This is a genomic window from Paenibacillus sp. GCM10027626, from assembly GCF_042676285.1.
In the GTDB taxonomy this organism is placed as follows: domain Bacteria; phylum Bacillota; class Bacilli; order Paenibacillales; family Paenibacillaceae; genus Paenibacillus_Z.
On sequence record NZ_JBHTHC010000036.1, the window covers coordinates 1 to 57,671 of the forward strand.

38 protein-coding genes, 3 pseudogenes and 1 riboswitch (1 of these 42 running past the window's edge) are annotated in these 57,671 nt (G+C 52.0%); of the genes and pseudogenes, 34 read left to right on the top strand and 7 right to left on the bottom strand.

Annotation, left to right across the window (positions count from 1 at the left end; all coding sequences use genetic code 11):
- Positions 1-126: 126 nt before the first annotated feature.
- A pseudogene (locus ACFQ0N_RS36075) lies at positions 127-255 on the top strand (PEP-utilizing enzyme); the annotation flags it as partial.
- Positions 256-330: 75 nt separating this feature from the next.
- On the opposite strand, the gene ACFQ0N_RS36080 reads toward ACFQ0N_RS36075, so the two are convergent.
- The gene (locus tag ACFQ0N_RS36080) at positions 331-1,575 is read right to left on the bottom strand and encodes an MFS transporter (protein WP_379334969.1); all 1,245 of its coding nucleotides are present in this window, start codon (positions 1,573-1,575) and stop codon (positions 331-333) included.
- A 244-nt stretch (positions 1,576-1,819) separates the two neighbouring features.
- Positions 1,820-2,422: a TetR family transcriptional regulator C-terminal domain-containing protein gene (locus ACFQ0N_RS36085; protein WP_379334970.1), complete on the bottom strand. Its 603-nt coding sequence runs from the start codon at positions 2,420-2,422 to the stop codon at positions 1,820-1,822.
- 684 nt (positions 2,423-3,106) lie between these two features.
- Here ACFQ0N_RS36085 and ACFQ0N_RS36090 point away from each other — a divergent pair.
- The 14 genes from ACFQ0N_RS36090 (at position 3,107) to ACFQ0N_RS36155 (ending at position 22,477) form a co-directional block, all read left to right on the top strand.
- The gene (locus tag ACFQ0N_RS36090) at positions 3,107-5,491 is read left to right on the top strand and encodes an NPCBM/NEW2 domain-containing protein (protein WP_379334971.1); all 2,385 of its coding nucleotides are present in this window, start codon (positions 3,107-3,109) and stop codon (positions 5,489-5,491) included.
- A gap of 365 nt (positions 5,492-5,856) precedes the next feature.
- Complete coding sequence (locus ACFQ0N_RS36095; RefSeq protein WP_379334972.1) at positions 5,857-6,732, top strand: MurR/RpiR family transcriptional regulator; 876 nt, start codon at positions 5,857-5,859, stop codon at positions 6,730-6,732.
- A 57-nt stretch (positions 6,733-6,789) separates the two neighbouring features.
- Positions 6,790-7,536, top strand: a complete 747-nt coding sequence (locus tag ACFQ0N_RS36100; protein WP_379334973.1) for a sugar isomerase domain-containing protein — start codon at positions 6,790-6,792, stop codon at positions 7,534-7,536.
- Positions 7,537-7,615: 79 nt separating this feature from the next.
- Positions 7,616-8,755 carry a hypothetical protein gene (locus tag ACFQ0N_RS36105; protein ID WP_379334974.1) on the top strand — a complete coding sequence of 380 codons (1,140 nt, stop codon included), beginning with the start codon at positions 7,616-7,618 and terminating at the stop codon, positions 8,753-8,755.
- Positions 8,756-8,803: 48 nt separating this feature from the next.
- The gene (locus ACFQ0N_RS36110) at positions 8,804-10,246 is read left to right on the top strand and encodes an ABC transporter substrate-binding protein (RefSeq protein WP_379335043.1); all 1,443 of its coding nucleotides are present in this window, start codon (positions 8,804-8,806) and stop codon (positions 10,244-10,246) included.
- A 124-nt stretch (positions 10,247-10,370) separates the two neighbouring features.
- On the top strand, positions 10,371-11,474 hold the full coding sequence (locus ACFQ0N_RS36115) for an ABC transporter ATP-binding protein (protein ID WP_379334975.1): 1,104 nt from the start codon (positions 10,371-10,373) through the stop codon (positions 11,472-11,474).
- Positions 11,475-11,506: 32 nt separating this feature from the next.
- Positions 11,507-14,341 (top strand): extracellular solute-binding protein, encoded by a 2,835-nt coding sequence (locus ACFQ0N_RS36120; protein WP_379334976.1) that lies wholly within the window; start codon positions 11,507-11,509, stop codon positions 14,339-14,341.
- Complete coding sequence (locus ACFQ0N_RS36125; protein ID WP_379334978.1) at positions 14,338-15,312, top strand: carbohydrate ABC transporter permease; 975 nt, start codon at positions 14,338-14,340, stop codon at positions 15,310-15,312. The genes ACFQ0N_RS36120 and ACFQ0N_RS36125 overlap by 4 nt, the downstream gene beginning before the upstream one ends.
- A 4-nt stretch (positions 15,313-15,316) precedes the next feature.
- Positions 15,317-16,192, top strand: coding sequence for a carbohydrate ABC transporter permease (locus ACFQ0N_RS36130; RefSeq protein ID WP_379334980.1), 876 nt, complete (start codon positions 15,317-15,319; stop codon positions 16,190-16,192).
- A 22-nt stretch (positions 16,193-16,214) separates the two neighbouring features.
- Positions 16,215-17,654, top strand: coding sequence for an NHL repeat-containing protein (locus tag ACFQ0N_RS36135; protein WP_379334982.1), 1,440 nt, complete (start codon positions 16,215-16,217; stop codon positions 17,652-17,654).
- Positions 17,651-18,277, top strand: coding sequence for a YIP1 family protein (locus ACFQ0N_RS36140; RefSeq protein WP_379334984.1), 627 nt, complete (start codon positions 17,651-17,653; stop codon positions 18,275-18,277). The genes ACFQ0N_RS36135 and ACFQ0N_RS36140 overlap by 4 nt, the downstream gene beginning before the upstream one ends.
- Positions 18,270-20,573: a DUF5696 domain-containing protein gene (locus tag ACFQ0N_RS36145; protein ID WP_379334986.1), complete on the top strand. Its 2,304-nt coding sequence runs from the start codon at positions 18,270-18,272 to the stop codon at positions 20,571-20,573. Before ACFQ0N_RS36140 ends, ACFQ0N_RS36145 begins: the two co-directional genes overlap by 8 nt.
- Positions 20,563-21,468, top strand: coding sequence for a carbohydrate ABC transporter permease (locus ACFQ0N_RS36150; RefSeq protein WP_379334988.1), 906 nt, complete (start codon positions 20,563-20,565; stop codon positions 21,466-21,468). The genes ACFQ0N_RS36145 and ACFQ0N_RS36150 overlap by 11 nt, the downstream gene beginning before the upstream one ends.
- Positions 21,469-21,481: 13 nt before the next feature.
- Complete coding sequence (locus ACFQ0N_RS36155; protein ID WP_379334990.1) at positions 21,482-22,477, top strand: carbohydrate ABC transporter permease; 996 nt, start codon at positions 21,482-21,484, stop codon at positions 22,475-22,477.
- A gap of 337 nt (positions 22,478-22,814) precedes the next feature.
- Here ACFQ0N_RS36155 and ACFQ0N_RS36160 read toward each other — a convergent pair whose 3' ends face one another.
- Together ACFQ0N_RS36160 and ACFQ0N_RS36165 are read right to left on the bottom strand one after the other, a co-directional pair.
- Positions 22,815-22,973 (bottom strand): GH36 C-terminal domain-containing protein, encoded by a 159-nt coding sequence (locus tag ACFQ0N_RS36160; RefSeq protein ID WP_379334992.1) that lies wholly within the window; start codon positions 22,971-22,973, stop codon positions 22,815-22,817.
- Positions 22,974-23,126: 153 nt separating this feature from the next.
- Entirely contained in the window at positions 23,127-23,891 is a 765-nt protein-coding gene (locus ACFQ0N_RS36165; protein ID WP_379334994.1) for a class I SAM-dependent methyltransferase, read from the bottom strand.
- Positions 23,892-24,344: 453 nt separating this feature from the next.
- A riboswitch (ZMP/ZTP riboswitch) is annotated at positions 24,345-24,425 on the top strand.
- Between the two features lie 47 nt (positions 24,426-24,472).
- Between ACFQ0N_RS36165 and ACFQ0N_RS36170 the strand changes: the two genes are divergently transcribed.
- From ACFQ0N_RS36170 to ACFQ0N_RS36180, 3 genes are all read left to right on the top strand, one after another.
- Positions 24,473-25,072, top strand: a complete 600-nt coding sequence (locus ACFQ0N_RS36170; protein WP_379334996.1) for a DJ-1/PfpI family protein — start codon at positions 24,473-24,475, stop codon at positions 25,070-25,072.
- A gap of 17 nt (positions 25,073-25,089) precedes the next feature.
- The gene (locus ACFQ0N_RS36175) at positions 25,090-25,569 is read left to right on the top strand and encodes a GNAT family N-acetyltransferase (protein WP_379334998.1); all 480 of its coding nucleotides are present in this window, start codon (positions 25,090-25,092) and stop codon (positions 25,567-25,569) included.
- Positions 25,570-25,752: 183 nt separating this feature from the next.
- Positions 25,753-26,229 (top strand): GlcG/HbpS family heme-binding protein, encoded by a 477-nt coding sequence (locus ACFQ0N_RS36180; RefSeq protein WP_379335000.1) that lies wholly within the window; start codon positions 25,753-25,755, stop codon positions 26,227-26,229.
- Between the two features lie 52 nt (positions 26,230-26,281).
- On the opposite strand, the gene ACFQ0N_RS36185 is transcribed toward ACFQ0N_RS36180, so the two are convergent.
- Positions 26,282-26,767: an FtsX-like permease family protein gene (locus tag ACFQ0N_RS36185; RefSeq protein WP_379335002.1), complete on the bottom strand. Its 486-nt coding sequence runs from the start codon at positions 26,765-26,767 to the stop codon at positions 26,282-26,284.
- A 395-nt stretch (positions 26,768-27,162) separates the two neighbouring features.
- Here ACFQ0N_RS36185 and ACFQ0N_RS36190 point away from each other — a divergent pair, with 395 nt between their 5' ends.
- The 12 genes and pseudogenes from ACFQ0N_RS36190 to ACFQ0N_RS36245 form a co-directional block, all read left to right on the top strand.
- Positions 27,163-28,065: an ABC transporter permease gene (locus ACFQ0N_RS36190; protein WP_379335004.1), complete on the top strand. Its 903-nt coding sequence runs from the start codon at positions 27,163-27,165 to the stop codon at positions 28,063-28,065.
- A 15-nt stretch (positions 28,066-28,080) separates the two neighbouring features.
- Complete coding sequence (locus ACFQ0N_RS36195) at positions 28,081-28,956, top strand: carbohydrate ABC transporter permease (protein WP_379335006.1); 876 nt, start codon at positions 28,081-28,083, stop codon at positions 28,954-28,956.
- A gap of 76 nt (positions 28,957-29,032) precedes the next feature.
- Entirely contained in the window at positions 29,033-30,616 is a 1,584-nt protein-coding gene (locus ACFQ0N_RS36200; RefSeq protein ID WP_379335008.1) for a type 2 periplasmic-binding domain-containing protein, read from the top strand.
- Positions 30,617-30,696: 80 nt separating this feature from the next.
- Entirely contained in the window at positions 30,697-32,421 is a 1,725-nt protein-coding gene (locus ACFQ0N_RS36205; protein ID WP_379335011.1) for a cache domain-containing sensor histidine kinase, read from the top strand.
- 21 nt (positions 32,422-32,442) lie between these two features.
- Positions 32,443-34,041, top strand: a complete 1,599-nt coding sequence (locus ACFQ0N_RS36210; protein ID WP_379335013.1) for a response regulator — start codon at positions 32,443-32,445, stop codon at positions 34,039-34,041.
- A gap of 120 nt (positions 34,042-34,161) precedes the next feature.
- Complete coding sequence (locus tag ACFQ0N_RS36215) at positions 34,162-36,612, top strand: family 78 glycoside hydrolase catalytic domain (RefSeq protein WP_379335015.1); 2,451 nt, start codon at positions 34,162-34,164, stop codon at positions 36,610-36,612.
- Positions 36,609-43,238, top strand: coding sequence for an S-layer homology domain-containing protein (locus ACFQ0N_RS36220; protein ID WP_379335017.1), 6,630 nt, complete (start codon positions 36,609-36,611; stop codon positions 43,236-43,238). Before ACFQ0N_RS36215 ends, ACFQ0N_RS36220 begins: the two co-directional genes overlap by 4 nt.
- Before the next feature lie 187 nt (positions 43,239-43,425).
- On the top strand, positions 43,426-46,542 hold the full coding sequence (locus tag ACFQ0N_RS36225; RefSeq protein ID WP_379335019.1) for a hypothetical protein: 3,117 nt from the start codon (positions 43,426-43,428) through the stop codon (positions 46,540-46,542).
- A gap of 232 nt (positions 46,543-46,774) precedes the next feature.
- A complete protein-coding gene (locus ACFQ0N_RS36230) occupies positions 46,775-47,515 on the top strand; it encodes an AraC family transcriptional regulator (RefSeq protein WP_379335021.1) in 741 nt (246 codons plus the stop codon).
- A 149-nt stretch (positions 47,516-47,664) separates the two neighbouring features.
- Positions 47,665-48,195: a Gfo/Idh/MocA family protein gene (locus ACFQ0N_RS36235; protein ID WP_379335023.1), complete on the top strand. Its 531-nt coding sequence runs from the start codon at positions 47,665-47,667 to the stop codon at positions 48,193-48,195.
- 316 nt (positions 48,196-48,511) lie between these two features.
- Positions 48,512-50,527, top strand: coding sequence for an exo-alpha-sialidase (locus ACFQ0N_RS36240; RefSeq protein WP_379335025.1), 2,016 nt, complete (start codon positions 48,512-48,514; stop codon positions 50,525-50,527).
- 182 nt (positions 50,528-50,709) lie between these two features.
- Positions 50,710-50,880: pseudogene (locus ACFQ0N_RS36245) on the top strand (DeoR family transcriptional regulator); the annotation flags it as partial.
- 308 nt (positions 50,881-51,188) lie between these two features.
- On the opposite strand, the pseudogene ACFQ0N_RS36250 reads toward ACFQ0N_RS36245, so the two are convergent.
- Both ACFQ0N_RS36250 and ACFQ0N_RS36255 read right to left on the bottom strand, forming a co-directional pair.
- Positions 51,189-51,631: pseudogene (locus ACFQ0N_RS36250) on the bottom strand (class I SAM-dependent methyltransferase); the annotation flags it as partial.
- A gap of 290 nt (positions 51,632-51,921) precedes the next feature.
- The gene (locus ACFQ0N_RS36255; protein ID WP_379335027.1) at positions 51,922-52,659 is read right to left on the bottom strand and encodes an RNA-guided endonuclease TnpB family protein; all 738 of its coding nucleotides are present in this window, start codon (positions 52,657-52,659) and stop codon (positions 51,922-51,924) included.
- Positions 52,660-54,097: 1,438 nt separating this feature from the next.
- On the opposite strand from ACFQ0N_RS36255, the gene ACFQ0N_RS36260 reads away from it, so the two are divergent.
- The 4 genes from ACFQ0N_RS36260 to ACFQ0N_RS36275 all read left to right on the top strand — a co-directional run.
- Positions 54,098-54,838, top strand: a complete 741-nt coding sequence (locus ACFQ0N_RS36260; protein ID WP_379335045.1) for a GNAT family N-acetyltransferase — start codon at positions 54,098-54,100, stop codon at positions 54,836-54,838.
- Positions 54,839-54,876: 38 nt separating this feature from the next.
- Positions 54,877-55,977 carry a hypothetical protein gene (locus tag ACFQ0N_RS36265; RefSeq protein ID WP_379335029.1) on the top strand — a complete coding sequence of 367 codons (1,101 nt, stop codon included), beginning with the start codon at positions 54,877-54,879 and terminating at the stop codon, positions 55,975-55,977.
- Positions 55,978-56,298: 321 nt separating this feature from the next.
- A complete protein-coding gene (locus ACFQ0N_RS36270; protein ID WP_379335031.1) occupies positions 56,299-56,955 on the top strand; it encodes a TetR/AcrR family transcriptional regulator in 657 nt (218 codons plus the stop codon).
- 110 nt (positions 56,956-57,065) lie between these two features.
- Positions 57,066-57,671 carry the beginning of a serine hydrolase domain-containing protein gene (locus ACFQ0N_RS36275; protein ID WP_379335033.1) on the top strand. Its footprint extends 774 nt past the window's final position, so only the first 606 of its 1,380 coding nucleotides appear in the window; the start codon lies at positions 57,066-57,068; its stop codon lies beyond the right edge, outside the window.

The following is a 57,671-nucleotide window of genomic DNA, read 5'->3' on the forward strand; positions in this document are numbered from 1 at the left end:
ACGATGTGAAATGTATCGTTCGAGTCTACTCGAACGCCACGTTTAGATGGAAATCTTCCTGAAATTTCAAAAAATCTTCAAAACAGATACGGGGAGCCTTAACATTTGAAATTAATCGACGCTCTCCATGGAGCAGTTATCGCACGCGAATATGGTTTGCCAGCAGTTGTCGGAGTGGAGAATGCTACCAAACTGATAAAAGATGGGCAACGAATTCGCGTGCATGGAACAGAAGGGTATATCGAAATATTGTAATGTAAGCTAGCCTTTTGGACGAAATGCATTCAGGATAATGTATTCAGCTTGGCTTGATACAGCGAAGGCGGACAACTATAGACGGGTTGGCTCCGTTGTTTGGACGGCGTTCTCCCGTCCGGCTTCAAGCTGCATGCGCGGAGCGGTTTTAAGTCCAAGGCAAAACCAAGCTGCGGCAAAAACGATAACGGACGCTATGCCGAACGTGATGATGAGCGTTGTCGATTTCAGCACGAAGCCGGACATTGCCGATCCTGCGAGTATACCGCCGATCATCAGGGGGGCTATCGCGCCGTTTACGCGCCCGACATATGGCTCATCGACCAGTTTGATCAGTAGCATGCTAAGCACGATCTGCATGAACGCCATCATGATACCGACGAGAAAACGCATCGCTGCGGTCAAGGCGACCCAGACGGAAAGTGCTTCGACGAGCATCGAGACCGCTAAGAAGACGATGCCTGCGAACAGTATCAATTTCGTGTTAAGCCGCTCGGCCGTTGCCGCCGCGGTCAGCCCGCCGATCAGCATGCCTGCGCCGGACATCGCGTAAAACCATTGCAGAGCTTCCTTGTCGAGCTGAAGCCGCTCGGTCACAATGTAGACGTCCAGCGGCTGGATGAGTCCGGCCCCGAGACCGATCAGCGAAAACGCTCCGGCGATTAGCAGCAGGTTGCGGCTTGCGCGCACATACCGGAAGCCATCCTTCATCTCTTGCCAAATCCGGCTGTTTGCGGCACGCTCCGGTTTTGACATTTTGGGCAGCAGCATCTGAACGAGCGCCGATGCGCCAAAGAGCGCGAACAGGCAGAGCAGCGAATACGTGATGCCGAGCCACGAATAGATGAGCGTTCCGATCATCGGCCCGACGATCATGAACAGGGACATCATGCTTTGGTTAAGTCCTACGGCTGCCGATACTTGCGATTCGGGAACGTATTTTTTGAAAATGATGACGGAAGCCGGCTGTGAAACTTGGCTGACGACGGCGGAAACAAGCGTAGCCGCGAAGACGGCTTTCCAGTATCCTCCTGCGATCAACAGCATGATGACAGCAATCGAAGCGGCGCTCAGCATGTCGCTGGTCAGTAGCACCTTCTTCGGATTCCAGCGGTCCGCGAGCGTTCCGCCTACGAAGGCGAATAAAAAAATCGGCGCCTGCTCAATAACCGTCAGCATGGACACGGCGACAGGATCGCTGTTCGTTTGCTCCATGACGTAAAATAACAGCGCAATATTGCGGACCCATATCGCGATTTGCATCAGCAGATTGGCTGAGATCACGACGCGAAAAACGCGATTTTGAAACAATTCTTTCATAAACGGCCTCCTTAGGGCAAAGTTTAGCGGTTTTCCGAGTTTGAAAACTGAACGATCGGTCAGTTTTTGTGGCTGAAAATTCGCCAGCCAAACGGATCGCAGACGAAAGGCTACCAGCGATCGAAGGACGGCGTGGCGGGCATTGACTGGCGTCGCGAGTTAGCGGCGGATTCAGCGAAGCATCGGTTAGCGTGTGACGCATTAGTTGGCGGTGTTGAGTGCCGGTTCAGAGCTTATCGTTCTGCTAAGCGAGCGGCTTCGGCAGGCGTATGCCATCTAGGAATACGTCAATGGCTTTTTTGTACAGAGGCCCTAGTTTCTCGTATGGGAGATCATAAAAGGCGACGCTGAGTCCGGTCATCAAAGCGAACAAGATGTACATCAAATCCTCGGTGTCGACCTCGTGAAATTCTCCGTTTCGCATCCCTTCGTCAAGAAGCTTAATAAAGGCGGGATAGTGCGATTTCGTGAAAGTCAGCAGCTGCTCCATGATCGCCGGATCGGCAGAACGGCTGCCGGCAAACTCTTCCGCCGCTTTTAGCAGCGGATTTTGAAAATCCTCGACGTAATGCTGTGCGAGCCGGTACAGTTTATCGGTCGATGTCGTCAGCGAAAGCTCGAGTTCTTTCCAAGTATCCAGCCATTCCTGCATGTTGGCCTCAATCAAGTGGAGAAACAGCGTTTCCTTGTTTTTAAAATGATAGTAGATGCTCCCTTTACTCATGCCCGTCGCCGTGCGGATATCCTCCATGGACGTGGCTGCGTATCCTTTCTGGCAAAACAGTTCCTTCGCCTTGGTCGCAATCAGGCGTTTGGATTGCTCAGCCTCTTCTTTGCGGCGTGCCATGGTTGCACCTCCTTGATGATTAACTGAACGTGCGGTCAGTTATAGTATAAACGATTCCATACAAATATACAACGGCCGGTCGGCCGGTCCTTTTCAAGAAGAGCAAGGGACGGGTTGTCAGTGTACCTTTCGTGGTATGCGCCAGTGTATAGGGCGAGGACCTTAGTGATAGGCTTTCTTCGCTTTTTTCGCTTTTTTGGCGTTATCGCCAGGAGTTTTAGATTTCTGTGTTCCATTCAAAAAGTTTTTCGAAGAAATATTTTTCTTTGAAATAATTATCGAAAAAAATTTCTTGCAAACAAAAATGACCTTCCTTATAATGGAACTAACTTCACCTAGGTAGGAAGGATATTACTATGACAAACAAAATGCTCAAAGAAATTGAGAGCGCTGTCAGCCGTGTTTGTCGACATTTTCGCTCAAACCTGAACGAAGGGGAGGATCAAGGGAACCTTTCCCGTACTCACGGAGGATATCCACACTTTGCACCGCTCATTCTGGAAAATATCCTGCTTGACGGGTATTTGCCGATTGAGCCCCTATGCGACTGCATATCATTGTAAACGATGGAAACGCTATCACGAAAATAGTTTGAATGTACTCTCCAATAATCTGAAAGGAGGTGATGACATTTACCGCAGCAGAATTTATGCCAGTAGGAATACTTAAATTGGAGGGAATCCTATGCGCAGGTTCAAAGTATTAATTTTGTCCATTTTATTTGTATTTGCTCAACTGCTCCCGACAGGTGTATTTAGCAAACTGACTGAAACCGCATCTGCTTTGGATGATGGACTAGCCCTAACCCCGCCTATGGGGTGGAACAGCTGGAACAAGTTTGGCGGCAACATCGACCAGTGGAAAATCATGGCGATGGCAGACGCGATGGTGGAGAGCGGCATGAAGGATGCAGGCTATGAGTACATCAACATCGACGATAACTGGATGGCCGCATCAAGGGATGCGAACGGCGATCTGCTACCCGATCCTACGAGGTTTCCCGACGGAATCAAGGGAGTTGCCGATTATGTTCACAGCAAAGGGCTGAAGCTAGGGATATACTCCTCCAATGGCACGAAGACCTGTATGGGCCTTCCGGCGAGCCAAGGCCATGAGGAAAGGGATGCCGCAAAGTTCGCGGAATGGGAAGTCGATTTTTTGAAGTATGACTTCTGCTATAACGAGAGATCAAGTTTTTACGCGCCTGATCTGGAAAAGATCGTCGTATCCGATGGGACGAACGCGACAACATACGAAGCGGAGTCTCCTGACAATACGCTTACCGGAAATGCAAGAATCGTCGGCACAAAGGTTGGATTTATCGGCAATAACGCCGGAGATTTAACCATAAATAAAATCACCGTACCCGCAGCAGGCAATTATACATTAACGGTTTATTATTACAACGGGGACGCCGGTAGCAGAAATCTATACGTCAGCGTAAACGGAGGTACAGGAGAAAAATACAGTCTGCCTTCTTCGGGGGACTGGAGTACTGCGGCGTTATATCCTATCCAAATTGCCTTGGAGCAAGGCGAAAATAAAATCAAGTTCTATAACCCGGAAGAAGGGGACGGCACCACAATCTCGGCACAGCAATACGGAGTCATGAGAGATGCGTTGGAAGCTACAGGGCGCCAAATCATGTTCAGTATTTGTGAATGGGGAGCGAATCAGCCATGGTTATGGGGGCCGTCGGTCGGGCACCTGTGGCGCACAACCGGCGATATCACCGACACCTGGGATAGCATGACGGGCATACTGGATCAAAACTCGGTGCTTGCGCAGTATGCAGGACCGGGTCAATGGAATGATCCGGATATGCTTGAAGTCGGAAATGGCGGGATGACGGATACGGAATACCGTGCGCACTTCAGCTTATGGAGCATGATGGCCGCGCCTCTCATTGCGGGCAATGATATCACCAACATGTCGGATGCTACAAAGGAAATCCTTCTGAACAAGGAAGTCATTGCAATCGACCAGGACCCGGCAGGAATTCAGGGCAGTAAAATACGCGACGACGGAGATTATGAAGTATGGGTAAAACCGCTATCTAACGGAGACAAGGCGGTATTGTTCTTTAACCGGAGCCAGTCATCGACAACGATGAGCTTGAACATCAATGACCTAGGTTTAAAGGAATCTTCCGTATATATCGTACGCGATCTATGGGAGCACAGTGAAAGCGCAGCAGCAAGCCTTGTAAGCGCTGTCGTGCCTTCACATGGGGCAGCCATGTTCCGAATCCATCCCGGTACGCCGAATATGGCACAACCGGCAACGGATCTGACAATAACTTCTGACAACTATGTTGAAGTAGGTCAACTAAGCAAGATGACGATTACTTTAACGAATAACGGCAGGATACCTATTAAGGATGTCGCAATCAAACTCCAGACCCCTGACGGATGGGGAGTTCAGCCTACTTCGCCAACCACACTTAAAAATCTGCCTCCAGGCAAGTCGCATACGATGACACGGGATGTTATAGTGCCTAGCAATGCAAATCCAGCGTTATATGACATTGATGCGGAAGCAACCTTTATTTATGGGGGGCAAAAACTCCCGGGACAAAAACAGGTAAAGAGCAAGATCCAAGTGTACACAGCTCCACCTTCAAGTGATACTTATCTTAGCGATCTGAATTGGCTTGAATCAACCAACGGATGGGGGCCTGTTGAAAAAGATCGGAGTAATGGAGAGTCCGGTTTAGGAGACGGAAATATCATAACCATCGATGGTACGACTTATGAAAAAGGGCTCGGGGTGCATGCAGAATCAGCAATATCCTATTACATCGGCGGTACATTTTCCAAATTCATTGCCGATGTAGGCCTTGATGATGAAGTCGGAGACAACGGCTCCGTTACCTTTCAAGTTTGGGCGGATGGGAATATGGTCTATGAAAGCGAGGTACTGAACGGCAGTTCGCCGGCTAAGCATATCGATGTCGATATAACGGGAGCAAAAATCCTTAAGCTTGTCGTCACGAACGGCGGCGACCATAACGCTTATGATCATGCAGATTGGGGCGGCGCCCGGATCATCTATAACTCCAATTCATAGCACGTCATTCTACGGTATAAACCGACGATACGATTTACAAAACCTCCGATCGCAGGAAACACCTGCTTTCGGAGGCTTCTCCCTATCAAGCTAGCACCGTAACGGAACCATTAAGGCCGTTGAAACCGCAATCGACGGCTCTAACGTATCCACAACCAAAATCATCTGGCGAGGAAACCTTAGTAATAGGCTTTCTTCGCTTTTTTGGCGTTATCACCGGGGGGGGATCAGATTTCTGTGTTTCATTCAAAAAGTTTTCGAAGAAATATTTTTCTTAAATATAATTATCGAAAAAAATTTCTTGCAAATAAAAATCCCCATCCTTATAATGGAATTAACCTCACCTAGGTAGGAAGGATATTACTATGACAGATAAAATAATCAAAGAAATTGAGAGCGCTGCCAGCGATTCGACGCTCTTCTCAAAAATCCAAAGTTCCTACGGCAGCTTGAGCGCAACGGAGAAGCGCATCGCTGACTTCGTGCTTAATTCTCCCGAGAAGATTGTGTACGCCTCCGTGACGCAGATGGCCGAGGAACTGGAAATTGCGCAATCGTCCATCACGCGTTTTTGCCGTACGATTGGCTTTCGCGGATTCCAAGAATTGAAAATACGTCTTGCGCAGCATATGGAACGAATGAACCCGACGAACGACGAGTCCGAGCAAGAAATGAGCTTGCCGAAGAAGATGGCGCAAATTTCGGCGAACAGCATCCTAGACGCTTCCATGGGCATTGATCACGAATCGCTTGAGCAAGCGGTGGAACGGATCGCCGCCGCCCGCAAGATCATCCTGTTCGGACTTGGCGAATCGGGGCCGATGGCACAGCTTCTGAAGATTAAGCTGATGGGACTTGGCCTGACGGTCGATGCGCACGTCGACGTCCATCTGCAGTCGATTTCGGCGGCCCATGTTGACGAGCGGGACATCGTGATCGGCATCTCGCAGCAGGGAAGCACGAAGGACATCGTCGACGCACTGCGCGCCGCTCGGACAAACGGAGCGAAGACCGTATGCATCACCAGTCAGGGAAAGTCGCCGATCAGTGAAGTGTCGGATATCCGGCTCGTCTGCGTGCAGCGCGGCATTTCCAACATTGTGGAAAGCTTCAAAAGCAAGGCGTCGATCTTGTATGTCATTGAGCTGTTGACCGTGACGCTTTCGCTGCATTTGACGAAGCAGGCTGAAGGTCCGAAAATTTGGCTCACCACCGAATCGATATTAGACAAATTGTATTAGGGCGAAAGCGGATGATTGCATCGCTGAAAGACAAACGAACGGAGGGAAGGATGCGAGATGAGTATCGGAACAGAAACGGTTTTTAACGCGATTCTGGGTATTGTGTCCCAGGTGGAGCAAAGTCAGATGGAGAACATCAAGACGGCGGCCGGTCTTCTTGCGGGCACCTTGCTCGAAGGCGGTATCATCCATGTATTCGGGGCCGGGCATTCCAGGGCGTTCGGCATGGAAATGTGCGGCCGCGCGGGTGGCCTTGTCCCGATGAAGCTGATCGGCCTGGAGGATGTCGCCGCCGAGTCTTTCGGGCAAGGCCTCAACTTGGTAGAGCTGGAGCGGGACCCGAACACGGCGCACCGGCTGATGGAACTGCATGACATGCGGCCGGAGGACGCTTTGATCATCGTATCGAATTCGGGACGGAACGGTTCCTCCGTTGAATTGGCGTTCGAATGCAAGCGGCGCGGCATACCGGTCGTGGCCGTCACATCGCTGGCGCATTCGCGGCAGACGGACAGTCGTCACCCAAGCGCCAAGAAGTTGTACGAGGTCGCCGACGCCGTTATCGACAACTGCTGTCCATACGGCGACGTTCTGCTGGACATCCCGCAGCTGCAAGAGAAAACCGGCTCCGCCTCCAGCGTCGTCGGCGCGATGGTCGCGCAATCGCTGACCGCAGAGATCATCGGGCGTTTCATCCTGGAGGAACGAACGCCGCCGGTGTATATTAGCGCCAATGTGGACGGAGGCGACGAGCACAACCGCAAGATCGTGCAAGCGTATGCGCATCGCAGAATCACGTATTAACAATCCACAAGCGTAAGTGTGCCGTCGACGAAGCGAACCGTCCGGATGACGGCTGCTTATGTCAAAGGAGAGATGAATCTTGGTGAACAATCGACGGGCGAACGAGGGGCCGGACAACTGGCCGGATAACGCCGCCGCGGATCGAAGGCCGCATGCCGGAGCACCGCGATCGGCCGGCACCCATTCCGATGTGCTCGCTGCGGATTCGGCATCGCATGCCGATATTCTGCAGCGGGAAGCCGCCTGGATCGCAAGCCTGCAATTTGAAAGCGGTGCCATTCCAACCTACAGCGAGCCGCTCCCAAATTATGACTGCGCGTATAAAGTGATCCCGTATTTCGCGCATTTCGGTTTGCTCGGGCTGCTCGAAGCGCCGGGGCACGCGCCGACTGTCCGCAAGTATATGGATTGGTACTTTGCGCGCTTGAACCGGACGGCGACGCAAGCGGCGCCCGCCGGCTCCATATTCGACATCGCTATTGCGGCGGATCGGCGCACGGAAGCGACAACCGGCGACTGCGATTCGACCGACTCGTACGCCTCGACGTTCCTGAACGTGCTCCGCAAATATGCCGAGATGACGGGCGATATCGCTTATGTGCAAGCGCATCAAAGCGATATCGGGCTGATCGCGGGCGCGATGCTCGCGACGAAGCAGGCCGACGGATTGACGTGGGCGAAGCCGACCCACAAGGTCAAATATTTGATGGACAATACTGAGGTGTACAAAGGCTTGGACGATATGGTATGGATCAGTGAAGCCATATTCGCCGATGAGACCGCGGCGGATGTATACCGAAAGCACATGGAAGACGTGCGCGCGGGCATCGAGAACGAGCTGTGGAGCGAGTCGAGACAGGCGTACGCCTATGCGAAGACAGAGGACGGTATGCTGATCCACTCGAATTGGAGCCGCTTCTATCCCGACGCGCCGGCTCAGCTGTTTCCGATCTGGACCGGGATACTGGAGCCATCCGGCGAACGGGCGCGGAAGCTGTACGAAACGTTCAACGCCCATCATTCGGGCTGGCAGCAGCTGGAGAAGAGTGATGCCTTCCCGTGGGCGATTGTCGCTTATACGGCAGCGCGTATGGGTGATAGCGCGCGAGTAATCCAGTTTCTAGAATGCGTCCGTACCGCTTATGTCGATAACGGCCATCCTTGGCCGTGGTATGTGATGGAAAGCGGATGTACGATGCTGGCTGCTGCAATTAAATAAAGGAAATTACCGTTTATTCTAATCAAATAGGAGGGATATTCCTTGAAAATGAAAAAAGGGTTTTCCGCAATGATGAGTCTGGTCCTGGCCGCAACATTACTCGCCGGCTGCAGCGGCGGTTCTTCCAGCTCGGGCGGTGATTCGCCGCAATCGTCCGGGAACAACGACACGAAGAAGCCGGAAGGGACGGCCGATGCGCCCAAAACCACGGATGACGGACTGATTCCCGACGTAAAGGGCGAACTGTCGATACTGGTCGTGCAGGATCATATGAATGCGGCCGCTCCGGATTTAGGCGGCATCTACGATTATTTTAAACAATATTACCCCGACTTAAAGTTCAAGCAGCAGGACATCAAACATGAGGAGTTTGCGCCGGAAACGCTGACGAAAGCGATCGCCGCAGGGAACACGCCCGATGTGTACGTGACCGTGCCGGGCGACATTCCGGAGCTGTACGACAAGAAATATATCGAACCGCTCGACGATTTATTGAAAGCGGATCCGCAATATATGGACACGCTGAACCCGGCCGTGTTGAATATGAACAAATACAACGGGCAGACGTACGGCATAACGTGGATGACGCTGCCGCAGACGTGGATGATCAATACCGACCTATTCGAGAAGATGAGCGTGCCCGTTCCGACCGACGACTGGACGATCGACGAATTTATCGATATTAACAAAAAAATGGTTGACAAAGCAAACGGGATTACCGGCTCCATACCGAATGCGCAAGATCCGTGGGTATTGTTCTCCTGGCTCGAAGCCTACGGCGTGAAAGGGTTTAAAGAGGTTGACGGAAAACCCGTCTCCAGCTTCGCCGAAGATCCGAACGCGATTAAAGCGCTTGAGAAATGGATCGAATATACCTCCAAGAGCAACATCGGCCTCACAGGCGACGAGCTATCCAAGTTCGGTCTGACGGACCCGTGGTCTGCCTACTGGACGAAAGGGCATGTCGGCATGGTGCCGTGGTCGCTGTGGGGGCAGCCATACAATGTCGACACGAAAGAGAATCAATTCAACTGGACGGTCGTCAGACCGCCTCAAGGCCCGGGCGGCCGAGCTGCGATTGCATACGGCATGTCGCTTGCGATCTTCCCGACATCGCAGAACAAAGATTTGGCAATGAAATACATCAAGATTATGACGAGCAAGCATTTCTATGAGCATGCCCGCAGCAAGGATCCAAAAACCAACAGAGAGAGTCCGCTCACGCTAAGCCCGAGCGAACAGGTCTTCCCGGTCGGCATTCCGGCCATCAACGAGAAATTCCAAACGACGCCGGAAAACCAGGCGGCGCTGGATGGCTTCGTCCGCGCGATGCAGGACGCCAAGCTGGCCGATTACGGCGGCTTCGGGCAGACGGCGCTGAACGAATTGACTGCACTGATGCCGGATGTCGTGGCAGGTAAATTGCAAATCGCCGATACGCTGAAGCAACTGGATCAGACGATGAACACAAAATATTACAGTACCAGATAACAGCAGATAATGCCCGAGTTTGTTCGTGGCAGCGAACGCATGACGGTTTGCTGACCCGTGGACGACGGCAAGGCCGCGCGGGAAGCTGCGGCCTTGCCCAAACACGTGCAAAGGGGAGAGAACGTTGGCGAGAGTCGTGTTGAAAAACTTATGGAAGAGTTATCCGGGGGCGAAGAATGTAGCGCCCGCAGTGCAGGATTTCCAGCTGGACATTGCTGACCGGGAGTTCGTTGCCCTGATCGGCCCGTCAGGCTGCGGCAAATCGACGACGCTCCGCATGATCGCCGGCCTAGAGAGCGCCACCCAAGGAGAAATTTATATTGACGATCAGCTTGTCAACGATTTATCGCCCAAAAAGCGCAACATCTCGATGGTTTTCCAGAATTACGCGCTGTACCCAAGCCTCAGCAATTTCGAAAACATCGCGTTCGCGCTGAGGGTTGGCCGGGCGCAAAAATATATCATCGAAGAAAGTGTCAAGCGAACGGCTCGAAAGCTGGAAATCGATCATCTGCTGGACCGTTATCCGCGCGAGGTGTCCGGCGGACAGCGGCAGCGGGTGGCGCTCGGACGCGCCATCGTCCGCGACCCCCGGGTGTTCCTGATGGATGAGCCGCTATCCAATCTGGATGCCAAAATGCGTGTCCAGATGCGGCTTGAAATCATCAAGCTGCACCGTTCCCTGCACGCGACAACGATCTATGTGACCCACGACCAGATCGAAGCGATGACGATGGCGGATCGTATCGTCATAATGAACAAAGGCGTGATCCAACAGGTGGGAACACCCGAGGAGATTTATAATTACCCTGCGAACACGTTTGTGGGCGGGTTCATCGGCAATCCGCCGATGAATTTCATCAACGGAACGATCGAGCACGGGCGTGTGTTCAGCAACAAAACGATGGGGCTCCAAATTCCGCGTGAAACGGGAGAGCGTCTGCAGGAGCAAAATGTCCACTCGGTCATCGGCGGCATAAGGCCCGAACAGCTGTATATCGAGATGGGCTCAAGTCCAGTATCGGATCATACGTTCGTTGGCACCGTGGATGTAACGGAGCTGATCGGCGCCGACCGGCACGTTCACGTCGATCTTGGCAAAACCGGCACTGTCGTCGTCCGAACCGGGGCCGAAACCCGTTTCCGCGAAGGGGATACGGTTACCGTCAAGGCAAATATGGATAAGTTTCTGTTCTTTGATCCGAATACAGGGTGCCGCATCCATTAGCTCATTAGTTTCATCGAAACGGAGTGAGAAAGTTGATCGATTATAGAAGAGCGATATCCGTTCTATGCGTCCTCGTGCTCGGTTTGGTGCTGCCGCTCCAGTCCATCGCGCTGACGGCGCAGGGTGATCCGGAGAACAACGCGTATCAAGCGAAGATCGGCGAACTGGAGCAAGCGGGGGCGGCCGATACGGCGAATCTTGCTGTCGAAGTTTCCGGGGCCGGGTATGCGCGCCTATCAGGAGACGGTATTCGCGCGGGCGACTTCGAAGGGAGGAAAGACGTGCTCGTCTGGGAGAGCGCCTCGGGTCAGGTGGACTACGACATTGAGCTTCCCGAGACGGGATTCTACAACATCTATGTGGAGTACATGGACGCAGGCGCGTACCCCGAAGCACTTGAGCGCGGGTTGACCGTCAACGGCGAAACACCTTATTCGGGGATCGACACGTTCGTGCTCGGGCAGCATTATCGGTATGACGCGTACCCGTTCGGCCTGGATGCCGACGGGAACGAAAAGCGTCCGAAGCAGCTCGCCGTGAAAGCGTGGTATACCGAACCGATTGCCGACAAAACGGGGATGACGAGCGCTCCGCTCAAATTTTACATGAAGCAGGGGACGAACAGGCTCTCGCTTACCGGAGTGAGAGGCGCTCTGGCCATTAGCAGAATCATTGTGAAATCACCCGAGCTGATCCCAAGCTACAACGATTATGAAGCAAGCCTGAAGTTCGCGAAGACCCCTTCCACATTCATCCAGTCGGTCGAAGGGGAAAACCCGTCCGAGATTTCCTCCCCGAGTATTCAGCTGTTCAGCATTTCCGAGGCGGGCGTAAGCCCGGAAACGTACGGGAAGCGCAAGTACAACGCGATCGGCGGTTCATCATGGAGGCTGCCGCAGCAATGGGTAGAGTGGCAAATCAACGTACCTGAGGACGGGACGTACCAAATCGGCATCAAATACGAGCAAGCCGACAACAATGCGCTTAGCTCCTTCAGAACCGTTGAAATCGACGGCAAGCTTCCTTTTCGGGAAATGGCGAACGTCGCCTTCCCTTATCGTACGTCGTGGCAGAACAAAGTGCTGGGGGATGAACAACCGTACGGTTTCCGCCTTGCAAAAGGCAAGCATCGGATACGGCTAACCGTGACGTCGGAGCCTTATCTGAACATCTATCAGTCGTTAGGGCGGACATCCGAGGCGATCAGCAAGCTTGATGTTGAAATCAAGAAAATAACCGGGGTCACAAGCAATAAGCAAATCGATCTGTTCAAACGGTATGATTTGAAAAAGTATATGCCGGATCTGGATAAGCAGCTTCACGAGCTGGCGGCCGGCATCAGAGAGCAAATCGCCGCTTTGTCCCGTCTGACAGGCTCGGCCGCGAGTGGATTCGACGTGCTCCTTGCGGAAGCGGAGCGGCTCGAGGACTACGCGAAGCGGCCTGATGACATTCCGAAGAGCGTCGATTCTCTCACCCGCGTCGAGGCGAATGTGGCGAATTTTGCCGCGAGCCTGGCGTTTCAGCCACTTCTGGTCGATACGATCATGGTGAAAAGCGCAGATGCAGAATTCCCGAAGGCGGGTGCCGGTTTTTGGCAGGCGCTCGGATTTTTCTTCAAAAGCTTCTCTGCTTCCTTCACGAACGATTACGACACGAAGAAAGGGTCGGAGGGCACGATTGAGGTTTGGGTGCAGCGCAACCGAGATTATGTCGACTTGATGCAGCAATATGCGAACGAATACTTTACGCCGTTAACCGGCTACAAGGTCAACGTGAATTACATTCCGGGGGCGGACGTGCTTGTCCTGGCCAACGCCGCAGGCAAACAGCCGGATGTCGTGACCGGGGTCGGTATGGATACACCCTTTAATTTCGCGCTGCGCAACGCGGTCGTCAATATGAACGAATATAACGAATATGGGGAGCTGAGCAAGCAGTTCGCGCCTGGCACGCTCATTCCTTTTCGCTATAACGGAGGCGATTACGCGCTTCCCGAAGAAGCGACGATGAACATGATGTTTTACCGCGAAGACGTGCTGAACCAGTACCGCATCCCAGTTCCGCAAACGTGGGAGGACGTCAAAAAAATAATTCCTTCACTGCAGCAGAACAATATGAATTTCTGGGCGCCGCAAGGCGACTGGCTGACGTTCTTCTATCAGAACGGCGTCGAGCTGTATACGCCGGACGGCTTGGATGTCGACTTCGATACGCCGCAAGGGTTTGCCGCTTTTAAATATATGACCGATTTGTATGTCAAATACAACTTGCCCCAGGTCATTACAAGCTTCTATCAGCATTTCAGGCAGGGGGACGTTCCGGTCGGCATATCCAGCATAAGCGATTACGTACTGTTAAGACTCGCGGCTCCCGAGCTGTCCACTTCGTGGAAAATCGCCCCGATCCCGGGCACGATGGACGACAGCGGGACGAATGAAAGGTGGCAAGGCGGCGACGTGAGAGGGGTCATGATCATGAAGACAACGAAGGAACGGCAGGACAAGGCGTGGGCATTCGTAAAGTGGTGGATGTCGACGGAAACACAGGCCCGGTTCGCCAATGAGCTGGAAAACAATTACGGCCTGGAGTTCAGATGGTATTCCGCGAACCCGGAAGTCGTGAAGCGAACGCCATGGGAGCCGCAGGACAAAGAGGTCGTGCTGGAGCAGTTGAAATGGTTCAAGGGCATTCCGTACGTTCCGGGAGGCTCCTATATGACCGGGCGGGAGCTGGCGAACGCGTGGACCGGCACGGTCATCGACAAGGGGAATTACCGCGAAAAGCTGGAGCAAGCGCTGAGCAGCATCCAGCGCGAGATGGCACGATACAGACGGGAATACGGACTGTCGGGGGGATCACAATGAACGGCGCAACGGAAACGGTCGCCGGCGCGAACGGTATGCAGTCGCGCAAGCGAAGCGACAAAGCCGCCTACATCTGGCGCGAGATGAAACGGAACAAATTGGCTTACGTTTTTCTGGCCCCGTTTCTGATCTGCTTCGTCTTGTTTATCGTGCTGCCGGTATTGTCGGCGACGCTGCTCGCTTTTACAAGGTATAACTCGATCGAGGCGCCGGTATTCGTAGCCTTGCACAATTTCAAGGTCATGTTCACGGATGACATCATCCTGATGAAGTACGTCATTGCCAACACGTTCAAATTCGCCGTGTTTGTCGGGCCGGCTGGCTATGCGCTGCAATTTCTGATGGCTTGGCTCATCCTGCAAATTCCGAAGCGGCTGCGATCGTTATTTACGATGGCGATTTACGTGCCCTCCATCGCGGGGGGCGTCATGATGTCGGTCGTTTGGGTTATCGCCTTCAGCGGCGACCGGTACGGTTATTTAAACCAGTTGCTGCTGTACACGGGCTTTATCGATACGCCGATCGCATTCACCCAATCGAGCGGTTACTTAATGGGCGTGATGATTTTCGTGACGCTGTGGAGCAGTATGGGGGTCGGCTTTTTGTCGCTGCAGGCCGGGATGATGACCGTCGACCCGCAATTGTACGAAGCCGGGAAGATGGACGGTATTCGCAACAAAATTCAGGAGGTTTGGTATATTACGATCCCGGCGATGAAGCCGCAGATGTTGTTTTCGGCCATTATGGGCATCGTCGGCGCGCTTAAGGCGGGCGGCATCGGCGTCCAATTGTCGGGTACGAACCCGACGCCCAATTATGCCGGCCAACTGTTGCAAAACCATATCGAGGATTTCGGCTTTCTCCGATTCGAGCTTGGCTACGCGACGGCGCTTTCGTTCATGATGCTGATTCTTATGTATGTTATCAACCGGGCATGCTTCCGGCTGCTTGGCACGAAGGAGGATGAATAGGGCCATGCTGATGATGAAAAAAAGGGCCAGAAAACTCGCCCCGTTCACGGTGTCAAGCGGGATGAGGCTGCTGTTCGTCGCCTTATACGCCTTGCTCTCCGTCGCGCCGATCGTGTATATCGTCAATACGGCATTCAAGCCTTTGCCGGAGTTGTTTTTGTATCCGCCTTCGTTTTTTGTGAAGCACGCATCGCTCGGCAACTTTTACGACTTGCTGTTCGCACTAAAGCTGTCGATTCTGCCATTCTCGCGGTATTTGTTCAATAGCGTGGCCGTTACGACCGTTACGATCATCGCTGCCGTACTGATCAGCACGATGGGGGCCTATGCGCTGTCCAGAATGCGGTTCCCGGGAAAGGACTGGATTTTCGGCGGCATTATCATTTCGCTCATGTTCTCGCCGGAAGCGGTTCGCATTCCCCGTTATTTGATCGTCGCGAAGCTGGGGCTCATGAATTCGTACGTCGGCCATATTTTGCCGCATCTTGCACTGCCGGTCTGCATTTTTCTGATCAAGCAGTTCATGGATCAAATTCCGCGCAGCTTAAGCGAAGCGGCCAAAATCGACGGGGCGAGCGAGTGGCGCGTCTTCGCCTCGGTGATCGTTCCGAACGTCAAGCCGGCGATCGGGACTTCCATGATCCTGACGTTCCAGTCGGTATGGGGCGACACGGAAACATCGACCTATTTCATGACGGACGAGGCGATGAAGACGCTCCCTTATTTCATCCAGACGCTTACCGGCGGTCTGACGACGGTCGTCGCCCGGCAGGGAGCGGCGGCTGCGGCGGGGCTGCTCATGTTCATCCCCAACCTGATCATCTTCGTCATTTTGCAGAAGGCGATGATCAATACGCTCGTGAACTCGGGAATCAAATAAGGCTATACGGGGGGGAGCCAAATTGTCTACAAAATGGATAGCCGCTTCGGTGCTCGCTGCCGTCTTATGGTTGTCGTGCTGGAACGGCCACGCGGCCGCAGCCGTTCCGTTCCGTTCCTTTGGCTATTTCGACGGCAAGCCTTACCGCATTCAGTCGCTTTATGTGCCGGAACGCGTCATCGGCGACCAGTTGTTCGCGGAGGCGAACGGCGTCCGGGAAAGCGTGCCCGGACTGAACGGGCCGACCGGATTATTCATCGACGGCAACGATTATGTCTACGTCTCCGATACGATGAACAACCGGGTCGTGAAGATGGACGATAACGGCCTGCTCGTCCGCGAGTTTGGACTCGGGACGGAGGACAAGGCAAAGCTGAATGCGCCGGAAGGGATTTACGTGGCGCCGAACGGCGATGTGTACATTTGCGATACGGGCAACAACCGGATCGCTGTGTATAACAGAGAGGGCAAGTGGATCGACGAAATCGTCAAGCCGGACACCGTCAGCTTGAAGGACGTTACCTTCATTCCGTCCAGGGTATCGATGGATATCCGGGGATTCCTATACGTAGTCGCGAAAGGCGTCAACGAAGGGCTGATCGTCATTTCCCCCGACAAGGGATTCGACGGATTTTTCGGCTCCAACAAGATCCATCTTTCGCCGCTCGACCGGCTGAAGCGATTGTTCTACACCGACGAGCAGATGAAAGCGTCGGCGGCAGGAGCGGACAGCGTGTCCGATGTCTTCATCGACCGGGAAGGCTTCGTCTATACGACGACAATCAGCGCAGCAACGGAGCAAATCAAGAAATACAATGTCGGCGGTGAAAATCTGTTCTCGGGGAAAAACATGCAAGTTGCGGATTCGCTTGCGCCCAGCGTCTCCTACTCGGGGGTTACGGTAGACAGCCTCGGCAACATCTACGGCATCGACGCCGGAGCAGGGAGAGTGTATCAGTTCGATGCCAACGGGATGCCTGTCTTCTCCTTTGGCCGGAAGCTGACGGACACCCAGCTTCGAATTGGCATGTTCGGCGATCCAGTTAGCATCAAAGTGAATTCGAAGGGGTATTTGTTCGTCACTGACCGACTGTTTAGCGGCGTGCAGGTGTTTCGGCCAACCGAATTTTTGCAGAAGATTCATAAGGCTGATGAGCTGTTTAGCGAGGGAGAGTACAAGGAAGCGATGGCAAGCAGTGAGGCTGTGCTGAGGAGCAACGTGTTTTACTACAAGGCGCACTACATTATCGGAAAAGCGCTCTATCGGCAAGGGGAGTGGGAGCAATCGATGGATAGATTCGAGCTGCTTTATGATACGGACGACTATTCCGACTCGTTCTGGGAATGGCGGATCCGCTGGGTCCAGGACTACTTCGGGTACGTCGTGGCCGCGCTTGCGGCGGGAACTGCCGTTCTTCTGATCGCAGGCAAGCTGAAACGAAGGCGAGGGAACGCGTCATGAGAAGATTAGGGGAACAGCTTGCCTATACGTGGACGTTTTTGCGGCATCCGATCGACGGTTTTTACGATTTGCGCTTTGCTGGTAAAGGTAGCGTATTGTCTGCATCAGTCATATTGGCTTTATTTTACTTATGCCGGCTGCTGAAGCTGGCGTGGACGCATTTCGTGTTCAATCCGTTAGGGCTTCACGGCACCTCGCCGGTTCAGGAATTGCTGATCGCTTTGCTGCCGGTCTTGATCTGGGTGCTGGCCAATTATCTCGTCAGCTGCATCACGAAAGGGCAAGGCACGTTCAAGGCCGTTTATATTTCGACGGCTTACTCGTTGCTGCCGTTCGTGTATTTCGCCGTCCCGGTCGCGATCGTGTCGAACGTGTTCTCAAAGGCCGAAGGGACGATCTACGGTTTTTTCGATTTTGTCATATGGGGGTGGATTGCCATCCTCTTCTACATTCAGGTGAAAGAGGTGCACGGCTTCGAGGTGACAGAGACGTTCGTCAACATGCTGTGGATGCTGTTCTCCGGGGTCGCGATTATCGCCTTTTCTCTTGCCTTGTTCGGCATTGTCGTCCAATCGGTCAATTTTGCGGTTTCGTTCTTCAGGGAGGCGATCGGTTATGTCTAAAAGCGCACTGCTCCGTAAAGCGAAAGTCGTGGGCGCCCTGGCGGCCGTTGTTGCGGTTCTGTTCGCCTTCAGGCTGTTGATCGCAGGAGAGGCCAAGATCCCCGTCTCCGGAGAGACCGGCGACGAGGCCATACACGCGATGGTAACGAATGACACGCTGTCGAAGATCGAAGGAAGCGGGCTCGTCAAAGCTGCGGAGAACGACAAGCTGATCTTGTCGATCGATACGAAGGACGGCAACATCGAGGTGCTCGACAAGGCGGGCCATTCCATTTGGCGTAGCAGGCCGACGCCGGAGGAGGTGGAGCGTGACACGTCCAACAACTTATGGAAAAACAATTTGCAGTCGCCGATAATCGTTGAATATGTCAAAGACTATAGTGAGACGATCCCGAATTATGCCAACGTGTTCACGCAGAATACGAAGGTCGGCATTTTCCGATTGAAGGGCGGGGCGAGAGCTTTCTACGATTTCGAGAGCCTTGGCATCCAAATCGCCGTCGACTATTATTTGCGCGAGGATCATCTGGAGGTGGATGTCCCGCGTTATATGATTCGGGAGCCGGACGATTCGAAGGTGGCCGGGCAGGTGAGCACTGAGGCGGCTGCCGGCAAAACGAGGAAGATCGTCGGCTACAACGTGCTGCCTTTCTTCGGCGCTGCCCAGAAGGATAGCGTGCGGCAAGGTTACTTGATGGTGCCGGACGGCCCGGGGGCGTTGATCCGGTTTGACGGGCATAAGAAGTATAACCTTGCTTTTAGCGGCCGGGTCTATGGGAGCGATCTGTCTTATGCCAACCAATTTGACTCCTCCTTGCGCGCCGATTTGGCTCAATCGATGGTGGTCTATCCGGCATTCGGGATCAATCGCGGCGACGCCTCCATGCTCGCCGTAATCCATAGCGGGGAGAGCGAAGCAGAGATCGTCGGCAATCCGGCTGGCGTGAACACGAGCTTTTACAGCGCGTATCCGCATTTTATTTACCGGGAGAAATACAAGAAATTGACCGACCTGACGGGAGCGGGCGTGTACCTGTACACCGAGTTTCCGGTCAGCGTTTCCAGCAACATCCGCTATTATTTCATGAATGGTGCGAAGTCAAATTACGCCGGCATGGCCGAAGCGTACCGGAATTATTTGATGCACGATAAGGGACTTGCCCGCCTGCCGAAGCTTACAGGCGATTTGCCCCTGGAGCTCCGAATTATGGGCGGCGCGGAAGCGACCGGCTTCCTGAAGCCAAGCTTCATTCCGATGACGACGTTTGAGCAAGCGGCGGACATACTCGGCTATTTCCGCGATAATGGCGTTCGCAGCATGACGGCCGTATATGAAGGCTGGGCCAAGAGAGGAACCTCGGTGGAATATCCGGACCGCTTCCCTGCAGAGGATCGTTTGGGAGGCATGTCGGGGCTGAAGGCCTTGACCGACCAGGCGCATCAGATCGGCTACCGGCTGCTGCTGGCCGACGACAATATGCGGGCGCGAACAGGCAAGGGCGTCTCGGAGCGAAGCGATATCGTACGCAACATCCTGAACGCCCCTCTCGACATCGGCGACGGGACGCGCGAACAGGTGCTGAATGCGGCTGCCATTGCGCGGACGCTGGACGACAGCATTCCCCGCTATCGGGAGCTGAATGTGGATGGAATTCAGGAGAACGGGATGAATCTGCTGAACTCGGATTTTAATGCATCGTCCCCGATGAACCGGGAGCAGACGAAGCGGAGCTACGAATCGTTCATCTCCAGGATGGTCAAGGAGCTCGGGGCCGTCAGACTGGAGCGAGGGCTGGCTTACCAACTGGTAAGCGGGGTTTCCGTTGAGAACATCGCCGCCGATTACAGTTTCTCACCCATTGTGGACGAAAATGTTCCGTTCTATCCGATGGCGCTGCACGGGCTTGTCGATTACGTCTCGATGCCCTATAACCTGATGGACGAACCGGACAAAGAGCTGCTCAAGGCGATCGAATACGGAGCCAATATCAGCTTCGAAGTGACGGCGGAGCCGACCGAACGGCTCATAGACGCCGAGACGGAATTGTACAGCTCGGAATTCGAAGTATGGAAACAAGATATTTTGCGGCTGTACGGCAAAGTGAAGGAAGCGCTCGGGGGCGTTTCGGACTCGTTCATCATCGCGCATGAGCAGTTAGCCCGGGACGTGTACCTGACGGTCTACGACAACGGTACCAGGGTCGTTTGCAATTATACGGACGCTCCTTATGCTTACCAAGGGAAATCCGCTCAGCCTATGGACTTTATCGTCATGAAGGGAGGGGATGGCGATTAAGAAGCTGAAAATCGAAACGAAGCAAAAGCTGCAGGGTCTCGGGTTTATGTCGATTTGGATCGTCGGCTTGCTGCTGTTCTGGGTTTACCCGCTCGTCTATTCATTCGTCATGAGTCTGAACAAAATTGTCATTCAGGCGGAAGATTTGATCTGGACGTTCGTCGGCTTCGCCAATTACGGCCAAATCCTCCTGAAGGACACTGCGTTCTGGGACCAGTGGATTCCGTTTTTCATGGAATCGGTCGCCATGATCCCAATTATTATTCTGTTCTCGATCATTTCGGCGCTGTTCCTGAATCAGAAATTTCCGATGCGCTCGTTCTTCCGCGCCGTGTTCTTCCTCCCGGTGCTGTTCACGACGGGAGGCGTCGTCATCAACCTGCTTGCGGCGAACACGGGTGGCGGGGCGGCGGCCGGCATGTCGAACACGCTGACGCTGCAGTTTTTGCAGGATCCGAACCTGCTATCGTTCATCCATTCGTATTTCGATCCGAAAATAGCCGGCACCGTCACGGACATTCTGGATTCCTTCGTCATCATCCTGTGGTATTCCGGCGTGCAAACGGTACTGCTGCTGGCTGGGCTGCAGAGCATTTCGCCCACCGTGTACGAAGCGGCGTCGATCGACGGGGCCAACGGTTGGGAGACGTTATGGAAGATCACGCTGCCCGGTCTCGTTCCTTTTATCCTTATCGTTGCCGTGTATTCTGTGGTCGACCAGTTCACGCTGTCCGCCAACCCGATTATGGGGATGATCCAGCGCAATATGTACGAAGGAACGCGAGGCATGGGCTACGCCAGCGCAATCGGATGGCTGTACGTCACGTTCGTCATGCTGATCCTTGCGGCCATCTTCCTCATATTCCGTAAAGCACTCGTTCAGAGAGAAAGGTAAGGAGGTGTCCGACTTGAATGTTCTGCAGAAAATCCGGCACAATGTTGCGATTGCGGCGTTACGGAGGGGAAGCGTGCGCCACAAAGCGAAGGCCGTCATCCTCGGCACGAACAAAGAAAAGCAAGGGCTATTGAAATATGCGCTGATCTATTTCGTCCTGATCAACCTGGCCCTGATTTATATTGCGCCGATGGTATCCATGCTTAGCACCTCGCTCAAGACGTTCTCGGATTTGATAGACCCGACGACCAAATGGATTCCAAAAAGCTTGAACACGATCAACTTCAAGTACGCCTTTGACGCGCTCAAGATCGTCGTCACCTTTCACGATGACTTCAGCCTGTGGGAAAATTTGCGGCGATCCACACTGTTCAATACGCTGTCTATCGTCTTACCATCTGCCATATTGCAAATGTTCTCGTGCGCCATCGCGGGTTATGCGTTCGGCAGAATGAAGTTTCCGGGGCAGAAGCTGTTCTTCGCGCTGTTGATCCTGACGTTCGTCATCCCGCCGCAAACGCTCATGATTCCGCTCATTTGGACGTACAAATCGTACGGCCTGCTCGATTCGCCGTTAGCGTTCGTCGGGCCCGCATTGTTCGGTCACGGCTTGAAGGGCGCTTTGTTCGTCTTCATGTATATGCAATATTTCAAGAAGTTTCCGAAGGAGCTTGAAGAAGCGGCCGTCATCGACGGCGTCGGGGCCGTCAAAATGTTCTGGAGAGTCATGTTTCCGCTCGCGAAGCCGGCTATCATTGTCGTGCTGTTATTCTCTATTGTGTTTCATTGGAACGAAAGCATTTTGACCACCTATTTCTATCCGAAGTTGCAGACGCTGCCCATCATCACGGGCGCCCTACAGCCAGAAGGCGAAACGCAGCAGCAGCTGTTCCTGCTGCCGGTCAAGATGGCCGCCGGCCTGATCGAGCTGGCTCCGCTGCTGATTTTGTACATGTTCACGCAAAAGTGGTTCACGGAAAGCATCGAGCGAACCGGGCTTGTGGAGTGACGGGCGGCCTGAGTTGATCGTTTTTACATCGCACACCAACTGGGAAATCGCTATGACCCACGAGAGACGTGAACAGGCATTTGACTAGCGCCAGTAAAGGAAATCCGTCTCAAAGCCCGAATGGGCCACAACGCATTTGGAAAGGGGCTGTCCCAAAAGCGAAGGACGCCCCTTCTTCAATTTGTAAAATAAAAAGAAACCTTTCCTTGTAAAGGAGAGATTTCTTTTTATTGATTTACATAAAATTAAAAACTTGCTACATTGAGCTGTTTTTGGGAGAAATTAACCTTACACTTTAGCGACAGCCCCCTTCGTTATTCCGCGCGGAAGCGGAACACTAGCTTTGGAAATCTCCATGTTGCAGTGGTAAAGCGATACCTGCATACATGAGCTCGTCGCCGCCGTATACTTCGCCTGTATCTACATGGTGGTAATTCCGCTGAGGGTCGAGTCCTTTGAGCTTCAGGCGTGGCTTTGCAAATGGAAACCCCGCCATTCATTACTCCCGGTCGACATCCTTATCGTTGATCGGTCAGATTTGTTGAAAGCACCCTTGACGGGTGCTTTTCTCATGCAGGGGGTGGGAAGGGGAAGGGATCGCGTCCGTTCGCGTATGGTTGCAAATACATGTCCCCCGCGTCGTCTATCGCTATCCTATTTGCCCGTAATACACTTCCGTCTCGTATTCGAATGCGACGCGACCGTCCCGTTCATGCCTAGCGTACAGCTCCTCCAGCTTTGCCTTGAACGCCGCGTACCGCTCGTCTCCCGGCAGCGGCGTATAGGACGAAGAAGCCGTCCTACCGGCCAGTTCCTCCATATTGAACAGCTGGCGATTCGCAAATTTGCGCAGCGTATAGTCGCCGTCCCGAAAGAAGGCGCCGTACTGCTCCGGACCGAGCCGCGTATGCTTCACCTTGTCGTAATCGCTCGCATAGTCGAACAGCAGTCGATCGTACTCCTCCGCGAAGGCGTCGGAATCGACCCGCCGCTTGTTCCATATAAGGGCGACCGGACCGTCCGGCTTCAGCACGCGCGCGAATTCTTTCCTCGTCTGTGGCAAGTCGAACCAATGGAACGCCTGGGCGACGGCGATGGCGTCCACCGACCGCTCCGCCAGTTCCGTCCGCTCGGCCGAGCCTCCCACCGATATGTATCGGTCGCTGTACCGTTCCCGCAGCAACGTTTCCGCGGCAAGCCGCATATCCGCGTTCGGCTCCACGGCGTATACGGTTGGCCCTCGCTCCAGCAGCAGCTCCGTAAGCTTGCCCGTTCCCGAGCCGACGTCCGCGATCGTCCCGTTCGTGGGGAATCCGGCTTCGCCGAACAGCAGGTCGATCCCCTCCGCCGGATAGCCCGGCCGATACTTGACGTACTGCTCCACCCGATTGGAGAAACGGATTTTGCTGTCCATCTTTGGATCACGCTCCTTCATATTCTTCGATTATAGCAGTCTGCCCCATTGCCGCAGATGCGGTTTCAAACCTAGCAAACTTACTATATTATACCGAAGTTTCACGATTCATGCAGACAGGTTCTTGTGGGGGAGTACCAGCGAAGCTGATACCACCCCTATTTGACGCTTACTTATAGTGGCAAAAAACAGGCTAAAACTGGAACAATCCAGTGTTGGCCTGCTGTTCTTTGCCACTAGGCTACTTGCCAAAGCGAGATAAAAACTAACGGCTGCTGGCCAAATGCTCTACAGACTAAATCGTTAGTATTAAACCAACTTATAAAGCTATTATCGGATGTTCCGTGACGTAAGGAAAAATACATCCATTATCAGCCATCAACAGCTGTGATTGATTATCTCTTGATAACATCTTTACTTCATTGAATATTCAGACTATAATTAGAGTAAATATTTGGTATGTGTGACTGGCGTAAACGTGGAGACCCACGAGGGAGCACATATTGTCATATGCCGTACGCCTGGGCAAAGTGTTTGGTCGTAGACTGAACGCTTTTATTTATTTTTTGGGAGATGATGACATGGAGCAGGCACGGCAAGCAAGAAATGTAGCAATTTTGATTTTTGAACATGTTGAGCCGCTAGATTTTGTTGGACCATTTGAAGTTTTTATATCTGGAAGCAATGACGGAAAAGACTTCAATGTTTACACTATTGCAGAACATGATAGTCCTGTAAAAGCATTCGGGGGTTTAAGCATTAACCCAACGTATACGATCGCCACATGTCCCAAACCTGATATTTTGATTGTTCCTGGAGGTTGGGGAAGCAGAAAAGAAATGCTGAACGAAACGATTACAAAATGGATTAGGGAAGTATCGGACGAAATTGAGATTATCTTATCTGTTTGTACGGGCGCCTTAATCTTGGCAAAAGCCAACTTACTGGATGGATTAAACGTAACAACAAACCGTTCGGCTGTAAATGAATTGAGGGACATTGTACCAGCTACAACTGTAATTTTAGACGAAGCTCGATATGTTGATAATGGAAAAATAATATTATCCGGTGGAGTATCAGCAGGCATGGATGCCTCTTTATATGTTTTAGAAAAATTATGGGGTAAAGACAGGGCAATAAATGCCGCAAATATTATGGAATATGATTGGAAGAAGGCTTAATAAAAGGGGGAATTCAGGTGCATATTCGGCTGCTAGAACATAAAGACCAAAATAAGATAGAAACAATTATGAGCGAATATCCTCTGCAGTTCCCTAAGTTCATTATTGAAAAATATCCTGCGCGCTGGTCAAAATTTTTAGCAACGAAGAATGCATTTGAGGAAGATGGGTATTATGTTGCAACCAGCGATCTTGACAAGATTATTGGTCATGCTGGTTATATATTTAATGACGAATTAGATCTCTACGAGATAGTCGGGGTTGTGGTAAAGAAAGGGTTTCAGCGGCAAGGTGTTGGAATGGCTTTAATCAGTACGATTTGCAACAAAATTAAAGAAATGAATGAAAAAAAGATTATTCTTTATACATTAGGTCATGTAGGAAATGAAGATACAATAAAATTTTATTGTCGTTTGGGATTTGATTTGGTTGCTCACGAAAAGGACTTTTATACAACTGATTACCATAGAGTTATGTTTACTAAAACTCTAGGCTAAGGGAGAACAATCGAGTACACATGCGTAGCCTTCTGCGAATTCATTGGTTGAATTTTTCTCGCAATGGGTTTTGGCGGATGCAGTGCAGAAAAAACGCTTTAGAGTAAATTTCAATAGTTGAATGTTACAATTTTTCGTTTGTGTGCATATCTTGTAAGCAGTAACAGGAGAGGATGTGAGGGGGTGGCAAAGCTGTCTTTGGAGATGGCAAAACATCTGTTAGCTGTGGCCGAACAAAAGGCACGGCAAATGGGCATCGCAAGCAATATCGCCATTGTGGATGATGGGGGCAATCTTATAGCATTCGTGAGGATGGATAACGCTCGGATTGCCGGGATTAGCATTTCCCAGGATAAGGCTTGGACTAGTGTTAGCATGCAGATGCCAACAGCAAATTTGACTCAGGCAGCACAGCCGGGCGGACCTTCTTTCGGGGTAAACACAACCAATCACGGCAGAATCGTCATCCTTGGCGGAGGTATTCCTCTAATAAAAGGTGACCGGATCGTAGGAGCAATCGGAGTCAGCGGGGGAACAAGCGTCCAAGACACCGAAGTTTCTAATAGCGCGGTTCAAGCGTTCCAGGCGATGCATGATAAGCCAAACCCTAACATTAACGCCCGAATCGGAAATGTTCATTTCCAAGGGTCATCTCGTTAAATGATTTACTCCCCTCATAAGTAGTCAGGTTATATAAAACCAAAACCTGCTGCTATGAGGGGAGTATTTCTATGAATACCGCGAAAAGCTGGCACCATGACATAACACCGGGGCCCAACATGATATTTCCGCCGCCAGCACCTTGCGATGTGCTTGATTGTGCCTCTTCGGCTTGATTCTGCAGTAACATGTCGGATACAGGCTGTGTAGCAACAGTACCTACACCTAATCCAATGACAAGACAAAAACAGGTAATTGTAAGAATTTCAAACCAGAGTCCAATTGCCACCTCCGCTTTTTTCATCCCCATCGCCCTAAGAACACCAATTTCATATTTGCGTTCCCTGATTGAGATAGAAGCAAGCAATAGTAAAATAATCGAGCCGAGTATAATAACAACGACCATAAATGTGATGGAAATACTCTTTAATCCCTCAACGGGCTTTACGACTTTTTCATAGGAAGCGGTGTCCGTCTTAAAATTGAAAAGATCAGAAAGTCCTTTTGCTCTAACCTCTGCTTCGAATGGCTCCAGCATTTCGGGGCTTTTCAGATAATAGGTTACATCTACATTAACTCCTGTCTCATTAGCCTTGCGCCCTCTTGTACATTGTCGGAATTCATATCAGACGGGGCGTCAACACTCATATTGGCTGTAAAAGTTATTACATCGCCGACGTTAATCTTGTTTAAGTCACGAAGCTCGACGCTAAACAATACAACCTTTAATTAACCTTAATTTCTCTAATAAGGTTGTTTATTTTTATACCTCAATAACATCGTATTGTGCGAGCCTTAAGTAAAATGAACAGGGCGACAGGGAGGACCTTGCCCGAAAATTTTGTACCATATGCCGAAGAATGTAGGGGCCGGCGCATCGCCCATCCTTTTACAATGAATGAGGATAAAGCGCACCCGGAAGGAGATAGATTCATGCAAGCTCTGTTATCGACAGTGAGAAAACATGCCGTCATGTACGCGTTGCTGGTACCTGGCATGCTATACTTCGTAATGTTTAAATACATTCCGATGGTATATATGGTTGCCGCTTTTAAAGAAATCAATATTGTGAAGGGGTTGTGGGACAGTCCGTGGGTGGGCTGGGATAATTTCAAGTTATTTTTTCAAGGTGTCTATTTTTCACAGATCATTGGCAATACGCTGCTCATATCATTCTACAAAATCGTATTCGTTTTTCCGGCGCCCATCCTGCTTGCTATTATGCTGAACGAAGTCAGGACCGGCTGGTTCAAAAAGATGATTCAGACTTTAACGTATTTGCCGCATTTTTTGTCGTGGGTCGTCATTTACGGCTTGATGGTTGCGTTTCTTGCTCCGGGGGAAGGATTGGTCAATCAATGGCTTCGGGATATAGGGATGCCTTCCATATCGTTTTTATCGGAAGAGTCGTGGATTCGCCCTTTGCTCGTATCCAGCGATATGTGGCAGGGAGTTGGCTGGGGGGCCATTATATACCTTGCCGCACTCGCCGGCATCGATCCGAGTCTCTACGAAGCTGCCACGGTTGACGGCGCTTCCAAGTGGAAGCAGCTATGGCACGTTACACTGCCGGGGATCCGTAATGTCATTATTTTGATGTTCATTTTGCGCATTAGCCACATAATGGATGTCGGTTTCGACCAAATTTTTATGATGATGAACCCGCTTAATCAAAGCAAGGCCGACGTCATCGAAACGTGGGTATACCGGGTCGGGCTGCAGGAGATGCGGTTTGGGCTGGCTACGGCGGTCGGACTGTTCAAGTCGGTGATCGGCTTCGTACTGGTGTTCGCTGCAAACCGGATCGCCAAGCGATTTGACGGTCAAATCTGGTAATCAAGGGGAATAGATATGGTCAACAGAAGCTTTTACGGAACGTTTGCCCGCGCTTTGAACGGCGCATTATTGCTGCTCCTTGCCGCATCTTGCGTACTGCCGTTCTTTTATGCGCTCAGTGTTTCGCTTACTCCGATGACAGAGGTTATCAAAAACAACGGGTTTCTTCTCATACCTAAAAAAATGACGTTTTTCGCTTACGAACAGCTGCTGCACGGCAATACACTGCTCAATGCGTATAAGGTCAGCATCTTCCGGACGGTAGTCGGAACGGCGATCAATTTATTGTTTACGCTAATGGCGGCGCTCCCGCTATCGCGCAAAACGCTGCCCGGGCGCAACGCTTGTCTGCTCATTATTGTGTTCACGATGCTGTTCAGCGGCGGTATTATTCCGCAGTATATTCTGATCAAGGAACTCGGTTTACTCAATTCCCTTTGGGTGCTCATTATCCCCGGGCTTATCAACGGCTTCTACCTGCTGATCATGAAGAGCTTCTTCGAACAATTGCCGAAGGAGCTGGAGGAAGCGGCCAAGATGGACGGGGCAGGGGAAGTGACGACGCTCGTACGTATCGTCATCCCATTGTCCATGCCGATTATAGCGACAATCATGCTGTTTTACGCAGTGCTGCATTGGAATAGCTACTTCGATGCCGTCATGTACTTGACGGATGCGAATAAATTTCCGCTTCAAGTGTATTTGCGTAACATCCTCATCTCTGCCGTGGCTGCTTCAGGCGATGCCGCAGCCGATGCGGCCGACTATGTCAATCCGATTTCGATTCAGATGGCTTCGGTCATTCTTACAACACTGCCGATTCTCTTCGTTTATCCGTTCATCCAGAAACATTTTACCCGGGGGGTTCTGCTCGGTTCGGTGAAAGGATAAAGGTGCGGCTGTCAGATCCGGTATCTTGATGCAAATCATGATATAAATTATAATTTACGAAGGGGAGTTGCAGTTTATGAAAGAGAAAAAACGCATTTGGTTTCCACTGCTCACTTGTCTGATGACCGTATCGATTGTATCCGCTTGCGGAAACAGCGGAGATTCCGATACCGCACCTCGTGAGAGCAATACGTCTGCGGTGAATGGGAACCCCGAGACCGGCAAGAAGCTGAAAATCAGCTTTTTCAATACGCTCGGCTACCGTCCGACGACAGCGATGCCTCCCTTGGAGGAGGACCCGATCCGCCAAAAGATCGAGAAGGACAACAATATTGATCTGGACACTATCCTTCCGGGCGAGAATTGGAAGGACAAGCTCAACCTGCTTATCTCTTCCGGACAAATCCCCGATATCATCGGCTTTCCGGACCGGGCTTCGGCAATCCAGTACTACGAGAAAGGCCTGATTGGAGAGCTCGACGAGTTGCTCGGCGATGAATCCGATTTCATCGGCGCATTCGACGCCTCCCGCTGGGAATCGATGAAATATAAAGGCAATACGATCGGTACGCCCGGCGTTGAGGCGGTAGGAGGCATTAACGGCTGGTGGATCAACAACGACTGGCTGAAGAAGCTGAATTTACAGGTGCCGACGAATTCGGACGAGCTGCTGAACGTGATGAAGGCATTTACATTTGACGATCCGGACGGCAACGGCAAGGACGATACTTACGGGTTTATCGGCACATTGTCCAAGGATGGCGTCATGGGCATCGGCTTCTCGCAAGTGTTCTGGATGTTCGGCGTACAGCCGAACTATGTCGATGTCGAGGACGGTAAAGTGGTTGTGCACAACGTCGATCCCCGCATGAAGGATGCGCTGGCGTATATCGCCTCCATGGTCAAAGCCGGTGTCGTCGATCCGGATTGGGTGTCGACGACCGATGCCAGTCTTGCCGACAAGATGGTAAAAGGGAAAGTAGGCCTTCTGCTGCGCGACTGGAGATCGCTTGAGCCCGACAATACGAAACGAATGCAGGAGGTTGCCGGCTCCATACCGGATTGGGTGGAATTCGCGCCGCCGAAAGGTCCGTACGGCGATCAAATTCTTGACGTAAAGCCGTTCCAGAACAGCCTGTGGGGCATTTCGAAAGAAGCAATGAAAGATCCGGAAAAAGCCAAGCGCGCGGTCGAGCTGCTGAAATATTTTTATACGGACAAGGAGGCCTATTCCTATCTCGCTTACGGTATTGAAGGCAAAACGTGGAATATGGAGAATGGCCAGCCGAAGCTGGTCGATAAATCGACTTATAACGAGAAAGATATGGAATGGCGTTACAACTACGCCTTTGTTAGAAGGGCGGACGATTCTGTTTATTTCGATTTCAAAAATCCGGACATAACGAACGCGAATCAGAAGCTGAACGCCCAATATTTGCGCGACAACAACGTGAACCCGCGTGTCTTCGACGACCCGAACGATACGATGGTGCAAGACCGCATCAAGTACGTCAACGAAATGTTCCTTAAGTTCGCTAACGGCAAGGAGCCGATCGAAAATTGGGATCAGTTTGTGAACACAATGAACGATAAATTCAAGCTGAACAAGGTCATCGAAACGTATACGCAGCAGCTGCGCGAGGATGGCGTGCTCCAGTAAATGAAGCAGGGAAGGGGGGATTTAGATCTCCCCTTCTTAATTTTGCAGGCTGCAAAAGGTCCTGTACGGAGTTGGGATAGATGAAATGGAGACTGATTTATCACCGGATTACGTTCAAATTGTTCGTCGTTTGCTTCCTGTTCGTCATGGGAGCTGCCGGCGTATTAAGCATGCTCTCGTACCACTATACGACGGCTGAAATCAGATCGTCGCAGCAAGAATTTTCCCGAAACATGCTGAAGAAGGAAGAGCAGTATTTGGAATTGTATTTCATGATGCTGCAGAGCACGATTATGTCGACATCGACGATGATCGCTTCGCGGCCGGATGAACCGCAATCCCTGCAGGCTCAGTTGGAGAGTTCTTATACGGCGAACAACAGCATCCTGTCCAATCTTTATTTGATCAGGCAGGATTTATCGATCATCAGCGGCAATTCGATCGCCCAGATCTTATACAAGCCAGTCCCAGAGCACGCGCAATTCCTGGAGCAAGCGTCGCAAAAACCGTATTCTGTGCTGGTCAGTTCCCCTTACAACGCACATTTTATAGGCAGGACCGTCACGCTGTACAAATCGGTTTTGTTTGCCGGAAAGCAGGCGGTCATTGCGCTCGATCTGAATTTGGCTTCCCTTGAAGAGCGATTGCATGAAATTACAAGGGGAAGCGAGTATCAAATCGGGATATTGGACGGGAAAGGCAATGTAATTGTAAAACCGATTGACGATACCTTTTTCTACGTAGCCGACGATCAGCTGAACTTGACTGCGATGACCGGCGAGCAGCTTGTGCAGCAGAAGTCTGATCAATTAACGGTAAATGCCGGCTCGCGGTCGCTGTATGTCGTCAAAAGCATTATTCCGAAATTCCAATGGGTCGTCACCGTCGTTTCTGAAGGGAAACGAATGAACGAGTTGCTTATGAAAACGGAGGGACATTTCGTCTTTCTCCTCGCCCTTGGACTGCTCATCAGTATTGTTGCCTCTACGGTAGTATCGCGCATTATTCGGACACCTGTTTATTATTTAATCCGCAAGATGAATCATGTACAGGACGGAAATTTACATGTCAGCATCGTGAAGCACCGAAAGGATGAGTTTGGCGAGCTGGCCTCTTCGTTCGACGATATGCTGGCGCGTATCCGCGAACTGATTGAGCATGTGAATCGGACCGAAAGCAGCAAACGCGAAATGGAAATTCAAGCGTTGCAATCGCAGATGAATCCTCATTTTCTGTACAATACGCTCGGGGCGATCAGCAATGTGGTCGACTATGAGCGGTATGAGGATGTGGATCGGATTATCGATTCGCTCATCGCGATATTGGAATACGGGCTGGCCGATTCCGAGAAGGTGCCGTTACATGAAGAACTGAGAAACGTTCACGATTATTTGGCGATCCAAAATATTCGTTACGGCTGCACCTTTCATCTGGTGGAGGACATACCGGCAGACATCCGGAACATGGAAGTATTGCGCATGCTGCTGCAGCCGGTTGTCGAGAACAGCGTATTTCATGGTTTTGCCGGAGGACGTCAGCTCGGAACGATTCGTATCGGCGGGGAACATACGGGGGACGGCGTCTTTATTCACGTTTTCGATAACGGGAAAGGGATGCCGGAAGAGAAAGTCGCTGTGCTGCTTGAACCGTCGCCTCTGCGGGACCGGCGCGACCGGCGAAAAAGAATCGGGCTCTATAACATTCATAAAAGAATTCAGTTGTACTATGGGGAGAAATACGGCCTTAGCGTGCACAGTGCCGAAGGGAAAGGCACCTGGGTGACGCTGCGGTTTCCGAAGCAATGACATCAGAGGAGAGTGCTACAGATGAGAATGCTGCGATGTTTGATTGTGGATGATGAGCCGATGATTCTCGGCAGGCTGGAACGTTTTTTTCAGAAATGGGCATCCGTACATAACCGTTACTGTCTGGCGGGCAAAGCTTATTCGGGGAACGAGGCTGTCGAGCTGGCGCATCGCTTGCAGCCGGATATTATACTGACCGATATCGTCATGCCCGGGATGGACGGGATCGAAATGATCCGGCAAGTGAAGCAGGTATTACCGAACTGCGAGTTTATTATCCTCAGCGCTTACTCCGACTTTCATTATGCGAAACAGGCGATCTCCTTGAATGTGGTCGATTATTTGGTCAAGGTACCGTTAAAGGAACAAGAGCTATACGACATCTTGGAACGCGTACGGGCGAATGTGCTCCAGAAGGAAGAAAGCAATAAAAAGACGAACGATCTGCATATGATGCTGCACGGAAATATTCATCGCTTGCGCAAGCAATGGCTGGAGGAATTGAGCAACGGCGAACTGACGACCAAAATGCTGGAGAATAAAGCAAACGAGCTGATGCCTGGCTTCACGCCGGCAAACTGCTGCTGCATCGTGATTCGCATCGATGACTTTCATGCCTTTCAGGACGATTACAACAGCGTCGATCAGAGCAGGCTCGTCTATGGGATGTTGAATATAGCGGAGGAAGTTATGCGCGCTGCGGGGGGCAGTTTTGCCTGCGCCTCGGATGCCGGCCATTTGGCAGGCTTCGTTTCTTTGCCCTTCAACAGCGTACAGAAAGCGGAACGTGCGGCAATCGAAGTCGGCAGCAATATTCACTACAACATCAAGCAATATTTGAACGTTTCCGTCTCTGTCGGCATCAGCCGGTCGGCAGGCGGCTGGGAAGTGGTCGGACGGCTGTATGCGGAGGCGCGGGAGGCGGTACAGGATGCGTTCCATACCGGCCGCGGCTCGATCATTGCTCCGGGCAGCCGGTTGGATTACCCGGAAGAAGCGGCGTTGCGCTGGAAACGAACATGCGACCAGCTTCTCCGCGACGTGGCGGCAGCCGGATTCCGCGCTACGTTGGATGCCCTCCAAGCCCAACTCGCCGCAAGCCAGCTTAAGCCGATCGCTCCTGTAAAGCTGACGTTTATGCTGAAGGACTTGATGGGCAAGTGGATGGAAGCGGCGGGCGGCGACGGAAACCGCCATGATGTGCCTCCCATCGAAAGCTACCGGCATATTGACCAGGTGCAGGAGGCCGTCATCCGCTATTGCCGCAGCGTTGTTAGCGAGCGGCAAGGAAGCGGCGTCCATCCGGAGATCGGCAAGGCGAAGCAATTTATCGAGAGCCGGCTGGCAGAGCAGCTATCGCTTTCTATTGTCGCCTCGGCGATCAGTATGAATGCCACCTACTTGAGCGAGTTGTTCAAAAAGGAGACGAAGGAAAATTTCACCGATTACGTGAACAGGCTGCGTATTGAACGGTCGATCAAGCTTCTGAAAATAAGAGATTACCCGAATTGGGAGCTTGCCGGAGCGGTCGGTTTGCATAACGAAAAATATTTTTGCACCTTATTCAAAAAGCATACGGGATTATCTCCGCAAAAGTATCGAAAAAAAATGCTGGAATAGATGCAGGCCGGAAGCCAATAATCGTGAACTTTGTTCCGAAATATTTGGAATCCTGCGCACGATCGGTTTTGTATGATAGAGTCCGGAGTACATTCGATACGATTAGGAGTGAACAGCGTCATGAACAACATCAGAAATGCGCGGTTTGTCCGTCCCAAGCCTCCCGGCGAATCGTGGGGCTGGCTGCCTGAGACCGGCCTCATCTGGCATCCGGACGAGGTCGAGACGCATTACGAGCAGCCGCTCAATAGTTACTGCCGCTTCCGCAGGACGTTTGATGCCGATGAAGACGTGGCCAGGGCCGTCATTCGTCTATTCGCCGATTCCCGGTACATGCTCTACGTTAACGGCAGTTATGCGGGCAGAGGACCGTGCCGCAGCGACCCGCGCTGGCAATATGTCGACGAAATCGATATTACGCGGTATATCCGCAAAGGCCGCAACACCATTGCCATTCTGGCGCTCTATTACGGGTACGGCACCGGGCAATCGATTCGGCGGATTCCGGCGCTGCTTGCCGAAGCGCGGCTGGAGACGCCGTCACGGATGATCGGCATTGCCGGGGACGGGTCGTGGAAATGCATTTTGGAGAGCGCTTACAACCGGGAGGCGCCGAGGATCAACGGTTGTCAAGGACCAGTCGAGTATGTCGATGCCCGCTTGGCCGATCAGGATTGGATCAAGCCCGATTATTCCGACGAAGGTTGGCAGGCGGCGAAGCGGCGCTCGATCCGCTTATCGCCTTTCTGGAACTTGGTGCCGCGCCCGATTCCGCTGCTGCACGAGCGGCAGATTGATTGCACCGCTGTGGTGAACCGGGGCTCGCTCCTCGAGAAGCCCGAACCGGTCGAGCGGCGTCACCGTCAGATCATCGCCGAGGAAGAAGGGATCACGATTGCCGACAGCAAACGGCGTCCTCTGCCTGAGATGACCTTGGAAGCGAGTGAAGAACATCGGGCGCATCTGCTCACCTGCGACTTCGGCCGTATCGAGCCGGGCTATTTGCAGATCGAGGTTTCCGCTCCTGTGGGCACCGTGATTGATGCCGTCTATGCGGAGGAGCTTTGGGAAGGAAAAGCGCTTTTGAATGAAGATAATAACCGTTCCTTCGATACGTTTGTTTGCCGGGAGGGGCGCAACTCGTTCGAGGTGGCGTTCGGCTGGAAAGCTTGCCGGTACGTTCAGCTGCGGGTACGGAATCCGGACGGGAATGCTACGCTGCACCGGGTAGGGATGAGAAAACGGACCTATCCGGTGATGCGGCACTCGTCGTTTACGTGCAGTGATGATACGATTCGGACGCTGTGGGGAATGTGCGAGCATACGCTGCGTATCTGCATGCAGGATGCGTTCGTCGATTCGCCGAGCAGGGAACAGCAGCAATGGATGGGCGACGGGCGGTGGCAGGCGGTGATGAATCATTATTATACGGGCGACAGCCGTCTTCATCGGAAGCTGCTGGAACAGATCGGACAGTCACAGGATTGGCACGGCATGACCTCGTCCCGTTATCCGGATGGACACCACAATTACCCGCCGATCCCATCATTTTGCTTGCAATGGATCTGCTCCTTCGACGAATATCGCTTGAATACGGGGGATGACGCTCTTATAGAGGAGTGGTGGCCGAATATTGTGCAGGCCGTTCGCTGGTTTACCGCTTTTGAGAATGAATCGGGCCTTCTCGCCGACATTCCGTACTGGCCCTATATTGATGCGGGCGAATCCCCGGACGGGCGTCAGCTCGATACCGCAGGGGAAGGTGTTGTCACCGCGCTAAACCTGCAATATTTGGAGAGCTTGCGCAAAGCCTCTGGTTACGCGCAGCTTGTCAATGACCGGGAGGCCCAAGCGCACTATGCGCGCAAGGCGGATCGTTTGGCCGCAAGCATTCGCCGCCATTTGTGGAATGCGGATGCGGGAGCTTACTCGGACCGGCTGACGGAGGACGGGCTAAGTGGCGTAATTAGCGAACCGACAAACGCACTGGCGCTGCTGCATCTTCACCTCCCGGAGGAGGCGGAGAGCGGCACCATATTCGCGAATGTCTTTGCCGGTTCATCCCGGCAGGCAGTCGCCGGAAGTCCGTATTTTATGCTTGTCGTATGCAGGGCGCTGGCTAAGATTGGCCAGCCGGATCGGGCTTTTGAGCTGATTCGCGAACGATACGCCCCGATGGTGGCCGCCGGTTCAACGACGGTCTGGGAATGGTGGAAATTATTTTACAAGGAACAAAGCAGCGGGAAAGTCCGCTTCAGCAGCGCGTCCCATGCGTGGGCTGGCGCGCCGCTCGTCTTTTGTCTCGAGGAGATTATCGGCATAAAGCAGGCGGCTCCGGGGTTTCGACGCGTAACGGTAACCCCGCGCCTGTGCGGATTGCAATGGGCTGAGGGAACCGTCGTTACGTCCGGCGGCGAACTGCGGATACGTGTGGAGGACAGAGGGCGGGAACTGGCGCTGCGAATGTCCGTCCCACCGGGATGTACTGCACATTGCGGCAGCCGGGAGTATGGTGCGGGGGAGCACGAAGTAGTGATGAGTACGAACGGTGAAGGATGTGGAGCGCGATGAAAAAAGGAGTACGGCGCAACCATTCGCAGCGGGGACTGGTGCGAAAATGGATGATGCAGCTGTTATGTTTGCTGATTGTGGTGTCCGCATGTCCGATAGCCGGACCGAAGGAGTACGCATTGGCGAATCCAATTATTCCAGACGCGCAAGTATATGGAGATCCCTATATTGTCGATTACGGGGACAGCGGTTACGCGGAAGGGGGCGTATGGAAGGATAGCGGATTGAAAGGGTTTAACAATTCGGGAACTCGCTACTCCGACGCGGTCGGTTCGTGGGTCGAATGGTCGCAAGATTTTCGGGCGGGGTACTATAGAGTTTCCTACTACCGAATCGTTCATGCCAGTATGACGGAAGGGCAAATTGACGTTATGCACAATGGGGTAACGGAAACGGTGTATGGGTCAGGGAATAGTTCTGCATCGGGGTGGGTCGTGCTGGGCGACTTCCAGTTTGCCGGCAACGGCGGCGAATATGTGCGGATGACGAATGCCGCGGGTTCCGTGGCGATGCCGGTGCGCGCCGACGCCGTCAAGTTCGAGCGGCTTATTGTCCCCGGGGAGCCGGATCCCGCGGACGATCCGGTGATCGTGAAGATCAACGGGACAAGAGTAACACTGGACCCGCAAGCGATCGTTCAGGATGGAACACCGATGGTGCCGGCGGCGGTTGTTCTGCAGGCGATGGGGGCGCAGGTAACGGCTTCACAGCATACAGTTACCGCAGCATTCGGCACATTGACGCTGGCGTTGGACGGCGGGAGCGGGAGCATGACACGCAACGGGCAGGACGTGCCCTTGTCCAAGCCGGTTCAAGCCGTAAACGGCGTGCTGTATAGTCCGGCAAGTGAAACGATCGCCAGCGCCGGCGGATCGGCGGCGTGGAACGCGCAATCGAAAGTGCTGGCGATTACATCTGCAGCCGCACCGCAGCCATACGGGCAGCCGATCATTGTGGACTACGGGGACAACGGTTATTCCGAAGGGGGAGGATGGCTCGACAGCGGATTGAAAGGGTTTAACAATTCGGGCACCCGCTACTCATCCAAAGCCGGTTCGTGGGCGAGCTGGACGCATGATTTTCAACAGGGGCTATACAGAATATCCTATTACAGAATCGTGTATCCGAATACGAAGGACGGCCAGCTCATCGTCAGCCATAACGGCGTGGAGGAACAGGCATCGCTGCCCGGCAATATGACCGCCTCGGGATGGGTCGTGCTCGGAGACTATACATTTGCGGGCCGTGACGATGAGTACGTCCGGTTGCTGAATGTCAACGACGGCACCGCGAACCCCGTTCGCGCGGACGCTGTCAAGTTCGAACGGCTTGTGTCTCCGTGGGACCCGGACCCGGCAGACGATCCGGTCATTGTGAAGATCGACGGGACAAAAGCGGCGCTCGATCCACAGGCGATTGTTCAGGATGGCGTCCCAATGGTGCCGGCGGCGGCTGTTTTGCAGGCGATGGGCGCTGATGTGACCGTCTCGCAGCAGGAGATTACCGCGGTTCGCGGCGACTTGACGCTGCAGCTTGACGCCGCTGACGGAACGTTGGCGCGCAACGGGCAGAACGTGCCTTTGTCCAAACAGGTCCAACTGATAAACGGCGTCGTCTTCGGTCCGGCGGACGAGCTCGTGACGAGCCTTGGCGGCACATCTGAATGGAACGGGGAGTGGAAAGTGTTGAATATCCGTTCGGTAATCCCGGTCAACGCCTATATCGCTCCAGACGATTTCGCCACGCTGGGCACGTGGGAGACCGACAGCACGAGCGGGGCTTTCCGCGATTTGAACTTGCGCGGCATGACGAACGAACGGCCGCAGGAGGCGGTTCCGGCAACGGCCAACGCTCATATCCCGGCTGCAGGCAAATATTATGTGTGGGCGCGAACGTGGGACGTTTCACCTTCGTCCAATTCCAGGCTGTTTCAAATTCGCATCGGCGGACAGGAATTGCCTCATCTGTTCGGCAAGCACGGCGGCGGCTCGTGGAAATGGGAGATGGGAGGCACGGTCGAGCTGCCTGCGGGTTCGGCCGAGTTGAATTTGCTCGATAAATCCGGTTTCTATGCCCGGGTTGACGGCATCTTTCTCACAAACGATCCGGCTCAGGTTCCCCTGGAAACTTATGAAGGCATGGCCGCGCTTGTACCGCGGGATACCGCTTATCCGGAGCAATTAAAGTTCCCGGATTGGGCGCTTGCGCAAGATGCCCCTGCCGAGCAGTATACGATCGGAAACGGCAAAGTCTCATACACGTTCTATCAAGTCCAAACGCCGAACGGAACGGTCATCCAGCGATCGTCCGAGGTGCGCGGCGCGGCGGGCTGGATTCCTGTCGAGCGCCGGACGGATCCGAACGCCTGGCTGCTGCTGTACGCTGAATCGAGCAAGCTGCAAGGCTCCGTCAGCCAATTTCCGTTATGGTCGCAGTCGTATACAGTCGACGGCGAACCGGTTTCCGTCATTACGACCGATATTTACCGGGCCGGCTTGCCGCTCTGGCTCATCCCTTCGTCCATGAGTCAAGTGGACGGCGATACGGTCGAGCTGAAGGCAGAAAACGATTATGCGTCTCTGACGATCAGGTGGCATATAGCGGACGATTCGAGCGATCCGCAGGTGACGCTCGCGATGGAGCCGAAACAGAACGGCTTTTTCAGCATCGGCATATTTGCGGGCAGCGAGCAGAAGATGGATGACGTATCGTTCGTTCTTGCGCCTTACCGCATTGCGGGCAAGTATTTGCCGGGCAACCTCGGCCTCGTGACGGAATCGTATGCGACCGCGCCGCTCAGCTTGCTGACAGTGGACAGAAGCGGATCGAAGCTGACGTACGGTGTTTCTGTTGACCCGCAATCGATCGGCTTCGAGTGGCCGCGTAATGCGGCGAGCCGCTTCGCCTTGTCGGTGAACGGCACGGATGGAGGCGCCCGCCCCGGTCTGTTTGCTCCAATGTTTGGAACCGATGCGGCCAGAATGAAGCCGGGAGACCGCTTCGAATTCGCGTACCGGATGGTGGGGCATGCGGCGGATTGGTCCGACACGTATAAAGCGCTCGTTACGGATCTGTACGGCTTCGCCGATTACCGTTCCAATTATTATGCGACCTTGAACGAAGCGATCGATAATACGCGGCAGCTGATGCTAAATGACGAGTTTGGCGGTTGGGGGGAGAACGGGAAAGCTCATTACAATATTGAATTGCCTTCCACCGTCAGCGTGGCCGATCCGCTGGAAGCGCTGCAAGCGTATTTGCTGACGGGCGATGAGAATGTCTACGAGAAAAGGACCGTGCCGACGATCGAATATTTACTTTCCCGCGGCAAGCAGCATTTCATCCCGGTTAAAGGCAATACCGGAGGTACAATGCAATGGAACGGGCCGATGCCAATAGGAAGCCCGGTTGACGCGTTCGGCACTGCCGTATTCGGCGGCGCTTATGCGATGACTAACGGTCTGACGCCAACGCTCGGCGATATCGGGATCAAACAAGGCGCCAGATACAAAGGGGGAGTGACTGAATTTTCCGAATATGTGTGGATGTACCGGTTCACCGGCGAGCAGCAGTATTTGGATAAAGCGAAGCAATTGGCCGATGCTTACATCGCGAGCGCAGTAGACAAGCCGAAATCTGTGCTGCCCAGAGACGACATCTTTATCGCGCTGTCTTATTATCCGGATATCGGGGCGCTAATCGATCTGTATGAAACAAGCGGCGATCAAAAATATTTGGATGCAGCGGCGAAAGCGGCCGACCTGATGCTGACGACTGTTTTTACCGGTCCGGTTCCGGCTGGAGAAAATTATACAGTCTCGGCGGATGAAGTAAGGAACAGTCATTTTATGAAGGATAAAACGGAACCGTGGTGGGCTGGGAGGACGAACATCCGGCGCGGCTACGATGAAGCGGGGCTGCAGCAGCTGCAGGACGAAACGGTGCCGGACTGGGTCGTGTCCAGGGCGGGCCTTAGTCTCGAGCAAACGTCAACGTTCCGCCAGCACGACAGCGCCGTTATGATTATGGCCGCATGGGCGCCGGATTTAATGCGATTGTCCAAGTATACGGGAGATCGCTTGTTCGAAACGTATGCGCGCAATGCGATCGTCGGACGCCACTCGAATTATTCCGGCTATTATTATGACCGCTATTTGACCTATCAAATGCAAGAGAATTACCCGTATGAAGGTCCTGATCTTACTGGCTTGTACTATCATCATATCCCGCCGTTTCTCGCGATGCTGGAAGATTTTCTGATCACGCAGGCATGGAATTGGTCCGACGGGGCGATCATTTTTCCGTATGTGCGCCAGCAAGGGTATGCGTATTTCAATAATCGCCATTACGGCTTCGATAAAGGATCGTTCTTCGATTTGAATGATATGTGGTTATGGCTGAAGGAAGGGCTCGTCACGACGACAAGCAAGCAAATCGATTACGTCGCGGCGCGCAAAGCGGGGCAATTCGCCGTTGCGCTCATGAACGAATCGAAGCGGCAAGAGGACGTTATGGTCACGCTTAGCGCGGAAGCGACGGGCGGGGCGCTGTATTCCGGGCCGGGGGTACTCTACACATCGGCAGGGGAACAGTCGCCGATCACACTTGTGAACGGTCAAGTGCAAGTTGCCGTCCCCGCACACGGGCTGATCGCGATCGCCGTGCAAGCGCCGGGCGTTCAGGATCCGGCACAAGCTGCACTCTCACTGGAGGATCCGGCTGGCGGCTCGATCGGAAACACCGCGGTACAGGCGGTTTACGGCACGGATGTCGTGCGCGGCGCGACAATCCAGATGAAGCCGGACAGCTATCATGCTTATGTAAACGTAGACCGTATGCCGGATACGACTGCAAAAGTTACGCTGCACTACCGGATCGGGGAAGGCGAATGGCAGACGAAGGAAAGCGCGTCGTATCCTTATGAGTTTACGACGAAGGTCGAAGACGCCAAGCTGTCCTTTACCTGGTATATGGACATCACCAACAAAGCGGGTGCAGTGACGACAACCGGCGAGAATACGCTTATGTCGCCGCTCTCCGACCGCGAAAGCTCCAATGCCGACTTGCGGCAAATAGCGGTGAACAATGAGCCGGTCAGCGGGTTCGAGCCCGGGTGGAGCTTGTATACGGTAGAGGCGGACCATGCCGCAGCGAGCGTATCCGTCCAAGCGTATGCCGCCGACGCCCGTGCATCGCTGACAATTAACGGCGTACCGGTGGCAAGCGGCGCCGGTTACCGGGTCGATGATTTGCAGGAGGGTGACAATAAAGTTCTTATTACCGTAACTGCGGAGAATGGCAAGACGGTCAAATCGTACTACCTGACGATCCGCCGCGCCGACGCCCCGGAAGGTCCCGGAGCAGGATCGAATCCGGATGCCGGGTTCCCGGTCGGTGACTGGCCGGAACCAGCAGGCAAACAAACGGCGCACGGTTCCGTTGTTGTGATCGGCCAGCCGGCCGTTTCGCAAGGGAGCGTCACAGCCGTCGTTGACGCATCTGTGCTGCGGGAAGCGATTGAGTATGCAGCATCAGCGTCAGCGGACAATAGCCGCATGGTGACAATCTCGCTTCCCGCCATCGCTGACGCGAGATCAGTCACGGTGACATTGCCCGTACAGCAGGTGCGCGTTGCTGTGCCGAGCGGCATCCGCAGCGTCAAACTGCAGATGGGTCTGGCGTCAGTGACCGTCCCCGCTGCTCTATTCGCCGAATCGGCCTTCGAGAACGCGGAACGTGCGGACGTTGCCGTTGCACTCGTCGATCGGGCGGCACTGCCAGAGGCGATTGCCGAAATCGCAGGCGAGAACCGGGTTTACGAATTCACTTTAAGGATCGATGGCCGGGCGCTAACCGATTTTCGCAGTAAAATGCTCACCATTAGCTTTGCTTACGCCCTGCGGCAGGGCGAAGATCCGAACCGTGTCGCCGCTTATTATTTGCAAGACGAGCGTGATCCAGAGCCGGTGAGAAATTCCATATACGACCCGCAAACCGGTTACGTCACCTTTGACGTCAAGCATTTCGGCAAGTATGCGGCGTTTGCGGCAAAGGAACGATTCCGCGATCTTAGTGGCGTTCCATGGGCGGCAGGGAGCATTGAGGCTTTAGCCGCGCGGGGAATCGTCATCGGGGATGGACAGGAGCGATTCGCTCCGTACGAACTGGTGACGAGGGGCCAGTTTCTGAAAATGCTCATCGGCGCATTCGAATGGGAGGACGGTTCCACGGCCGCGGACTTTACGGACATCAGTGCGGACGATCCTTTCTACGTCTATGCCGCCAGCGCACAGAAGCTCGGTATCGTCAACGGTTATAAAGACGGCACGTTCGGACCGGCAAGGGCGATTACCCGTCAGGATATGGCGGTAATGGCGTACAGGGCGATGAGCGCAGCCGGCGTCAACGTTGCGGAACGAGGGGCTGCTGCGTTTGCGGATGAGGGCGATATCCAGCGGTATGCCCAGGAAGCGGTACAGACGCTGCGGGCGCTCGGCATCGTCGACGGGACAGGAGCCAACAGATTCACGCCCCAGCTAAACAGTACAAGAGCGCAAGCGGCAAAAATGATTTTCGCTCTTCTATTGGAGCGGCATAAGCTGAGGGATGCTATGCAGCGCGGATAAGAAGGCTGCGCGCACTAGCTTCCAGCGCTGAAGAAAACAACGTAAAGGGCCGCTCCTCGTAATCAGCGCAAGGGGCGGCTCCTTGTATGAGCCGGCAGACGGGCGTTCATCCCGCAAAGGGGATGCCCAAATTTGGCGCATACGCTTGTTCGTTTTATCACTATACAACATTTGGAGTGGATGACAGATGCAGCAGTTGATTGAGGATTTTAAAAATCCCCCGGCGGCTTACCGCGGAAAGCCGTTCTGGGCCTGGAACGGAAAGCTGGAGAAGGAGGAGTTAATCCGCCAAATCCACATCATGAAGGAGATGGGCTTCGGCGGTTTCTTTATGCATTCCCGCGTCGGGCTGGAAACGGAATATTTGGGGGATGAATGGTTCGATTTGATTAATGCTTGTACGGATGAAGGGACAAAGCTGGGGATGGAGGCTTGGCTTTACGATGAGGATCGTTGGCCCAGCGGAACTGCCGGCGGGCTGGTTACCGAAAATCCGGCGCATCGGATGAAGAAGCTGGCACTTAAAATGATGGACGGCTCGGATTTCCGCTGGCACGACGATTGGATTGCCGCGTTTGCTGCATCGGTTGACGGTATAACGCTTCATAAGTATCGGTCCATAGACGAGACAACTCCGAAAGCACAATATGAGAACGAAACGGTATTGGCTTTCCGCATTGAAGAGATGGCGGCGTCCAGCTTCTATAACGGGTACACCTATTTGGACACATTAAGCGGAGCTGCAACGGAAGCCTTTATTCAAATCACGCATGAGCGGTATAAAGAACGCTGCGGAAATCGATTGGGCACGAAAATCGCCGGCGTCTTTACCGACGAACCGCACCGCGGCAGACTGATGGCCAGCTTCACCTCCGGTGGAGAGAACGAACCCGGTCTGGAATATACGGTTCCCTGGACGCCGCTGTTGTTCGGCGAATTTGAGAAGGCTTTTGGTTATGATGTCAGGCAGAGGCTGCCAGAACTGTTCCTGCAATATAAAGGAAGCCCCGTTTCACAAGTGAAATGGCAGTATGTGGAGCTGCTCCAACGCTTGTTTTTGCAGCATTTTATTGTTCCGCTTCATGACTGGTGCAAGGCGAACGATATGGTTCTCACGGGGCACGGCCTGCAAGAAAATTCATTAGCGGCTCAAACGGCCATGACCGGTTCTATGATGCGCCTTTATGAGCATATGGGATATCCGGGCGTGGATGTGCTCAGTGAATTCAATCGGTCTTTTTGGATTGTCAAGCAGCTTTCCTCTGTGGCGCGGCAGACCGGCCGGAAGTGGCTGCTGTCTGAATTGTACGGCTGCACAGGATGGCAGATGCCGTTTGCGGGGCATAAGCAAGTAGGCGATTGGCAGGCGCTTCTTGGAATAAATTTGCGTTGCCACCATTTGTCCTGGTATACGATGCAAGGCGAAGCCAAGCGCGATTATCCGGCTAGCATTTTCCACCAGTCCGCCTGGTGGGACGAATATAAGTTCGTGGAAGATTATTTTTCCCGGATCGGCCTCGTTATGAGTCAAGGAGCGTCAGTTTGCGAAACGCTGGTCATTCACCCGGTAGAAAGCGTATGGTGCCAGGTTTATCCCGGATGGTGCGATGGCCTGGCGGCGCAGGATGAAGCGGTCAAGCGGCTGGAGCTTCAGTTTATGCAGCTGTTCCATTGGCTGAGCGGAGCCCGGATTGATTTCGATTATGGCGATGAAGAGATGATGGGCCGCATGTGTCAAGTGGAACCAACGGGGGAGGGACCTGTGCTGCGGTTTGGGGAAGCGATTTATCGTCAAGTGGTTGTAGCCGGTATGACTACGATTCGTTCCTCGACATTGGCTTTGTTGGAACAGTTTCTACATGCCGGAGGACGCGTCATATTTGCGGGCGAGCCGCCTGAATATATGGATGGGGTTCTGTCCGGGCGGGCTGCAGCGTTGTCTCGGTATGGGATCAGCGTGCCGTTTGTTGAAGCCGATCTGGCGACGGTCTGCAACGAGGGGATAAGGCCGATCGTCGAGGTAACCGGCGCTGACGGCAGTCGCATGGAGGACATTTATGCTCAAGTGAGAAGAACCGATGACACTTATATCGTGATGCTGTTGAATGTGAATCGGGAACAAGGATGGGAGGATGTCCATATTACACTGCATACGCCCGGGTATGTCGAACAATGGGATTGTGCAAAAGCACAGCGATATGCGGCAAGCTCCAGGAGGAAAGACGTGCACGCGTTCATTCGGGACATCCCGGCTGGCGGTGAGCTTATCTTTGTAACATCCGCAGACTGCGATGAATCGCTCAAGCCCTACGAAAGAAAGAGCGCGCCGGAAGCCTGTGAAATTGAAGGTCCGTTTGATTATGTATTGAATGAACCGAATATATGTGTTCTCGATCTTGCGAGTTGCCGGGTGGACGGGGGTGTTTGGCAAGACGAAGAAGACATCTTGCATATCGATCGCAAGCTGCGTGTCCGGTACGGACTGGAAACACGCGGTGGCACTATGATACAGCCTTGGTTCGAAAAACGGGAACCGTTTGAGGTCAAAGGTGAGGTTGAATTGAAATTTATGTTCGATGTTGCGGAATTGCCCGATAGCGGTTTGGAGCTTGCGCTGGAGAAGCCGGATCATTTCGAAGTGTTCCTCAATGGCACGAAACTTCAGTATCAAATAGAGAGACATGATTGTTGGATTGATCAGTGCTTTAGCAAAATTCGGATTCCGCATGAAAGCGTGGTCCAAGGGACGAATCATGTTTTGATTCGGACAGCTTTTCATCAGGGGATCGATTTAGAAGCGATTTATTTGCTGGGTCAATTCGGGGTGTCGCTGCAGGGAACCCGAAAGACGCTCACTCGAATGCCCGCCAAGCTTGAGATCGGCGATGTTACGAAGCAAGGGTTTCCGTTTTACTCCGGGAAAATAAAGTATATTGTCGATCTCTCGAAGGTTAATCGGATAAGCGGGGACTGCTCGATTGCCGTTCCATATTTTGGCGGTGCATGCGTGAAAGTGTTCACTAAGGATGATTGTGGTGACGCTGCGGTACAAATGATCGCATGGGCGCCTTATGAGGCTGAACTGGCGAATGAATTAGGCTACTCCAGCACACTGTCACTGGAGATCAGCCTTACGCGCCGCAATACATTTGGCCCGCTTCACCAAATCCCCCTCTATGCCCGGGCCTACGGTCCAACGAACTTCGTTACCGAGGGAGAGCATTATACGAAAGCGTATCAGCTCGTTCCATCAGGCTTGCTGGCAGCTCCCCGAATATATGAAAAGCAGGTAAAGGGCGGCTAGTTTAGCTAACTTAATGTTGCTTTTAAATAGAAGTTGTTAATTTGTTCCCGAAATAAGCTATACTATTTTCAAAGTGATCTGCATGCTGTTTAAAGCGATAGAGAGCAAGAGAGGGGAGGGGGAGTCCAATGTCTCAAACGAATGAAAGTTTTGGCAGCTATCTGGCCAATATTCAAACCTCGATTTTTGCGGTTTCCTGTCAGCATCTCGGCAAAACTGGTCTTATTCGAATGTGAGCTACGAATATAATCTGCTATATTACATTGTTAGCGGAGAGTGCCGGATTCAGGCTAATGGCGAGGAAATTCGGCCGGCAGCCGGCCGGCTTGTTTTACTGCCCGAAGGAACGAACATTACGACATCATCAGAGGATGAGCATTTCTCCAAATACTTCTGCCATTTTACTGCGACGCTGGGGGAAACCCGGCTGTTTGATTTGATGAAATTATCTGCAATGGTTGAAGTCAGCAACAGGTCGGAAGTCGAAACGCTGTTTCGCCAGCTTTTACAGTACGCCACGGATAAAACGATGACCTCGGCCTTGCGCAGCAAAACGATCCTGCTGCAGCTTCTCTGTTACTATATCGAAAATAGCCCGCTCTGCAAGCTCAACACCTCCGGCCACTCTTCCATGGAAGCGGTTAATGTTGTACTAGGTCATATCGAGCGTCATTTGTCGGAAAAGATGTCGGTAGACAGGCTGGCTTCGCTTGTCCATTTTCACCCTCATTACTTCATTCAGGTTTTCAAAACGATGATCGGCTGTCCGCCGATGCAATATATTACGAAGCTGCGGTTTGAGCATGCCTGTATTTTCTTATCCTCAACAGCTATGAGCGTGCAGCAAATTGCAGAGCGTGTAGGGATTGAGCCGGATTATTTCGCCAAATTTTTCCGGCATCACTCCGGCATGACACCGACCGAATACCGCAATCAGGCCAACCGTTTGCAGAAGGGCGTAAATAAGCTCTAATCTTAAAAAAGCTCTAATTCAGCTAAAACTAAGATCTGATTATTTTCAGGTTCAATCTTACTTCATTCAATTCCTCTCTCCGGCGGATCGGACTATAGTGAATGTAGAAAAGAACATTCAAGGCGTTCAGCGCCGAAGGAGAGAAGGATATGGGAGCAAAGCAGCCGGTCCGAATGGCTGTCGCAGGCGGAGTGCGCGGCAGCAGCTATATCAAATCTATGTTAATGATGCCTGATAAAGTGCAGCTTGCTGCGGTATGCGATTTGAATGAAGCGGTTCTAAACGATTGGACAACAAAAGTGCCCGGCATCAAGACCTATACCAGCTTCGAAACGCTGATGAACGAGCCAGACATCGACGCCGTATTGCTGGCCACTCCGATGATGCTGCATGCCAGGCAGGCTGTACAAGCCATGCAGGCCGGCAAGCATGTGCTTAGCGAGGTTGCGGCGGCTCATACAATTGAAGATTGCTGGCAGCTTGTCGAGACAGCGGAGCAGACCGGGATGATCTATATGATGGCCGAAAACTTCAATTATTTTCGCTTGAACATGATGGTCAAGAACATGACGGATCAAGGCGTTTTCGGCGAGCTTACCCATGCCGAGACCGCGGACGGCTATATTCGTATTGCACTGCCGGAAGTAGCGGGGTATATGATGGTAGTCGTGGAACGGTGAAAATGGAAATCGTGAAAGCCGCCGGGTATGCTCTGTTGCATGGCGGTGAAAGTTTGCCGTTCTTAGTTAATTCCACACACATTTTATTAGTTTTACCACATAGGAAAACGGTTTCAAAAAAGCTACAATGATAGCAGGCCCGACAGACGGGCGAACATCATGAGAACGAATCATATCGCGATATAACCGAAATGTCAGAGGAAAGGGGCGAACCACGTGAAAATTTGATTTTGCCAAATACGGTTTGGGACTATTGATGGACATTGCAGGTGCTAATAAAATTCGTGTATATTCCATTAATTTGGAGGTGTTGTTCATGAAAAGGACAACAAGTGTCACGTACGCAAGCCTATTCCTGCTATGCTTCGTTATAGCGATCGGTCTGATCCTGCCCGGGTCTCAGCCGGCTTCGGCGATCTCCAGTACGACCGAGCCTGATGTCATCGTCGCATCTGGTATCCCCGGAACGTCGAATACGTATTTTCCTTCGATGGAGCGGCTAGCAGACGGAACGCTGTTCGTCGTCTATTACTCCGCCAGCGCCCACGAGGCAACGAACGGCAAAATCATGAAAACGGTAAGTACAGACAACGGACAAACGTGGTCGACCCCCGTCACGATGATTGATACACCGGATGACGATCGCGACCCGTCGGTCATGCAGATGAACGACGGCACGCTGCTCGTGTCATGGTTCACCTTCAACAATACGACGACGGTCCGGCAAGTCCGGACGGCGCGGAGCACGGACGGCGGAGCGACGTGGAGCAGTCCGGTCAAGGTCGGAACAAGCCTGGCTTCTTACTCGGCCGTCACGTCGAAGGCAGTCGAGCTGAGTAACGGCGATCTGCTCCTGCCAATCTACGGCTCTATCGTGAACCGGCAAGAAATGCCGCGCTCTACCGCGGTTCGCAGCACGGACGGCGGCTTGACCTGGAACGCTTCGACGGAGGTATTGCTGGCCGAGCCAATTCCAGCGCAAAACATCGGCTTCGTCGAGCCGGTCATCGTTGACCTTGGAAACGGACATTTGTACAGCCTGCATCGTACATTGAATAACTACGATAATTATTACGCATGGGAGAGCCATTCGTATGACAACGGTTTCACGTGGACGCAGGCGAAGCGAACGTCGATGAAGGCGCACTGTTCCGATTTGCTGCTGCTGAGCAGCGGTCTGCTTTTGCACACATGGGGGGATCGGAGTTTCGCCTTTACAGGCGGCAGGCCGGTAGTAGGCAAGGCGATTCCGGTCGGAGACGACTGGGCGGATTGGCAAACGGTAGCCATCTACACCAATTCGGGTGTGGGGGATATGAGCTACCCGAGCGCGGTCGAACTGCCGGACGGGACGATATTCATGGTGTATTACGATGCAGCGCGCGGTTTTATCGGCGGGACGTATGCGACCGTGGAGGAGCTGTCTAAGCGAGATCCGCATGACCGGTTGGATTTGATGTCCCTTTATGCGAGCGGCGCCATGCAGATCGACACGGACTTGACATGGACGACGGCCGGCCATCCGGAGACGGGTATTACGGGTGCGATTGACGGCAGCTTCTCCTACTGGAACAGCTCGTTCCGCGGAACGAAAGCTCCGCCCGCGGCGTATTACGAGCTGATCTTCCAAGACCCGGTAACCCTTCGGGCGATCGGCATCAACATGAGGCCCAACTATACGATGAGCGGTACCGTTTCCTATTCGAATGACGGAACGTCCTGGACGACGCTGCGAACGTATACGAACATCGTACAAAACAACGGCGAGTTCGATATGATCGAGCCGGCCGCGCCTGTCACGGCGAAGCATGTCCGGGTCGAGATTACGTCGTCTAGCCAATGGGCCGGACTAACGGAGATCGCCCTGTTCGGGACGCTGCCGCCTCCCGGCACAAAGATCGACTTGATTTCGCTGTACAACGCCAACCAGCTCCAGATCGATACCGACATGACCTATACCACATCTTCCCGCCCGGGGCTCGGCGTAACGGGCGGGATCGACGGCAATTTGACCTACTGGTATTCTTCTACCCGTAATTCGTCCGCACCTCCGGCAGCGCATTATACCGTTTCGCTTGGCAGTACGAAGCAACTGACGGCGATCGGCATCAATTTGAAGCCGGGTTATGCCGAGGATGCGGTCGTATCGATCTCGGCGGACGGTACGACTTGGACTCCCGTAGCAACATTTACGGACGCCGTCCATCAGGACGGGATGATCGACATCACCCGGTTGGCCGCGCCGATGGCTGCCGCATACGTCAAGGTGGAAATTACCAAGTCCGAGGGATGGGCTTTGTTAAACGAGCTAGAGTTGTATGAAGCTTCATGAGTAAAGCCCACACCCTACGATGAGGATTATGCAGATCCCGTATTTATCGCATTAATTTCCAAGCTTCTCGAGGGATCGTGTGGACTCAAAAAGTCAAAGGCTGTTAAATTCAGTCTTTGGCTTTTTTAAGCATGAATGAACATATACAGGAGAAATAAAGCTTGCCGAGGGGAGACACAGGCATGTTTGCTGGAGAACGTCGGGAAAAAATCCTAGCCTTATTGAATGAAGAAAGGCGTGTTTTGGCCAAAGAATTGGCGGAGAAGTTCCAGGTTTCCATCGATTCGATCAGGCGTGACCTCTCCATAATGGAAGAGCAAGGATTGCTTAAGAAAACTTACGGCGGTGCGATTCCATCCATAAAGGTCCCCTAATACCAGAAAAACGATATGGTGAAGGAACACCGCAAGGTAATGCGCAGGGGAAACGACTGAATAAACCAGATCAGATATTCGCTATTTGGGAATATGACAGCTTTGAGAAGTGCGATCGGCTGAAAAGGGTGTTCCCGCACCGGAAGGATATGGCGAAGCAAAAGTAGTGTCGCATTTACAGACCTTCATAACGGACAATTCTGAAGGTATCTCCAGAAAGCCGTTCTTTACCTCTGGGGGTCTCGAACGGCTTACAAATTTGCTAGTCATGATTAAGCTATCGGATACTATAGTTTTCTTGCTTTGATTACAAAAGTTACAGGAAGCATCTTTGCTTTTTTTGCAAAATCGCTGTTATCGCCCCTTGATTGCATAATTTCATCATCAGATTGCTCAATCATTTGCTCAATTACAAATCCCGCTTTTGCCAACGCATTCACATAGGTTGATAGTTTACGGTCGGATAATGTTAGCGTGCCTTCATCAAGGGATACCGAATACCAAGATTCGTCGAAATAACATTTTTTAAAGGTAAGCCTATTATTTTCTGCAACAACACATTTGTGTATAGGGTGAGACCAGCTGAAAATAAATACGCCGTCTTTTTTCAGGTAAGAAGCGATCCGGCAAAACGTACCCTCAAGGTCGGTGGTCCAGCCTATGGCATAAACCGAATAAACAAAATCAAAATAATCCATTGGTATGCCACATTCATTTCCATGGGAGAGCAGTTGACATCCTCCCCCGCCTACACTTTGCTTAGAGGTGGGGGATTCCCCTTATTCGCCTCATTAGCGTGAAGCAGGTTCAGTTACCGTTACCTAGGAATTTGTTCCATGATCACAGAAGAGGTGCGTACTCCCGTTTCTGTATCCGAGCAAACTCCGGGGTTCAGTTCCGTCCCTGTTGAACGTCTTTGGTGTGACGGATAGAACTTCTCGGTTAGGTATTCAGCACAGTCAGGTGCCTTATGCAAGGTATCTAGCCCTGCACAACGGCTTTTTACGCCGTCGTTTTGTCTTATATGACAAGAGATGGTCTGCGGGATATGACGAAGACGGCATTGACGTCCGCGTTATCGTGATAGCCGCAAGAGCATTGGAATTGATATTTCCTGCGATGGTTCTTCCGAATGATTCCGCATTGACTGCATTCCTGAGAGGTTTTATAGGGATTCACCTTTTCCACGTTTAGCTCGGCTAAAGCGGCTTTATAGGTGATCTTCCGTTCCAAATCATAGAACGCCCAAGCATGAATATTGCGATCTGCACGCTTCCAGTATTTTTTCATCGAACGAATGTGGCTTAGGTCTTCCAGCTTGATGATGGATGCCCCGCTCGCACGCGCAAATTGCACGATATTTTTGGCCATGACATGGTTCCAATATTGCATCATTCGTCGTTCTTTATGTGCGAGTCGTTTGAGCACTTTCATATTTTTCGCTTGCTGGATTTCCCTTCGCAAACGGGCATACCGCCTGCGGAGATGGCCGATACGTTTGCCGTTAAAGGTCAGGTAGTTCCCCTTATCGGCATCGGCGGCAACCGCAATGAGGCGTAATCCGCGATCAACGCCAATCGCTTTGTTCTTCTTCGGTGTTTCCTGAAGTTCAAAGGAAAGGGTGAAAGCAAAATACCACTTTCCCTTTCGCTCAAAAAGCTGCGCATTCCCTTTTTTCGGTTTCGAGATTCCTTCGTACGAAGGTTTAAGTGTTTGCTGTCTGGATCCATTTCCCCGGTCAGAAGGTAGTTCACCCAAAACAAAGCATAATCGTTGGCGCTCACAGGCACATATTTATCGATGGTTAGATGGCCATCGATGGTGGGGATACCGATTTTCAGGCGTCCTTGATCGAAACGGAGCCGCCAGTTCTGATTGTCAAACAGAATCGAGATGTTTGCTCGAAAGGAAGGAAAACCCTTGGTGTTGGCATGCTTCCGCCAATCTTGATACCGGCTTACAGCCATTTTTCTTGCTTCTTGAAGCAGTGTTGATGGTAGTGGTATGGAACGAAGCAGGCGATCCAACTCAGTTGCGTTGCGTATTGGGGGCTCCTGTAGGTACAGAAGGGCTTGATTGCTAGCTTGTGAGAAGTGGGAACGCATGGTTTTATACATGTCTTGTTTCACCAATGTGGGCCGATACAAAGGAAGTTTGATCGTAATCGTATTCATACTCATTTCCAATCCCCCCATATCTATCATTATACCAGAACATCAGTTCGATTTCAAATGGGAAAGAAACTGCTTGAAAATCATGTCGGACAATTGAGATGGCAAAGTTGCCCCCCTTGTCCGAAGACGATTCATCTCCTACCTAAGCTTCCGCTTTGAGGAAGGAGTCTTCTTCGTCTGAATTTGATAAAAAGTTTGGGTGTATACCTTCGAACGAGTTACCAAATGGTCCCGAAGGAGGATCTATTACGGACGGGTAGTTTACTACAACTTAATCGTATCTTTGTGCGTCTAAATTGAGATAACAAGGATTAAATTTTCAATTTGAGGAGGGACTTCTTGCTATAAAGATGTAACATAAAATAGAATGTTATTTTAATGGCAGTTATGGCTGGCTTTATGTTGGATTCCGCAAATTTAATGACAAGAATGGAGAACTCTGTTAGGAGGAAAGGGAATATCAAGAAGAAAAGATATGTAGTATTTGTAATCGCCCTGTTATTACTCGTAATGGCCCTTTCAAAGCCAAGTTCTAAAGATTATCGAATGTATCTGCAAAACGTCCAGGGACTTAAATGTGTTCCTACCGAAAGTTCGAATTGCTTCCATTCTGAGAATGATTTGTTGGCGTCACATCTCACGGATCAAGTTTTTTTTATGACAGCGGATTCTTATATTTTCGGGGACGAGGACAATAAAATATCTGTAATAGGTATTTTCAATCATTTCATACTAATCGAAAATAAACTTCACCCTGATTCGGAAAAAAATTAATCACAAGCTCATTGTTAAGCTAACAGGCTATAGCTCAAGAATAAACAACAGGCTGCCGCGGCGGCCTGCGGACACTCAAAAATGGCAATACGAAACTAAGCGTAGCAAACTTGTTTTTTTGAAGCTACGCCTTCATTTTTTACGCTGGTGGAGATTTGATTTCTTTTGGTAGTTGATCAAGAGATTGCTTTTAGTCTATCACAAGGATGCTTCGTTGTGTCCCCGAAGCGAAAGGAAGGTTAACAATGATTATGACACAAAAAGAAATGCTGTTCATTGTGCAATCACAACTTGCTATTGACCTGAATTGCTCTATCGATGACCTGAACGGCGAAAAGGACAGCATTATTTTTGTTGAAGCTAAAGAAAATCTTGGATGCAGACCATTTCCGAGGAAGTCACGTTATTTCGAAATCCTGTCTATGGGAAAATCAATTGTAGTATCGGCTACACCCGAACGGTTATTAATTGCCAAAACACAGATGCAGGGCAAAAACAGAGATACCGTATTCTCCTTACCATTTATCAGAGGCCTTTACTTGCATTTTCTGCCTGATGTAAAAAAAATTAAGCCAATGACACCGCCAAAGTTTTTTTCATTTGAGCTGATTAAGCGAGAAGAAGTGGTCCGTTTATTTGATGTTACAAGATTCAATGAAGCTGTTATATATGATACGGATCTTCCCTGGCAGACTGATCTAGCTGTGCTTGCAAAACAAGCTGGGGAAATTGTTGGTGTGGCAGGAGCAAGCAAAACCTGTGCAAAACTGTGGCAAATTGGCATAGAAGTATTACCCGAGCATCGTAATTTGGGATTGGCTAGTTATCTTGTAAACAGATTAACTTTTGAAATATTGGAACGCGGAGAGATACCGAGTTATGACGTAATCGCAAGTAACCTCGCTTCACAGAGAGTAGCTCACCGATTAGGATATTTTCCCGCGTGGGTGTCTGATTGGCGATGCAATTTTGAAGGACTTGAACAGTAATTGTATCTCAATAACAAAAAACAGAAGGAGACAAACGGATGGAACGTACGTTGCACGATAAGCAGACGAACAAAACTTGGTCTATCCAACAGCAGGACCATCGCACATTCACCTCAGCCAATGGTGGAAAACAAAAAGAGAAGGAACATGCCGACGCGGCATCCGCGGTAGCTTACATCCAGAAGGAAGTATGGAGCAGGCTGAAAAAGGGAATGGTGTACGTTCGTCCCGAAGCAGCCGCAGGAGAGCCCAAGCTGCATTTGTATACAAGCAAAGGATACACCGGTTTTATGCCCGTCAGCGGTTGGGGCGACTCCGATACGTGCTGGTTCAGCCATATTGATTGGGATTTTGTGAAAGAAACGATATGCTGGATCGAACCAAACGGGGAGCTGCGAGCGTCTTATGAGCTGCCATGTCCTGGTATGAACTACGAGCTGATCGCGGTTGCTGAAGCGAACTTGCTGTTGCTCAATCGGGACCATGCCATTGTCGGTCTATCCGTCGAGACGGGTGATGTAAAGCACTATGCGCGGCCAGGTACAAGCCATGCAAGTACACTGGACGTATCAGGAACACGCGCTGTCTGGGCGGATGGGAACGAACTTGTCGTCTATGATCTGGGAGCAGACGCGCCGTACGCTTCTTACCCGATCGACGTAAAGATGTATGAGAAGCACACCCCTCAACTGTGTGCCGCCTTGTCGCCGGACGGCACAAAGCTGGCTTACTGCATCGATCCAAGTCATATTATGGTCGTCGATCTTGCGACAGGGACAACAACAGAAGTACAGAAAGCGGCAGCGTCGCTTACGGACAAGCTGGCGTTCTCAGCGGATAATTCAACGTTATTCACTAAGGAACCGTATTCCTCGCTGTACGGCTACGATTGGCAAGCAGCAGCGGGTGAACAAGTCATTTGGGAGAGAAAAGACGTGAAGGCGGCTGCTTTCGATTCGCGGCGCGGACGGATCGCACTGTACCGGTACGGGCATGTGGAGTTGTTTGATCAACAGTCCTTTCAGCTAACCATGACATTCCCGGTGGAGCACATTGTGAAAACATGCTCGCTTGCCTTTACGCGTGATTCAATCGCGGTGTATACCGATTATGGCTGTTTCAGCTTATATGCGCTGTAAATTTGTTTAACTAAATGAGCAAGAACTTTGGAAACTATGCTCCGCGGCGGATTTTTCGCCGATTTTCGTCCCCGATATGACGTTTGACAAGCTTTACCGCGTTCCTGAAAAAGGAGGGAATCCAATGGTTCATTTCCACGATGAGTACAAACAGCAGCGCAATGGTTAGCAGGCAAAGGCAAATTATTGCCAAATTGGCAACCTGGATGACAACTTCAATGGTGTCTCCCTCGGGATGCGATAAGAAGTATTTGACAACTTGAAGATAAATGATTTATTTTATTTACATACCTACAGAATGTATGAAAGGGCGGGGCATAGATGGCAAGAAATAAATATCCTGAAGAAACACTAAAGCAGATCCTGAGCGTGTCGTTAAGTTTATTTTTGGAAAAAGGGTACGAGCGCACTTCTATTCAGGATATTGCTGATGGTCTAGGAGGACTTACCAAGGGAGCCATTTATCATCACTTCAAGTCGAAGGAAGAGATCATGGCGGCAGTGCTCCAGCAACTTTACAATGCAGTCGAACATAGATTGGCTTCAGTCCGGGACAACAAGGAGCTGAACGGTCTGGAGAAGCTTCGTCAAATCATACGAGTCTCTTTGAATCACGATCCCGCACAGCTGAAGATGATGTCTGCGGCTCCAAATCTTTTGAAAAATCCGAAGATATTGGCAGCCCAATTGCAAAGCGTAATCGAAGGTGCTGTCCCCGATTATATACAGCCTATCATTGAACAGGGGATATCAGACGGATCGATCAAAACGGAATTTCCCAAGGAGCTTAGCGAGACGGTAATGCTACTCAGCAACCTATGGCTAACCCCCATGATTTTCGAAGCCTCGCCCGAGGATATGCTGCTCAGATGCCGCTTCTTTCAGCAACTATTTAAGGGAATAGGCCTTGATCTGTTGGATAATCAAACGATTGAACGGTATGAGGTGTTTTTTCGTTCTTATAGCGAGAAGAAATAAAAGCGGTGCCATGAATCGCAATTCTTTTGATAGCTGCCTTCTAAGGCAGATCTTTTTTACCCCTTTTCATACCTTCGGTAGGTATTAATAAAATGACGGAGGACATTAACATGGAAAAGGTAGCGGAAAGCTTCAACTTGAATGACTGGCAAAAGAGGCTAGATGAACTGCGAGCAAGCTGCAACGTACCGGGAACATCACTTGCGGTACTCGTCAACGGGCAGATTTACGAGTTGGCCAGCGGTTTGCTGCACACTGGGACCCGAGTGAAAGCAACAACGGATTCATTGTTCCAGATTGGATCCATTTCGAAAGTGTATACGGCTACGCTAGTGATGCAGCTGGCCGATTCTGGTAAGCTGGATTTGGACGTAGCCGTAAAGGATGTGCTCCCAGAGCTTGCCATTCCGGGAACTGAAGCAATCACCATCCGGCAATTGCTCAGCCACAGCAGCGGTCTGACAAGCGATTTTACAATCGACACCGGACGCGGCGATGACTGCTTAACCCGATATATCGAGGTCTGCAAGGAACTGAGATTGGAAAGCACGCCGGGGACGGTTGTGTCGTACAGCAGCGTAGGATACAACGTCCTGGGCCGCATTGTTGAGGTTTTGACGAATCAGACGTGGGATGATGCCTTAAGGGACCGGCTCCTCGTTCCGCTCGGACTCGCAGGAACGGTGACGTTACCCGAGGAAGTACTGAGGTTTCGA

Coding starts and splice junctions, on each gene's coding strand:
- ACFQ0N_RS36140 (WP_379334984.1), top strand. CDS start 17,651: ATGAGAAGATTAGGGGAACAGCTTGCCTATACGTGGACGTTTTTGCGG.
- ACFQ0N_RS36215 (WP_379335015.1), top strand. CDS start 34,162: ATGAACAACATCAGAAATGCGCGGTTTGTCCGTCCCAAGCCTCCCGGC.
- ACFQ0N_RS36150 (WP_379334988.1), top strand. CDS start 20,563: ATGGCGATTAAGAAGCTGAAAATCGAAACGAAGCAAAAGCTGCAGGGT.
- ACFQ0N_RS36185 (WP_379335002.1), bottom strand. CDS start 26,767: ATGCTGGAGCCATTCGAAGCAGAGGTTAGAGCAAAAGGACTTTCTGAT.
- ACFQ0N_RS36190 (WP_379335004.1), top strand. CDS start 27,163: ATGCAAGCTCTGTTATCGACAGTGAGAAAACATGCCGTCATGTACGCG.
- ACFQ0N_RS36080 (WP_379334969.1), bottom strand. CDS start 1,575: ATGAAAGAATTGTTTCAAAATCGCGTTTTTCGCGTCGTGATCTCAGCC.
- ACFQ0N_RS36195 (WP_379335006.1), top strand. CDS start 28,081: ATGGTCAACAGAAGCTTTTACGGAACGTTTGCCCGCGCTTTGAACGGC.
- ACFQ0N_RS36210 (WP_379335013.1), top strand. CDS start 32,443: ATGAGAATGCTGCGATGTTTGATTGTGGATGATGAGCCGATGATTCTC.
- ACFQ0N_RS36100 (WP_379334973.1), top strand. CDS start 6,790: ATGAGTATCGGAACAGAAACGGTTTTTAACGCGATTCTGGGTATTGTG.
- ACFQ0N_RS36130 (WP_379334980.1), top strand. CDS start 15,317: ATGCTGATGATGAAAAAAAGGGCCAGAAAACTCGCCCCGTTCACGGTG.
- ACFQ0N_RS36165 (WP_379334994.1), bottom strand. CDS start 23,891: ATGGACAGCAAAATCCGTTTCTCCAATCGGGTGGAGCAGTACGTCAAG.
- ACFQ0N_RS36270 (WP_379335031.1), top strand. CDS start 56,299: ATGGCAAGAAATAAATATCCTGAAGAAACACTAAAGCAGATCCTGAGC.
- ACFQ0N_RS36220 (WP_379335017.1), top strand. CDS start 36,609: ATGAAAAAAGGAGTACGGCGCAACCATTCGCAGCGGGGACTGGTGCGA.
- ACFQ0N_RS36095 (WP_379334972.1), top strand. CDS start 5,857: ATGACAGATAAAATAATCAAAGAAATTGAGAGCGCTGCCAGCGATTCG.
- ACFQ0N_RS36160 (WP_379334992.1), bottom strand. CDS start 22,973: ATGGCGGGGTTTCCATTTGCAAAGCCACGCCTGAAGCTCAAAGGACTC.
- ACFQ0N_RS36240 (WP_379335025.1), top strand. CDS start 48,512: ATGAAAAGGACAACAAGTGTCACGTACGCAAGCCTATTCCTGCTATGC.
- ACFQ0N_RS36205 (WP_379335011.1), top strand. CDS start 30,697: ATGAAATGGAGACTGATTTATCACCGGATTACGTTCAAATTGTTCGTC.
- ACFQ0N_RS36110 (WP_379335043.1), top strand. CDS start 8,804: ATGAAAAAAGGGTTTTCCGCAATGATGAGTCTGGTCCTGGCCGCAACA.
- ACFQ0N_RS36090 (WP_379334971.1), top strand. CDS start 3,107: ATGCGCAGGTTCAAAGTATTAATTTTGTCCATTTTATTTGTATTTGCT.
- ACFQ0N_RS36125 (WP_379334978.1), top strand. CDS start 14,338: ATGAACGGCGCAACGGAAACGGTCGCCGGCGCGAACGGTATGCAGTCG.
- ACFQ0N_RS36265 (WP_379335029.1), top strand. CDS start 54,877: ATGGAACGTACGTTGCACGATAAGCAGACGAACAAAACTTGGTCTATC.
- ACFQ0N_RS36235 (WP_379335023.1), top strand. CDS start 47,665: ATGGGAGCAAAGCAGCCGGTCCGAATGGCTGTCGCAGGCGGAGTGCGC.
- ACFQ0N_RS36225 (WP_379335019.1), top strand. CDS start 43,426: ATGCAGCAGTTGATTGAGGATTTTAAAAATCCCCCGGCGGCTTACCGC.
- ACFQ0N_RS36085 (WP_379334970.1), bottom strand. CDS start 2,422: ATGGCACGCCGCAAAGAAGAGGCTGAGCAATCCAAACGCCTGATTGCG.
- ACFQ0N_RS36170 (WP_379334996.1), top strand. CDS start 24,473: ATGGAGCAGGCACGGCAAGCAAGAAATGTAGCAATTTTGATTTTTGAA.
- ACFQ0N_RS36200 (WP_379335008.1), top strand. CDS start 29,033: ATGAAAGAGAAAAAACGCATTTGGTTTCCACTGCTCACTTGTCTGATG.
- ACFQ0N_RS36145 (WP_379334986.1), top strand. CDS start 18,270: ATGTCTAAAAGCGCACTGCTCCGTAAAGCGAAAGTCGTGGGCGCCCTG.